The organism is Bacillus litorisediminis (genome assembly GCF_022808645.1).
Taxonomy (GTDB): Bacteria; Bacillota; Bacilli; order Bacillales; family JC228; genus Bacillus_BF; species Bacillus_BF litorisediminis.
The window spans coordinates 1-51,333 of sequence record NZ_JAKZKT010000033.1 but is presented as its reverse complement, the minus strand read 5'-3'; the positions used below and the strand labels follow the sequence as shown (position 1 = coordinate 51,333).

Below are 51,333 nucleotides of genomic sequence, written 5' to 3'. Positions count from 1 at the left end.
CGTACTAAATGATCTTGTGGTACTAGTTGGTCAATCGCGATCACTTCTAATTGGTCTCTTTCAATATTATTGTTTCTCGTCATCATAATCCATCACCTCTAGATATCTCATTATAAATATTGTAAATGAAAAAAGACTGTAGGCAAACTCGATATTATCGAGTTTGTCTACAGTCTGACACCACCTTTCATTTATAGAAAGGTGGTGTGATTTTTATGCATCTTTAAATTGTTTTTGATTCAAATAAAGGAAAGCTAATGCCAACGCTCCGACTAGCCAGAATACCACATTTAACCTTGGGATAAACATGAGGTTGTTCGACAAGTTTTGTACCATGAAGGTGGTGCTTCCAACAAATAGCCCGGCTGCGATGACCTTTCCTTTTAGATCCGGCTGCTTAAAGAATAAGCGCAGGATATAAAGGAAGAAGATCACGTAGATGGACATGAAGGTTAGAATACCGATTGTACCGCCTTCGGCCATTACCTTGAGATAAGAGTTGTGGACTGAATAGGTTTCGTGGCCAATATAGAGCTCCGGATATTTGTCAGTGAAGTCGCTATACCGATCGTAGTAGTTCCCAATCCCGACTCCGAGAATTGGGTTGTCTCTGAACATAAACCATCCTGTTTTCCAGAGGGTTGTACGGGAAACAACGGCTCTTTCGGTTGTTTCATCTTCTTTATCTTGTTCCTGATCCTCTGGATCCTCTCCTTCTTCTCCTGGTTCTTCTGGCGCTGCGACTTCCCAATTAGGAAAGACTAGCTTTTGCATTGCATAAATCGCAGAATTTGTTCTAGATTGAACATCTGGCATGAAATAAACCGAAACAATTAACACGGTAAATGCAATTAACATATGCGGCTTGAAAAAGCCTTTCAGGAATCTCTTTGGCATGAAGAGAATCGTTAAGAAGAATGCACAGAACATTGTAACCCAAGCGGCACGTGTATAGGTAAAGATTAGGTTAATGACATAAATGGCAAAGAATCCAAAATACAAGAACTGCCATTTTTTCTGTTGGAAATATACAACACTTAATAATACAAGTGTTGGAATCACGTAATTAAGGAAAGAAGAGAAGTAATTTGGGTTCTCTAGCGTTCCATCAACGCGTCCTTTTGCTTCTTGAAGAGCGTATAGTCCTGCCTTATTTAAGGAAATATCAAACACATATTGAATGATCCCAAAAAATCCGATTAATAAGGCTGTTGCTCCGAATACTTTTGCAAAAGTAAAATATTGTTCTTTTGAAAATTTTACTTTTACTACAATTGTAAATAGGAAAACATACGATAGGAATCGCAAAATTTCCATAATCGCCGGGGCCATGTATTCTGCTTTGATTAACGAAAGCAGGGATGCGACAAAGAAGGAAATAAATGCGATTAAAATCGGCATGACCGGAAAGGTATTAAGCTGTATATTTTTCTTCCAATAATCATATGCTGCTGCCAGCACTAGCAATGGAATGAGAATAATTTCGATACTAATTGGGATTGGTCCCAGATATTCTTTCCAATATACTATTGGAACCAGGCAAAGCATGGCTATTACAACGTAATACGTTAGGCTGTTTTTAGTTTCAATCATAATCTGTAGGTTCCCCTTTTTAGTTTCACAGTACGTTCATTACAATAATAAAAATTTTTATGTAGGGCAATGAATATTTTTTCCATTTTAAACCCTAGGACAAATTTGTACGATCTATTGCTTCAGTAATTTACTGTAGGTTTCGGTTGTAAGTTTAACTAAGTTATCTAATGAAAAGTTTTCCTCGGCATGCTTGCGAAGGGATTTTCCCTTCTCTTGTAGCATTCCTTTTTCCCATGATTCATACGCAAAATTTATTGCTCTTTCATAAGCGGCTTGGTCACCAACTGGCACAACCCAGCCCATGTCAGGCTCCAAAACTAATTCTTTTACCCCGCCAACATCAGTTGTGATGACTGGTACCTCTTGATTAGCAGCCTCCAGCAGGGAAAGCGGAAAGCTTTCACTTTCAGATGCGAGTAATGCAACATCAGAAATTGAATACAAGTCGGCCACATCTTTGCGGAAGCCTAGCATCAAGACTTGAGATTGTAGGTTTAATTGTTTAATTTTTTCGTCAATCTCCTGTCTGTTCGGGCCGTCTCCGATAAGGAGCAGCTTTACTCGAGGATTGTTTAAGTTATGGAGTGCATTTAACACGAGGTTATGTCCTTTTACGGGATGAAGTCTTGCAATAAAGGCCATAATAAAATCCTCTTGAGATAATCCAAGGTCCTCACGGAGTGGATCAGCTTGAGGCACTGGGGATGTAAAATCAATCCCATTGTAAATGGTTTGAATTTTTTCTCCTCTAATCCCAATCTCCATTAGGTTTTGTTTGAATCTCTCTGAAACCGCGAAGAAGTAATGAATTTTTTGATAGGACCAAAGATTAAGCTTTGTGAATAGCTTGCCCTTTAGACCGCCTTTCATGAAATCAAGCTTTGGATCACTGTGGATGGTAGTGACCCAGCGGCAATTGGTTTTTCCAATCATAAGGGTTGTAAGAAAGTTTGCACGCGGTCCATGAGTATGAAGGATGTCAAAGGCTTCTTTATTTATAAACGAAGCAAGCTGATGCAACACCGACAAATCATAACGCGATTTTTGCCGGAATACCTCTACCCGTATTCCCGCATCTTTTGCTTCCTGTGAAAGAGCTCCTTCCTGGAAGACGGCTAGACATATTTGTTCTTTTGGAAACTTTGCGAGGAGTGTCACGACATGCTTACGGGAGCCGCCGGTTTCTCCGCCGCTGATTAAGTGCAAAATTTTCATCTAGCCTGATCCTTTCTAGTAAATAGGACTTTAAACAGGAATTTGGGAAGTGCGAGCTGGCGCTTGAAACGCTTGGGTTCTTTCATGAGCCGGTAGAGCCATTCAAGACCGAGTTTGCGAAACCCTTCTGGCGCTCTTTGTACGTGGCCAGCATATACATCAAAGCTACCGCCAACTCCTTGGAATACTTTCACATTGAGCCGAGGCATGTTTTCACGAATCCAGAGCTCTTGTCTCGGACTTCCTAAAGCAACAAATAAGATATCGGCACCTGATGCATTGATTTTTTCCACAAGTGCTTCTTGGTCTTGGACGTATCCATTCTCGTATCCTGCTAATTGAATGGCAGGATGCTTGATTTGGATATTGGCAGCTGCCTTGCTTACGACCTCTTCTTTTGCCCCATAAAGAAAGACTTTGTACCCTTCCTGCTCCGCCATTAAGAGAAGGCGCTCCATCATGTCCACACCTGTGACTCTTGATTGGATGTCGCCTCCTTTTAATTTTGAAGCCAGCAAGATTCCGACTCCATCAGGAATCTGGAAAGTAGAGCCATTAATCAGCTCTTTTAGCTGCGGATTATTTTGAGCAGCCATTACTTTTTCAGGATTGACAGCAATAATGGTTGATTGTTCCCCAGAGTGAATCCTTGATTTTAGTGTTTCAACAATCTCCTCATAAGAAAGAGGTGATACATCCACACCAAAATAGGTCTCCTTTTTCATGCTATTCTCCCCTTACTCTTGAATTGCTTTTAGATGAGACAGATTTCCTAACCGGTAAATCGTTACTCCTTCAATCTCATTCACACAATTCTTCGTATCAAAGATAACTGGAGTCTTCATTTCTCTCTTTAAGACTTCGCCATCAATGTTTTTAAACTCATTATGGTCAGCCAGCACAACGATAAGATGCGCATCTTTGATGGCATCCTCAAAGCTGTACAGCGGGAATGATACCTGCTCTTCCCGAACATGCGGGTCATGAGCCACCACATTCAGTTTTGGATGCTTGTGAAGTGATTCCGCAATATCGAGTGCCGGACTTTCACGCACATCATCTATATTTCCTTTATACGTCAAACCAAACAAGGCAATTTTTGGATTTGATAATTCAGACGTTAACCGCTCGATTTGCGTTTCAACGTAGTGCGGCATCGAGTTATTAATTTTTCTCGCTGTTTGAATCAGCGGAGACTCTTCCTGCGCTTTTTCAACAATAAAGTAAGGGTCAACCGCTAGACAATGTCCGCCTACACCGGGACCTGGCAAATGGATATTTACACGCGGATGGCGGTTAGCGAGCGCGATAACTGAATGAGCGTCTACGCCGAGTTTCGCAGAAATTTTCACTAGCTCGTTAGCAAGGGCAATGTTCACATCACGGAATGTGTTTTCCATCAGCTTAGACATTTCGGCTGTAACTGCTTCGGTTTCCATGACATCGCCTTTGACAACAGCACGATACACGTCTGCAGCTTGTTTCGCAGCTTCAGGTGTAATACCGCCGACAATGCGAGTGTTTTCAATGAGCTCTCTTAGGATTTGTCCTGGAAGAACACGTTCCGGACAGTGTGCGATGGCCACGTCCTTGTATGGATCGAGTCCAGCTTCTTTAATGATTGGTGCGACTAGATCATCCATTGTTCTTGGAGGAATGGTGGATTCAACAATCAGAACATTTCCTTTTTGAATAAATGGAGTGATCGATTGCACCGCATCTCTTACATAATCCACGTTGGCAGTTTGATCTGGGTGGATTGGTGTTGGCACTGCCACGATATATACGTCTGCTGGTTCTGGTGTAAGAGAAGCACGAAGCTTTCCTGCTTTTACAACTCTCTCAACGACTTCAGGCAGACCAGGTTCTTCAATATGAATTTTTCCATTATTTAAAGAATCAACGACTTTTTGATTAACATCGACGCCGACCACTTCAAAGCCTGCTTGGGCGAAGATGGCGGATGTAGGAAGACCAATGTATCCTAATCCAACGACACATATTTTTTTCATTAAAAAAAGACCTCGCTTTTTTTGATTTCTAGGTGGGGGTTCTCAGGTGTTTGGATGCAGGTCAAATTCGCGCATGATTTTTTTATACAATACGCAGGATCGATTCTGTTTCTGACCCTTTCACCTTTTCCCACATTCTGATATGAAATTAATTCTCACCTAGTATATCATGTCAAAATTCGACTTGCATTAGTTTTCATTGTTGTTTACTTAGGGTAATGATAAAATATAGCATGAATTTTGTTGGAATGCCTTGTGAGAGGGGGATTGATCCTATGGTTCTTATATTCCCTTCCTATATAATAGGGTAAACCTTGTAAGACTGCAAAAGGAGGAGCATCCTTGAAATTTGTTATTTCTGGCTTTTACGGCCTTGGAAACACTGGTGATGAAGCAATTTTAGAAGCAATTATTGACAATTTACGCACAAATTTTGATAATCCAGAAATTACCGTTTTTTCTTTATCTCCAGAGAAGACGGCAAAGGAACATAATGTCCGTTCCGTTTACCGTGCGTGGCGGCGGGAAAATAAAGAGAAAGTTCGCGAGCTTAGATCGGCTGATTTATTGATTAGCGGTGGAGGTGGACTTCTACAGGATACGTATCCTACCAAGTTTTTGTTCGGACCTCTTCCCTATTATTTGCTAATTGTTTTACTGGCAAAGCTTTGCGGAACAAAAGTAATGTTTTTCTCACAGGGAGTCGGACCGGTCAATTCCCGCTGGGGCAAGTTTTTAATGAAGCTTGCGAATTTAGCTGATTTTATCACGGTACGTGATGAGTATTCGAAGGAGCTTCTGCATAAGCTTGGCGTTACAAAGCCTGAGACGGTAGTCACATCAGATATTGTATTCGCGTTTCAGCCGAAGGAAGATAAAGCCTGTGTGGAGTCTTTGCCGTTGAAGGGCAATGAGCGGCTGATTGCTGTTTCCGTGCGGCCATGGCTCGGACGAACCAAACAGTTTGAGCAAATGGCTGTCATTTTGGATGAGCTGATTGAGAAAAAGGGAGTCACCCCTGTCTTTGTTCCGATGGAAGGACATCATGATGAAAAGGCAAGCAAAGATGTGATGGCTCATATGAAGCATGCTGATCAGTGCTTGCTGCTTGGCAATGATTTCACGCCGAACCAATATTTACAGTTTATCGGGCAGTGTGAAATGACGATTGGTATGCGTCTGCATGCGTTGATTTTCTCGACTTTGATGGGAGTTCCGCATATCGGGTTAAGCTATGATAAGAAGGTCGAAAGCTTGCTGAAGCGTAACGGAATGTGGGAAGTTTCGTCTGTATTAGAGGAAGTCGATGAGAAAGTCATGGTTGATAATGCGTTGAAGATCTTGGACAACCATGAACATTACGCTCATATTGTAAGGACGAACGCGGATGAGCTAAAGAAAGAAGCGTTGAAAAATATAGAGTTGCTGAAGGAGAATTTTGTCCGGGACTGATTCAGGTTAACTGTGGCTCAGTTCTGTTATCGGGTTTTGAGTTCGTTAATCCGTGTGCTGAGTTCGGTTATCAGCATTTGAATGCGGTTATGTGAGCTCTAAGTTCGTTTTCCTAGTGCTGAGTTCAGTTATTTGAGATCTAAGTTCGGTTAACGATGCCCTGAGTTTGATTATCTGACTCTAAGTTCGTTTAACCGGCACTGAGTTCGCTTATTTTAAGGGGTTTAGTTAAAAAATTAGACAAATCCCCTACCCAAGGAGGTAATACTCATGAAAATATTAATTGCGACGGCATATGATTATCCTCATGCGGGAGGTCTCTCCACTCATGTGACAACGCTAAAGGCTGGACTTGAGTCACTTGGCCATGAGGTGGATGTTTTATCGTTTTCGGATATCCCTTCACCCGTTCGAAAGCTTTATGCACAAGGGCCATCCTTTGTATTGAATAAAATCAAAAAAGGCAAAGGCATTGTCTGGAGTCATAATGTCAGAAAGCGCCTGCTTCAAGGGCTGATTAATAAAAATAAAGAAAAGCAATATGACTTGATTAATGCACAGGATCCTTTTACAACATTAGCAGCACTAGAAACAGGAATTCCTACCGTTTCCACTGTGCACGGCTATATGACGTTTGAATCGGTCAGTAAAGGATCAATGGATGAACACAGCCCTGAAGCTGATTATATGAAGGAAGTTGAAGTTCGTTCCTATAAAGGAACCCGGGCCATCATTACGGTGGACCAGCGCTTAAAAGAATACGTTAAAGAAGTTTCTGGTGTAGAAGCTACAGCCATTCGGAACTTTATTGATATTCATCAGTTTAAGCCTGATCAAGCTAAACGAGATGAGTACCGAAAGAAATACGGAATTGATTTAAATAAGAAGGTTTTATTTGTTCCTCGCCGTTTGACGAAGAAAAATGGAGTTATATATCCGGCACTTGCGTTACCTGCTGTTTTGAAAGCACACCCTGATACTCAATTGATTTATGCCGGCAGCGGTGAAGCCATGAGTGAAATTCAAAGCATCGTGGCAAGAGAAGGTCTTGAACAGCATGTTACCTTATTAGGTGCGGTTCCTCATGATACAGTGAAAGAGTACTATGCACTGTCCGATGTTGTGTTAGTACCAAGCGTACACTCTGCGGGTGTTGAGGAAGCTACATCGATTTCTGCTCTGGAAGCAATGGGATCGGGCTCTCCATTAGTAGCGTGTGCAGTAGGAGGACTAAAAGAAATCGTCAATCACAGAGAAGACGGTCTTTTAGTTGAAGAAAAAAATGTTGAACAACTGGCTGAAGCCATTGTAGCGCTGCTCAACAACCCTGAACTTGGCCAAGAGCTAGCTCAAAAGGCCCGTGCTAAAATTGAGCGTGAGTATTCTCACCTGGCTGCAGCTAAAAAATATGAAGAGATTTATAAAAATGCTTTAAACGTTTAAAGCCATTGGGGGTCTGGCCCCCTTTTTTCATTAATATTAAAGAAGGTGACGGCGATGGCAAATCTGAAGAAGGCTGCCATTTGGATCACCCTGTTAGCGATTGTTTTGAAGCTATCGGGTTTTTTACGGGAAGGTATCGTAGCTCATCAGTTTGGTGCAAGTGACTACACTGACGGCTATAAGCTTGCCTTTACGTTTATTACATTAGTAGTTGCCATGATATCTGTCGGGTTTAACAATGTGTTTCTCCCGCTATATATGAAGGAAAAGAAGGAAAAACCAGTTGAAACGGAGCGCAATGCGAATGCATTAATGAATATAACCGTCGTCATTTTCCTGGTTTTATCTGTACCTCTTGGAATTTGGGCAGATGACATTGTGCCTTTCATATACGGCAACATGACATCTGTTGCTGAAGAAGTAGCAGTCAATATGACCCGCCTCTTTTTCTTCGGGATGGCTGCTATCGCATTAAGCGGAATTTTAGAATCTTATTTACAGTCGCGGCGCACCTTTGTTCCAACTCATATTTCTAAACTGTTAGCCACCTTAATGAGTGCTGTCTTTGCCATTCTTTTCTCTGAGCAATGGGGCATTTACAGTTTAGCCTATGGATTTTTATTCGGTACCGTCTGTGGTGTGATCATACAGTTCATCTACTTACGAAAAAGAGAGTTTTACTGGAAGCCGCAGATGAAGCTGGATCAAACATTCCGGAAGACTTTTATCGTATTAATCATACCGGCTCTTTTAAACTCAGTGGTCGGACAGGTTAATATGTTTGTCAATAATATCTTTGCATCTGGAACCATCTCAGGCGCCGTTACTTATTTAAATAACGCTTCCCTTGTCATTAGTATTCCGAGTGCTATTTATGGTACAACCATTGCGACGATTATTTTTACGCTGCTCTCTGAAAGAGTAGATGATCAAAAAGGGTTTCAGCAAACCTTTTATGATGGAATGCGCCTGACCTGGCTAACGCTTTTACCGATTACTGGAGGATTATTAGTCGTTGGTTATCCGCTGCTTGAGTTCATTTATCAGCGGGGGGCTTATACAGCCGATGATACACAGGGAGCTTATATTGCTTTATTGTTATACTTGCCAATGATTTTGACTCAAGGTCTGCAATACATCGTGTCAAAATCTATGTATGCTAAGGGGAAAACAGCCGTAGTATTCCGGATAAGTGTGACGACAATTGTATTAAACATTATTTTAAACTTCTTGCTGGTTGATCGATTTGGCTATCCGGCTCTTGCTCTATCCAGTTCACTTGTTTCGATTTATTTCTTAACCGTTTCTACGTTAGTTGTGTATCGTGAGTTTGATAAGGGAGAAGGCAAAAAGCTGGCAGCCCTATTAATTCGAGGAACCTTGCCAACATTCGTTATGGTTTTGCCCTTATACGGCCTGCAGCAAACCGGTCTGCTCGACCCGCTCTACTCCTTGCTTGAACTGATGATTTATGTGCCATTAGGTGTCATACTCTATGTCGCAGGACTCTACTTCCTTTACAGAGAAGGATTTAATAGCTTAATGCAAATGGTGAGAAGAAAAAGAAGGAAAGCTAATTGATCGAATATGAAAATCCCTTAGGCAGAAAACTGTCTAAGGGATTTTTCATTACTGATTAACCGTATTGAGCTTATTGACATAAATTGAATACACGTAGGCCTCTTTTGTATCAAGCTTATCGGAAATGATTTTATACCAGACAGATCCATCTGGCTGAGTAACAGATTCCAAAATCACAACTGGATAGCCTGGTTTATCATAGGTGAAAACAATTGAAGATGAAGTTGTAGGTTGAGTCCTGATATTCAATCCATTTGTATTCGTCATTCCAATTTCATATTTTCCTAGTTCTTTACCGCCCAGAGCCTTGTCGATGCCGTACATGTGACGTGCGACCTTTAAGCCCCAGTATGGATCAGAGGCATAGCGGACGTTGACACCTACTGTTTTGTTTCCGGCAACCGCTCCGTTATCATAGGAAACATTAGGACTCACATATCGTGAGTTCATATAATTTTGTGCTAATGCAATAATACAATCTTCTACACTATCAAAATATTTAGCTCGATTTGGATCACTATCAAACGCTTCAATTCCGAATAAGTTATTTCTTTCAATAGCGTACGCGCTTGTACCGTATCTGCTTTCATGACCAGCCAAGGCTAATATAAACATAGCGTTAATTCGATATTGTTGTTCCACTTGCTTTAGGAAAGCACCCTTGCCCGTGAGTAATCCATTTTGGACTCCTAGCTCTTGGTACTTTTGAGCAATGAATCGATCTAATTCTTCTGCAGTATAGCTTGTGGCTGTTCTGATCGGCAGGTACTGGAAGTAATTGTAGGCTGTTCCTACCTTTGTTCCATTTTCTGCATAAAAGTCGTGCCCATTCCAGCTGTAATATTTCTTGCCTGTTCCTAAAAAGTCAGGAGCTGGACCAACCGCATATCCAGTATGATATGCATTGGCAGAATAGCTATATTCAAGATGAATTAAATCGCCAGAGGCATCTACCTGATAATAAGATCTATTCGTTTTTTGCTGAGCAGGAACAAGCTTTACTGCTGAATGTTTGACATATCCTACTGAATCAGCAACACGAACCTTAACATACTGATCATTCGATTCAATATATTCTAATTCTCTATACAGTTCTACACCGAACATAATATTCGCATTTGTAAAAACTGGCTGAGAATAAAAAATAGCTTGGTTATCAGGATTTGGCTGAGTAATGGCAATACCTGATGGCATTTTTACAATTTTTTCTCCCAGCGAAATAACCTGTGCAGCAGGAGAAGATACAGCTGCTGCAGCTGCATTATATGTACTGTAAGATTGGGACCCGTAGGAGATGGTTCCATCAGAGTTAATGGTACCAACCTTATAGACTTCTGGAGCAGTACCGCCTTGTTGCTCCTCATATTTCCTGATTAATCTGGAGATAAAAGCCGCTGCTTCTGCTCTAGTTGCATTTTGCTTTGGTTTAAAGGTATTATCGTCAAAGCCTCTAATAATCTCTAAATGCACATTATGCATGATGGCTAACGCAAAAGTAGATGACTGAATTTGATCATTATCTGTAAATGGCAGCGGAGCTTCTTCTACTTCCATTTGTAAGTATGCTAATGCCTTATCAATCATAACTGCCATTTGTTCGCGTGTAATCAAATCATTCGGTCTAAATTTACCGTCACTTCCGCCTTGAACAAGCCCTGCTGCTGCAGCTGCATTAATACCTGCGGCTAATGAAGAACTTGGGCTTACATCAGGAAACTTATGCTCCCCTGCTGGTAAGTTCAATGCTCTATAAACATAGTTTGCAAATTCAGCTCTTGTAATGGTTTGATTTGGCTTGTAAATATTATTTCCATAGCCCGCAAGAACGCCTAACTCAATCAGATGACGCATTTCGGTTTCTAAACGATGGCCAGTAATGTCATCTTCCGCTGCCATTGCTTGTTTAGTAGGTAAAGAGAAAAGGCTCAAAACCAACATAAATGTGGCAATAGCCGCTAACGCTTTCTTCAAACTTTTCAACCCCCTGTGTCGAATCATTAGATTTTTTGTAAAACTATCTCTACTATTCTACCAAACTTAACCTGTAAAACTAAATAGTCTTTTAGATGGTTATTTTTTGAAATTCATATTTTATTTGGAAACAAGGGGACGGTTCTTCTGTTTCGCGAAACAGAAGAACCGTCCCCTTGTTTCATCAAATAAGAAGCGGCCTATAAAGGCCGCTTCTTACGCTAATTTAATTAGTGAAATAGACATTTAATTCATAAGGTGTTAGGGCTGCGTTGTTGTTGGCGTCTCTTACTTTTACATGGTAGGTTCCTGGTTTCAAAGATAAGAAGAAGACTTCGTCATCTCCCCAAGCGTATTCATCGGCTGAGTGAATAAGCTTTCCGTTCTGGTACACTTCTACAACAGAATCTACTTCGTATGAGGCACTTAGTCTGAACTTTACTGTCGAAGAATGAGGAACCACAACTTTATACCAATCTGCATCCCCGTTTTTAACTCCTGCATTTAAATAGCCTTTTGCAGTATAAAGTCTTGAAGTTGTTTTCTTAAGAGCAAGCGGCTTTGAAGGTACATTGCCTTTTACCACTGAACCAGCATCTTCATCTTTTCGATTTTGCTCTTGAAGTTTAAATTCGTATGGCCAGAGTGTAAATGAGTTTGGTCCATCCGCATAACCCTCTAATAGGACAAAATAGTTTCTCCCTTTTTTCGCTGCAATAGAACCAGAAGTTATTCCATCGGTACTGGCCGAATCAATGTACTGAGCCTTTGCCCATTCATCTTCATCTAATGTTCTATTATTATTTGTATCTTCTATAAATGTTACAAAGCTATAGAACGGAGAAACCAGTTCTTCAGGCAATTTCTTCAACGTATCACTTAATGTACCTCGCTTCATGGTGACTCCATAAAGTGCATCCTTGGTCGATTTGTAATAGAATACATCTCTGTCACTGGTTGTTCCGAAATTTCCTTTAACCGTTGTACCAGGAAGATCCTTTACCTTCGTTGTTTCATTATTATCTTCATATTGATCTTCATGATTTTCTAGTAGCACCTTTGATGTAAATGCATACGGGTTAAATGAAATTCCTGTACCTTCATAGTAATTTTCATTTAATTTCAATACATATTTCTTTCCTTTACGAAGAGCAGTATTCAGATCTTTCTTTACTCCCACTCCGTAAGAATCCCACGAGATATTGCTTCCCAGCCAGTTTAAATACCGATGTTCTACACCATCTGGCGTTTTTTCTGTAGCAATCTCATAAATTTCCATCATTGGATAGGATTCAGGTGAACTGATTAATCCAAATTGATATACTCCGGTTACCGGTGCCTCAAAGGCGAACCAATCCTCATCACCCATCAATTGCAGATAGCCTGACGCCTCTGTCCCAAATTCATATGGTAACGCCGCATTTTCGATTTGTGTGACATAATCCTCTTCTGGGGAGTAATAAGAATCTACTACTGCTGCGATTGAAGCCTTTTGAGATTCTAAAGCAGCTTGCTCTTCAGCGATTTCCTCAGGCATCATTTCAAACGGAAAACCGTCTTCATCAGGCGGTAATACCTTACCTTGTATATCCAAATAATAAGGAATTAATGAAAAATCTTGCTCCTTTTCTTCAGTCCCCATACTTGGATCTAAATAGTAGTCGTACATACCAAAGTAGTTTGAGTTGTTGTTCGTTACCTTAATAATGTACGTTTGGCCCGGCATTGCTTCAAAAGTTAAAACTTCGCCTTCACTGTACCCTTTATTATTAGCAACCATAAATGGATAAACTGGAGGCTCCTCTGGTTTGCCTTCAGGTTGTTCAGCTTCTGCCTTTTCAGTTTCTGGCATTCCATTTATATCTTCCATCATGAATTGATCCGCAAAGTAGGCTTCTATGGCTGAGTTAACCCCAGGAACTCCGCTTAGTTCAACGCGAATGACTTGTTGCTCATCTACTTGAATTTTGTAATAGTCTTCCGCTGGTTCTTTAAAATCTGGGGATACAAAAGTATCTTCTCCACTATACGGCAATGATTCAATCACAACAGGCTCTGCAATAGTTGAGACTGTTTCAGGAATTTCACTTGTAACTTCAACATCTAATGCGTAATGGGAGCGTTTTTGACCAGAGTCATCATAATTCCCATTTGCATCCACTACAGCTACAGCTACAGTTCCAGAGAATGGTACCTTTATTAGCTTTCCTTCAGCTTGATTCTCTGCTGCCATGTTTACTTCATATTCAACCGAATCTTTTTCCCCGAAAACATGAACATTTAAGGCATAGTCGTAATTAGCTGAACCAGACAGCTTTAATTGAATGTATTCCCCTTCTGCAGCTTTAAACTGATACCATTTTTGCTCATACGGCTTAACAAAGTTGCCTTCATGGGTCTTTTTCGTTTTTGGATCAATCTTAACTGCGCGTTTTAAGATTTCTTCCTTACCAAAGTTTGAATAAGATAAAGCTGGAATTTTTTTGGTATCAAATTGCAGGGCAGCGACTGGATTAACGAGTCCATTCGCATATTTGACATCAAAGCCTTTATCTCCTAAATCTGTTGCTGTTTTTTCTAAAATATATTCTACTTGTAATGGTGTTAAATTAGGGTATTTCGATAAAAGTAATGACGCTACCCCTGCTACAACTGGAGAGGCCATGGATGTCCCGTCCAGCTTCGCGTATGTAGATCCTTTTTCGTAATCGTAAAGCGGGGCATAAACAGCTTCTCCCGGTGCCACCAAATCAACAGATGGGCCGTACGAAGAAAATTCAGCCAGTTCTTTTTTGTCATTGATTGCTCCTACAGAGATAACTCCCTCATAGGCAGCAGGATAGCTCTTTACGTCATCTCCAAAGTTTCCTGCAGCTGCAACAACGACTACATTCTTCTTAGCAGCTTGTTTTAGAGCGTCTTCAATAAGTGGTGATTCCATAGTAGATCCTAAACTCATATTAATAACTTTGGCACCACTTTTGACTGCCTGTAAAATTCCTTCAGCAATATCATAGTCTGTTGCACCCCATTGACGGTTAAAAACGTCAATTGGAATGATTTCAACATTTGGATTGATCCCATATCCGCCAGCCCCATTTCCTTTTTCAGCCCCAATGATACCTGCAACATGTGTACCATGGAAATCGGCCCAAGGCTGGTTTAGAGGTTCAACCATGTTATAGCCGGCGCCCAGCTTATTTTTAAGTTCCGGATGGTCTTTATCTATCCCTTGGTCGATAACAGCAACCTTTACTTTATTTTTTCCGGCTAAGCTATGTGCTTTTGCAATTTGCAGCATGTTTAAATGGTATTGGTCAGCTGCTTTCGGATCGGCATTGGCTGCAAATGGAGTAAAATAAACGCTTGGTTTTACGGAAATTACATTGTCATAGCTTAAATATTGATTAATGACCCGATCCAATTGGTCTTTGTTTTGAACCCGTACAACCGCATATTGCAATTCTTTTATGTTCTGAACCATAGTTGCTTTCGCTTTTTGGTTCTGACTTGATGTGAGCGGTGAAGTATATTTGATTATAAGAGTATCTGCACTTATGGTTGGTTTTTCTGTTTTATTATTTTGTGTTTGTTTTAATAATGGATTTTTTTCTACAACTGAGGAGATGTGTGCCTTATAGGCTTCTTCTCCTGTCGTCTGTGCGCTTGCTCCGGCAGCTAACGTTGAAAAAACAAGCCCTGCCGCAAATGTAATGCTAAGTGCTTTCTTTGTTTTTCGCATATGATCCCCCTTACAATTTTTTCGTAAAACTACTTCTTTTGATAGAATAAAAAATCAATAAAAGCTCCCACCTCCCAAAAATTTAACTAAAATATATGACTTTATAATATATGAAAAAGTTTCATTATCAGTAAAATTTTTCTAAAATTTCGTATGACAAATTCGGACAAGTTTTTGAAACAAGGTGAAACAAGGGACGGTTCTTCTGTTTCACCGAAACAGAAGAACCGTCCCTTTGTTTTAATCTATTTATTGTTGTCACGAAAAGAATCTTCAATAGCTTTTGCATTGTTTGTTAACAAGGTTTTGATCTCTTCATTTTCATTGCTGTTTTCCAGAAGCTTGACAAAGTCTTGCAACTGTTTGATAGCTTGGCTTATGTCGCCATTTTCAAATTGATGTTGAGCTTGTTTTAATTGGTTTACTAATTGCTGAGATGTTGATGCTTCTATATTTCCTGCAGCTTCCAACTCTTCAATCTGAGTTATCAGGGATGAGGTTGTAACTTCAACGGTTACTGTGAGTGTATTGGATTGAATGGTTTCTCCGTTATAAGTTACTTTTGCAAGGATTTCGGTACTGCCGGCATTTTTTGCAATAAGCTTTCCACTTACAATATCGGCAGCCTGTGAATTAGAATTAATCCATTCTATCTCGGCACCTGCTAAATCAGCCGTTTTTCCATTTACAAGGGTTACTGTCAGTTCTAGATTCGTTTCAGTTCCTTGAATAACGGTATTATTTTCGATAGAAACATTTGCGTTTTCCATTGGAACTGGTAATTTAAATAAATTTTCTCCAATCGCATAATAAATGTTACCCTCACTATCAAGGTCCATTAAATTAACGGTATCGCCTATGAGTTGCTGGCTCATCATCGTTTCGGGATCAATCACGGTCAGCCTTCTGCCAACAGTGGTGTATAATAAGCCTTCGTCACTCCATCTCATAAAGAATGGACGCCATTGGCTTCCCCTTTGAACACCCGGATAGAGTTCAGCAGATTTCAGGATTTCTTTCGTTTCAGGGTTCATTGCAAAGACCACTGACGTGATGGTTCCATCCATATAGCCATATGCAATCCCCCAAAGATTTTGATCGGGACCGATTGATAATTCACCGATCATTTCCGGCTGAAAACTTTCGATTCCTAGGTCAAAGACTTCATATTGTTCTGTTGCGGCATCAAAAGCAAACATTTTCGCTGATTGTTCGGTCGGTTCAACCCCAAGTCCGCCAAAAATAGATGTTCCGCCATACACCATACCTTCCAAGTAAGCTAAGCCAATAATACTTTGGTCAGGCACTATATGGCGGATACTTTTCCATTCGTTCGTTTGAGAATCAAAGATGGTTAATGCTCCGCCAAGCCTGCCGTAATCCGGAATGGTGCCGATAAATAATTTATTTTCCCCTGATGTAAACGTAAACGGTCTGCTTTGTTCGTCCCCGATATCATAGACCATTTCCGGGTTGTTGCCTGGTCCTCCATTTGTATAATGGTACGGCTCATTCGGATCATACTTATATATAAGAGCTCCGCCATAGATTCCCATATACACCTTTCCATTTAGAAAACCGATACCTTCAATTTGATGAGGATTTCTTTCGTGTAAAATATATTTTTCAGCAGAAGCGTCAAACACACCCATTGATCCTTGATATCCGCCCATATAGACGTTATCATCTTCGCCTATTTCTAAACTCTGGATCGCAAGCCCCTGCATGTCAGCCTTTGGATAGCTCACTTCTAACGTATTGGTTTCTGGGTTATAAATGGAATACTCAATATGATGATGAAGAATCCCAAGAACTTTTGAGCCATCCTGATTCGTTATCCACTTGTAGTTTTTAACCTCTGAAGGCAGTTGGATGCGCGGTTCAACTGGCTGGGTTTCGTTCGTATCTAAGTCATAGGTCCATAATTCACCTGTATTTTTATTCCTGAAGTAAATCAGACTATTGTCATATGGAGAAGGTGATGAAATTAAACCATCAAATGTATTTTGATCCTGCCAGTTCATTTCTTTTAATACTTCACCAGTATTTACATCCATGATAATCATAGAGGTTCCATAGGCGACAAATAGCTGATTACCATATTCCCAAATATTCGAAACGGACGTTTCCTTACCCGTAATTGGCAGGGTAATTTCCCGCTTTTCCCCTGTTTCCCGGTTGATTTGATATAAATAGGCGGTAGTTCCGATACCGACATAAAGGTGTTCATCTGTTACACCCAATCCTCGTGCATATTGTTGTCCAGGGTGGATGGAACCTAGGTCTCTGAATTCATCCGCTTCGATATCGTATTCAAATACTTTCGCATTTGGATAAGTAGCTCCGTAAATTTTTCCGTCATTAGATGCTTCCAATTCCCAGACCCACTCATCAGAAGGGTTTTTGCCCACTTGCTCCAGTCTTTGTTCGCTTACAACATAACGGTATAAGATGCCATCATAGGTGCCGGAAAAATATACATTACCATCAGCTCCAATTGTGAATCCCCAAACCGCATCAATTCCAGGGACAGATTGTGAAAAAATGACTTCTCCCGTTTCGGCATCATTCGCATAAAACGTACCCGGTGAACCATTCGTCGCAAAATATAGCTCACCATCTCCAATTGCAGCACCTTGTATTTTCGCTGCTAAAGCGGCTGGGCCATAATTAATCGGTTTTCCAAATTCAAATGGCAGTTCCAACTGTTCCTTCAACGATAATGTAAAATCATCGTAATAGGCTGTACTAATCCCAGCTACTCCTGCATATAAGAATATTTTGGCAGACACCGCATCAGGTGGTGCTTTACCTTCGGTGATGACATCGATCCATTGATTAGTAGGTGAATTATATCCCCTTGGATAACTGCCCACTTCTTTTCCCGAGCTATTGTAATATTTTATGTAGACACTAATCCCGCCGGAATTGATATAGGCCTTACCCGAAACGGTGTAGACTTTATTAGGTTTAACTTGGATGGCTTCACTGTACAACCCGACTGATTTTCCACTTGATCCATCTGTGATTTTTACACTTTGTTCCCCTTCATAAACAATATCCTGGCTGAGAGAAATAGAGGTTCCTTCACCAGGCTGTGGCGGATAGAACTCCCAGTTTGGAATCATTCCGTCCACTGAAGCTTCTTCAAAGCCCGGATTCTGTAAGTCTAGTTGTACACCAGATGATTGTTCATCGGGTTGTGAAGCAGATTCATTCTCAAAATCGCCATTTTCTTCTTGAAGCTCAACCCACTGTGCATCCCCTGCTTGAGCAGCTGCAAATGATGGATCAATAGTCGGTAAGATTATTGAGAGAATGAGCAGTACCGAAACAACTTGAGAAAACTTACGCATGACATGGTTTCGCAAAATATTACATCCCCTTTTCATATTATTTGAGCTTGTGAAAAATTTGTCCCCCCTCTGCATTTCTATAAAAATAAGTTTCTTTTTTACGCGGAGGATATCCTTTGAACTTAGATTTATACTCCCAATAACGACACCAATCGAAACAATGTACAAAATTATGGGACCTTTAGATTATGGGAAACTGTAGAAAGATGGGGAAAGAGAGGAGATAAAATGGATGTGTCTCTAAACGGTCCAATTAAATGGTTATTTTTTGTGTGCAAAATTTTTGAGATAACAAAGGGACGGTTCTCCTGTTTGTTGGAAACAGGAGAACCGTCCCTATTATTTCATTAATATTTAACGTTATAGATAGCTGCTGAAAAATCAGCTCTTGTTGCTCTGTCATTAGCTCTAAATTTAGAACCGGTGAAGAGGGAAGTTTTATCAATACTTGATAGTTTCATAATTGAATTATACGCCCAATAATTTGCACCTACGTCGTTAAAGCCGATACTGGCTTTGGATACTTTATTCGATTCAATTTCAAAAGCACGGTCAATGATGACAGCCATTTGTGCTCTAGTCAGGTAAGCATTCGGCCTAAAAGTCCCATCAGGGAATCCGCTGATAATTCCCGTAGATTTAATGGCTGCAATATCTCGTGCAAAGCTTGTATTCGCATTTACATCTTTAAAAGAATTCAAGTTGGTAGCTTTTAGTCCAAGAACTCTATTTAGTATCGCAGCTGCCTGTCCGCGAGTTACAGGATCTTGTGGTTTAAATTCATTATTACTGAATCCGCTGATTATATTGTTTTTATATAGAGTCATGATAGCCGTGTATGCAGCATGATCTGCTGATAAGTCGATAAATCCGTCATATGTAACACTTGAAAGTCTTTTTGCGCCTGCATAGCGAGGTCCCCAGTATGAATTGCTGAGTGAGACAATTTGTACTCCTTTTGAAGAAGTTGCACTAATAAACTTATTGTCTCCTACGTAAATTCCCGCATGGGAAATACCCGGCTTGTATGTATTTTTAAAGAAAACGAGGTCGCCTGGCTTCAGCTTGCTTTTCTCAACGTATGTACCCTTCTCAAATTGCTCTGCTGAGGTTCTAGGGAGTTCGATGTCAAACTGATTAAAAACATAAAGGATAAAACCAGAACAATCAAAGCCGCTAGGTGTGTTACCTCCAAATCGATACGGAACACCTACAAACTCCTTAGCCGTGTTGACAACCTGTTCATTCGTCGGACTTCCGGAAGCATGGGCATTCATTCCTAGTAACATGAGAATGGATATTGTAAGAATTGTTAGTATGTATTTTCGTCGAAACATGTTGGCACCTCATTAATTTAGACAATTTATTTCGTTTTTCGATCTATTATGATATTCCAAGTTTACCAGATTTTTTCGACAATTTTCGTTACGATTCTATTACAAATAGATTACTAAGTTTTTAAATAGTAGGATTTTCGACTTACCAGTAACGCCTCGCATTCTGTCGAAAAAAAATGAGAGCTGCTTTATTTAAAAAAGCAACTCTCATTCCCTCTTATTCGTTATCTATAAATAGCGGATTTTGGGCTCTGGCAATAAATACTGAGAAAGTAGATCGTTTCATTGGTTCATATGGCTTAAATTCTCCATCTAAATAACCAGAAGTTATATTGGCATTGGCGATTTTATATATAGCTTCGTAACCTGAAACCCTTTGGTTTACATCAGGAAATGCAACAGGTGTCGCATCTTCTAATTGGTAAGCCTTTGCGATTAACATAGCCATTTCAGCCCGCGTTACTTCTTGGCCTGGTCTAAAGGTCCCATCTGGAAATCCAACGAGAATTCCTTTTTCATAGGCTGATTGAATATAACCTGAGGCAAAATTATTTATTCCTACATCAGAAAAATGAGTAGAACGTTTTTCGCCTTCAAGGCCAATAGCTCGTCCAATGATCGCAACTGCCATTGCTCTTGTAATTGCAGCATCTGGCTCCATGGTTGTTGTGGTGGTTCCTGCTAAAATACTATTTTCGTATAGATATACAATATGTGGAGCAAACCATTGATTCATGGAAAGATCACTAAATTTTGGTGCAGGTACATCTACTTTAACTGGTACGGTGACCTTACTTCCATCTGCATAATGAAAATTAAACAGATATTGATATTGGCCCGCTAGCACATAGTCCGTAAAGGTACCTTCCGCTAAACTTTTTACCGGTTTTGTACCTCTTGAAATCGAAACAGTTTGTACCAATTCATTAGCTGTAATTTCCATCTGAACTTTTCCATTCGCTACTGATGTCACAGCAACTTGGTTACCATCTGAATCGGTAAGCTCACTAAGTCCTTGCACTAATCCATACCCATATAAATTGTCTTTTCCGGCAACACCTAAATCCAAAGCATTTTGTTGAAGAAGCGTACGAAGTTCTGCATTGGTCTTAGCAGGTTCCTTTTCTTTATAAAGCGCAAGCATGCCTGTAACAAAAGGAGCAGCCATAGAAGTTCCGCTCATGACAGCATACCCATTACTTTGACTTCCATTAATTAAGACATCACTTGGAAATGTACTTAAGATTTCGTCTCCTGGAGCTGCAATTTCAATTTCATATCCTGTCGCTGAAGTTGAAACTCTCTTTAACTCTTCATCCACGCTGCTTACTGCAATCACGGTCGGATATTTAGCCGGATACATGACATTATTCTCAGTTCCTGCTGCTGTTCCATTATTTCCGCCTGAACCAACTAATAGAATTCCTTGCTGATAGGCCCGGTCAAGAATCCGCTGCAAGGCTGAATCATTCGCAGTAGTTGTAACACTTAAGTTAATAATGTCCATTTTGTTTTGAATCGCCCATTCAATTCCAGCAATGATTGTTGCTGTCGACCCATCTCCATTTTTATCTAAAGACTTAATGGCGTAAAGCTCAACATTAGGGGCAATACCCAATACTCCAATCTCATTATCTTGTGCAGCAATGATTCCAGCAATATGCGTACCATGGCCATTATTATCATCAAAACCAGCCGGACAACTTTCGGCAACACACACTCCGCCAGCGACTTTTAAATCAGGATGATCGGTATCAATCCCCGTGTCTAAAATCGCTACCTTTACGCCATTCCCAGTCAGGCCGGCATCAGCCATTTGCGGGGCATCAATTGGCTCATATCCCCAAGAAACGGTCTGTGGTGTCAGTGATGCCTGCACAGGTCTATTTTCGGTTACTGATAAAATGTTAGTTTGATTGTTTAATAGCGCAAGTTGGGTTGAATTCCCCTTAACTGCAACGGAATCAATGGATGAGTATGTATACATCGTTTCAAACCCTAGTTCATTTAAAACCTTTGCAGGAATGTCATCCTGAAATTGAATAATATATTCCTGCGGTTCTTCACTTTCTGCCATTCCAGTTCCGGTTACAGATACAAAGATGAGCAAGAATATCATCAAACGGAGTGAACCTTTTTTTAACATAATTTTCCCCTCATTGTTTAAAGTCTTGAACGCAAAAAGTATGGATCATGATTAAGATCGGAGCATGATTTAAAAAAGGAACTAGCTTTATACCAGTTCCTTTTTTTGTTGCTCATTAATGAAGTCTTTGAGATGGAGAACCATTCATTTGGGTATATAAGAATTCAATATCCAAACCTTCATAATGATAATAGTAATCTAGTATTCCAAAGAAAATTGCTTTTGCCGCTTTTTGCCTTTCTTCTGGCGAACTGATTTTTTGATAATCGCCGCTATTATCAATAAATCCAAGTTCGACTAATACGGCTGGCATCGTATTTTCACGCAGCACGTGAAAGTTACCATGTTTTACGCCACGATCATACAAACCCCACGCCTCAATTACCCGATTTTGAATATAGATGGCTAACGCTCTGCTTTCGGAGGAGTATGGGTTTGTGGAAGCAGTTCGATAATAGTACGTTTCTGTACCGTTAGCCTCACCGTTGTAGGCATTGGTATGAATACTTACAAATATATCCCCGCCCTGTTCTTTAGCAAAGCGAACTCTATCTTCTAATGAAAGGGAACGATCTGATTCTCGTGTTAACGATACTTGTAACGGTGTTTGTTGGATATATCCTTTTAATCTAGTTGCTACATCAAGAACTACATCTTTTTCATGAGTCCCAAAACCTGTTGCCCCTGGATCCGTGTAACCATGTCCCGGGTCTACAATGATAAGAGTTTCTTGTAAGATTTTGGTTATGTCGTCAACCGCTGTATTTGACAGATAATCTCCGTGGACAAAACCTGTTTTTCCTTCTGCCCAGGTAATATAATGCCATTCACCAATTTGATAGGCACTTCTAACCTCTCGCGGCTGCAATAGTGCAACTCTTGGGAATTTTACTCCCGGACCTGTTCTTACGTTTAAATCAGTTGCAGTGATAAACGCTGGTTGATCAAATGTCTCGTCTGGATTAATTCGTAAATCCGCTAAAATACTGCGAGCTAAAAACACAGAAAAGTCTGCTCGAATGATATGTAAGTTTTGGCCAAAAGTGCCATCCGGAAGCCCTTGAGCAATTCCTTTCTTCATAAGTAACGAGGCTGCTCCAGAAATACTGGTTGCTCCAAATTTTAAAGCCTTGTTGATCAAAAAGGCCATTTCCCCGCGAGTTACGGGCTGATCAGGCTTAAATGATCCATCTTTATAGCCGCTTATAATCCCTCTGTCGGCAGCTTCCTGAATATACCCGGAAGCAAAGTTTCCAGCCCCTACATCCGTAAACTCAGTTGCCCTCTTTGTCCCATTAAATGACAACATGCGTCCAATCATAGCAGCTGCTTCGCCACGGGTAACGTTTCGATCTGGGGAGAATTTAGTAGATGAAGTCCCGTAAATAATTCCGCCTGAGGCTAAATAATAGATTTCATCTTTTGCCCGGTGAGTAGTTCCCACATCCGTAAACTGATTCGTATTAATGGATGCTATGTATGTAAGCATGGCTTCATTTGGTAATTCAGTTTGGTAGGAAGTGCTTAACGTTTGAATGGACTGTTCCTCAGCGTCAGTTCCAATACTTTCTTCCGTTTGATCAACTGGTTGTGAGGGTTCTTGAGAAGCAGCGTCAGGATCTTCTCCCTCCATGCCATAGGCAAATCCTGATGCAATAGATCCTGATATTAATAGACAAAGGAGGCCTGCTGTCAAACTTTGCCGTACCCTGCGCATAATACATCTCCTTTCGACTTTTTTCTACATTCTATCATACTGGAAGCATTAACTGTATAATCCTATATAGCTATTTTTTTACTTTTTTGGTCAACTAGTTTAAAAACTTAGTAATGCCCATGTCTAATAGTATATAGGGAAATCATTCCAATTTCGAGTATAATTTACAATTTTTGATAAAATTTTTGAATAACCTAGTTTCTTCTTCCACACATTACAAATAGGAAAGTTTTTCTAAAAGGGAGGAAGACCATTTGAAGCAAGTGAAACTTCTATTTCTTTCAATAATCCTTATCTTCTTATATAACCAACCTACTTTTGCACAACAATCCCCTTACAAAAACGTCATCATGATGATTATGGACGGGACTAATTCAAGTGCGGTTACTCTGTCCCGTTGGTATAAAGGAAGCAGTCTTGCTCTTGACGAAATGGTTGCTGGCGGGGTTCGGACTTATTCTCTCCGTTCTGTGATTACCGATAGCGCAGCAGCAGCCACAGCCATCGCAACTGGGCATAAAACCATTGTTGATAAAATCGGGATGGTCCCGCTTTATGCCTCAGATGAAGCGGCCAAACCAAAGGATATTATTCCGAAGGCCTCTATTTTAGAAGCAGCTAAAAGAAATGGCTATGCAACAGGCCTAGTTGCAACCGCTCCCGTTCAGCATGCAACCCCTGCCGGATTCTCTGCCCATGTTTTACACCGTGAAATGTATACAGATATCGCCGAGCAGCAGGTGTATCAAGAGCTTGATGTTGTAATGGGCGGAGGGAAAGTCTCCCTCTTGCCCGGAGATGATGAAGACAGCCGTAACGATGGAGAAAATCTGCTTCATGTGTTAAAGAAGAAACATTATTCGTTGGCTGAAACAAATAAACAATTAGCCGCAGCTTCTGGCCAGAAGATCTGGGGTGCGTTTGCAAACAGGGCTATGGCATATGATATTGACCGGAAAACACTGGGGCTGAAACAGCCTTCACTTGCAGAAATGACCGAAAAAGCAATCCAGACCTTATCTCAACAGAAAAAAGGATTTTTCCTCATGGTCGAAGGCAGTAAAGTCGACTGGGCTGCCCATTTAAATGACCCCGTGGGGATGATCAGTGAGGTCCTTGCTTTTGATGAGGCAGTAAAAAAAGCACTGGATTTCGCAAAAGCAGACGGAAAGACACTTGTCATTGCCGTCGCCGATCACGGAAATAGCGGATTTTCAATCGGAGACTGGGGCACTGATACGGATTATGCAATTTCTCCTCCTGCCAAATTCATCAAACCATTGAAACAAGCGAAGCTTTCAGTCGAAGGCGCTGTTTCTTTTTTAAAAAAGGATCATTCCAATCTCATAGAGGTAGCATCCTATTACGGTCTCAAGGATTTGCAAAGGGAAGAACTTGACCTGCTTGAAGCTGCCAGGCATGAAAATGATGTGAAAGCTCTTCTTGCTCAATTTTTAGCAAAACGGGCACATATTGGATTTACAACTCATGGCCATACAGGTGAGGATGTTTTCCTTTATGCTTTCGGCCCGGGTAAACCAGCTGGTCTTTTAGACAACATAGACTTGGCTAAAGTTATGGCTGACTATTTGGAAGTAAATTTAGATGAAACAACAGATGCCCTCTTTGTCGATGCAGAACGCTGGTTTAAAGAAAAAGGCTATGAAACAAAGATTGAAGTAGAGAGTAAAAATAATGAGGTCTTTGTTGCAAGGAAGGATCGAGAAGAAATCAGGTATCCTAAAAATAAAAATATTAGAATTATAAATGGAAAGATTGAGACCCTGCCTGGAGTGAATGTGTTTAATGGCCGGAGGTTTTTTGTGGCTAGGCCTGGGGCAAATAATTAATTGAATTGGGGGAAGTTGGAAAAATCGCATCGTGTGGTATACCTTGTGTATGATGTTATGTGCCGCTCCTCGGCGGTTATGTGCCATTCCCCGGCGGTTATGTACCGTTCTTCGTCGGGTATGTGCCGTTCCTCGGCGGGTATGTGCCATTCCTCGCCGGGTATGTGCCACTTCGCGCCGGGTATGTGCCGTTCCCGGCGGGTATGTGCCGTTCCTCTTCGGGTATGTGCTACTTCTCGTCGTTTATGTGCCACTCCTCGCCGGGTATGTGCCACTTCGCGCCGGGTATGTGCCACTTCGCGCCGGGTATGTGCCGTTCCTCTTCGGGTATGTGCCACTCTCGGCGGGTATGTGCCGTTCCTCGGCGGGTATGTGCCACTTCCCCGTCGGGTATGTGCCGCTCCCCACGGGTATGTGCCACTTCTCGGCGGGTATGTGCCGTTCCTCGGCGGGTATGTGCCACTCCCCCACGGGTATGTGCCGTTCCTCGTCGGGTATGTGCCGTTCCTCGGCGGGTATGTGCCGATCCTCGTCGGGTATGTGCCGCTCTTCGTCGGGTATGTGCCGCTCCCGTCGGGTATGTGCCGTTCCCGGCGGGTATGTCCCGTTCCTCATCGGTTATGTGCCATTCCCCGTCGGGTATGTGCCATTCCCCGTCGGGTATGTGCCATTCCCCGTCGGGTATGTGCCGTTCCCGGCGGGTATGTGCCATTCCCCGTCGGGTATGTGCCGTTCCCGTCGGGTATGTGCCGCTCCCCACGGGTATGTGCCATTCCTCGCCGGGTATGTGCCACTTCGCGCCGGGTATGTGCCGTTCCCGGCGGGTATGTGCCGTTCCTCGGCGGGTATGTGCCGTTCCTCATCGGTTATGTGCCATTCCCCGTCGGGTATGTGCCACTTCTCGTCGGGTATGTGCCACTTCGCGCCGGGTATGTGCCACTTCGCGCCGGGTATGTGCCACTTCGCGGCGGGTATGTGCCGTTCCTCGTCGGGTATGTGCTGCTCTCGGGTATGTGCCGTTCCTCGGCGGGTATGTGCCGTTCCTCGGCGGGTATGTGCCACTTCCCCGTCGGGTATGTGCCGTTCCTCGTCGGGTATGTGCCGTTCCTCGTTGTTTATGTGCCATTCCCCGTCGGGTATGTGCCGTTCCCGGCGGGTATGTGCCGTTCCTCGGCGGGTATGTGCCGTTCCTCGGCGGGTATGTGCCACTTCTCGTCGGGTATGTGCCGTTCCCGGCGGGTATGTGCCGTTCCTCGGCGGGTATGTGCCGCTCTTCGTCGGGTATGTGCCGTTCCTCTTCGGGTATGTGCCACTCTCGACGGGTATGTGCCGTTCCCGGCGGGTATGTGCCGTTCCTCGGCGGGTATGTGCTGCTCTCGTCGGGTATGTGCCGTTCCCGTCGGGTATGTGCCGTTCCCGGCGGGTATGTGCCGCTCCCCGGCGGGTATGTGCCACTTCTCGCCGGGTATGTGCCGTGCCTCGTCGGGTATGTGCCGATCCTCGTCGGGTATGTGCCACTCCCCTACGGGTATGTGTCATTCCCCGACGGGTATGTGCCGCTCCCCACGGGTATGTGCCGTTCCCCGACGGTTATGCTCCATTCCCCGACGGGTATGTGCCGATCCCAACGGTTATGTGCCGCTCTCCGTCGTTTACGTGCCATTCCCAACAGTTATGTGCCGATCCTCATCGTTTAGGTATCCCACACGAATGACATTTCAAGGAAATGCATTCACCCATAAAAAAAGGGCATCATGCTTAATCGCAGATGACGCCCTACACACTTTTCTTTTTATTGCGGTATTGTTTAATAATTTTTCGTGACTCATTAAGGTCACGTATCAACCGATATGGTTTACTAGCGACACGAAATGGCAGTCTTGTGAGAAAATAGCTGAGATCTTCCTTATATTCTTTCGTGATTCGGGAAGGCTTTGTAAAAATACGCTCATATATTTCTTTATAAAATTCTTTCATGATATCGACTTGTATACTGACCGTGCGTTTACAATCATCGCAGCAAACACTCGTGATTTCATTATTAATATAGACTATGGTATGCGGTGTCTCGTCTTTACAGCGTAAACAATAAAGACTTGCCTCCATTTTTGTTTGTTTCATGACATTCACTCCTTACTAATATTCAAACTTGTAAAAGATTAAACTTACTATTTCAGTAAAACAGGAAAGTATTTCAACTTCGCTATTTTTTCCATTTGTAATAAGAAGTGACATTTGTAATTATTATATTATACACAAAACAGCGCAAAGACTCCACCGAAATTTTGGGCAATTCAGAAAAATTTTATAAGTTTAAAATGGCAGTTGCTGTGGGTTCATCGATAATAAGGACATCTAAGTAATTTCCTTTAAGCGCCCCTAGAATACTTTCTTTTTTGCCTATACCCTCGACGACTCCAATTACCGTTTTAATCTTTTTTAGTTCATCAAGGGTGATACCGATGACCTTTTCATTTATTTTATGATGAATGGGCTGGCCATTTGCGTCAATAAAACGTGAGGATATATCGCCTACAGCTCCAACTTTTCGAAACTCTTCGATATCTTTTTCCTTCAGATATCCTACCGCCTTTAATATTGAGTTTTCCTGATAGGGATTACCAATTCCAACTAGGGCGATATCAACTGTTTTGGCCTCATCCAAAACATCTTTCACGTCGGTCATATTTACTAAGCGATCTTTTAATTCTTCAGATTCAATCACGGCAGGAACATATAAATAGGAACAAGATCCATGCATTTTTTTGGCTAATTCATAGGCTAACTGATTAGCATGGATATCAACTTCCTGGCTGCCCATCCCTCCGACTAAAGGAACTATCTTTATTTTTTCATTTCTTTCATAAGGATATTCCTTAACAAATTGAGCTAATGTAGTTCCCCAGCTGATTCCAACTTTTTTTACATTCTTTAATTTTTTTGAAACATAGTGTGCAGCTGCTTGGCCAACAGCCTTTTTGCTTAACTCTGATGATGAGCTGGCTGTCGGTACCACAACTGCATCTTTTAAGTTAAATCTGTCACTTAGTTGCTTTTCAAGTTCTACTGTATGTAAGCTCTCATCTTTAATAAAGATTTCCACAATTCCATATTCCTTTGCCTTTTGAAGCTGCTTAGATATAATAGGTCTCGACACACCCACTTTTTTGGCAATCTGTTCCTGTGTCAGACCTTCAATATAGTATAAATTAGCCGTCTTCACTAATTGTCTTCTTTCTTCCCAGCTTAACATGGATTCACCTCGTGAGTTTATCTCTTTTTATTATAGCAATAATGAAAAGGTTCGAAAAAATAAAGTCTCACTATGTTAAGCCTAAAGCATTATTATAAAATAAGTCCACTAACCCTAAGTCCTTGTGGCTTCCCGCTTACTTTTTTAATGGGCATCTTAAAAATAGGTACATTATGATCCATCTTCTGTTCCCGCAAAAAAGCCTGCAGACACAAATGTTTAATTGTGGCTGCAAGCTCTTAGACTAGTTAAGCGAGAATTTGTTGTTTAATCTTTTCAAACATTTCCTCTTTACCGATTCCAGTTAACAGAGGTACGCCATCAATGACTTTGCTCTTAATATTTTCTGGTACAAGTGTTGTTGAAACCACAATATCATAATCATCAATTCGGCTTAGCTCTTCACTTATTTTTGACTGGTATAATTGCACTTGATTTTCTAAACCATTTTCCGCCAGCCATGTTTTCACTTTTCCAGTTACGACCGTTGATGTTGCAATACCTGTTCCACACATAATTAATAATTTTTTCATGATCTTCACCCTTTATTAAATAGTTTGGTTTTCTTTTCAGTTTGACCATATGATGTTTTATAAAAATGATTGCATTGTGCAATAATATCCTTGCTCAGAGGCATAATGTCTGGCTCATGCAAAGTGGCATAATGGGCATACTCTGCTGTCTCCTCTAATATGACAGCTGCCTTTAATGCTTGTTCCACATCTGTCCCCACTGTGAAAACTCCATGATTTCGGAGCAGCACTGCAGGTGATGTTCCAATAAGGTCCACAATTTGTTTCCCTATTTCTTCTTCGCCTATAGCTGCAAAATCCGAACATGGGACATAATCTTTAAACATATTGGCAGCGGTTGTTGTGTAGGATGGAATATCCTTGCCCCGAATCGCAAAACTAGTTGCAAATGGTGAATGAGTATGAACAACACTATGAATATCGTCTCGATTTCGATAGACATATAAATGACTCGCTGTGTCAACGGATGGTTTTAAATGACCTTCTATAATATTTCCATCCAAATCAACAACAACCATATCCTCTGGTTTTAATTCATCAAAATGAACGCCGCTTGGCTTAATAATCACTTTATTACTTTCTGGGTCCCGATAGCTCACATTGCCACTCGTCCATTTTACGAGATTCAACTCTTTTAATGACTTGTTGGCCTTACACACCAATTTCTTTAAATCCTCTAACATAGAGATTCACCTTCTATCTTAGATTTCTTATCTTTATAAATTCACACTATTATTTTCATCTAGCTTCGCTTCACGTTTTGGTTTGATTTTGTTCAAGTAGATTAATCCCCCAATAGCTACGAGACCAATTAAAGTAATACCTAGCCAACTAATAGCCTTTGCCAAACCAACAAAGATAAAAGTTGTCCATACAGCACCATCAACAAGTGCAGAAATACTTGTGTTTCCACCCATATCAAATTTGGCAGCTAAAGCTGCATCTGTAATTAAAGGAGCAGCCCAAGTAGCGATTAACAAACCTACTGCCATATATATGGTTCCAGCTACTACAGTACGTACAATGTTTCCTCTAAACACCGGTGTCATTAAACATACCAGGAAAGGAATTGTCGCTAAGTCACCGAACGGCAAAACTTTATTTCCTGGCAAAATGACAGCTAAAAACAAAGTGATCGGTACAATAATTAAGGACGCCGATAACACTGCCGGGTGACCTACAGATAAAGCACTGTCCATTCCAATATATAGGTCTCGGCCAGGCATTCTTTTCCTTACAAATTCACTTGCAGCTTCAGAAATCGGTGAAAGCCCTTCCATAAGCAGCGAGACCATTCTAGGCATTAACATCATGACAGCACCCGTTTGTACAGCAAGCTGTAAAATTTCTTGTACATTATAGCCGGCTAAGAATCCAATCACGATCCCAATTAAAACACCCATAACGGTTGAATCACCGAATATTCCGATTTTCTTTTGGATTGTTTCAGGATTAGCTTCTAATTTATTAAAGCCAGGAATCCGGTCAAACACCCAGTTTAGCGGTTTTGCTACAAGGTATGACGGTGCAGATGCCCCATGCGGAAACGTAATATTCCGAAATCCATAGAATTTACTAATATCGTTTGCAATTAAATCGCCCAAAAAGAAAATCACAATTAAATGAACAGCAATCGTATACAAGCCTAAAGCGAAGTTTCCTGTTAATGCGTATACAAGAGAGCCAGTAAATGCACAATGCCAATAATCCCAAATATCAACGTCCAACGTTCTAGTAAGACCTGCAATTAGCAGTACAATATTAATGCCAATACCTAATGGAATAGCTAAGCTTCCTAATGCTGTTCCATATGAGATAGCAGCAGCTGCTGGCCACCCCACATCAATAGTGCCTAATTGAAAGCCAAAATTGTCAACCATTGCTTTGGCTGCCGGTCCAAGGCTGCTTGTCAATAATCCGATTACAAGGTTCAACCCAACAAATCCGATTCCAACAGTTAAACCCGCTTTAAATGCTTTTCCTGGTTTTGTGCCTAGAACGATTCCAAAAATAAACAATAAGATTGGCAGCATAACACTTGCTCCAAGATCTACAAACCATTGTAAAACCGACATAGAATGTCCCCTCCTAATTTTTAAAACAAATTGAATAATTTCATGCTAAACAATCCCCTTTATCCTCACTCCCCTCAAAAACAGATACTTTTCCCCTAAAAAGCGATTATATTTAACCTGACAATTCAGTCCGATTAAGATCATTGAATAAGCGTTATTCCAAGCCAATTCTATTTAATAACTCATCAAAGTTTTGCTGATTCTGACAATGAGCAAATTCTGCTAGTAATTTTGGATCTTGAAAAATATCCATTAATTTCTGCAGCATGTTCAATTGATCTTCAGCTTTTTTTAATGCGAGCATAAAAATTAAAGAAACATCTACATCATTGGTGTGATTCCCCATTTGTTTAAATCTGACCGGATTTTTTAAAGAAGCAAAAGCAATTTGCGGGACTTTGACTTTATTAGCATCGGTATGGGGAATGGCAATACCGTATGGAATAGCAAAGAGTCCCGTTGGGAATGCCTTTTCTCTTTCTAAAATCCCTGTTTGGAATGAGGATTTTACCAGATCTGCTTCATATAATTTATTAGCCATCGTTTTTAAGGCCTCCATCTGATCAGCGACCTCTAGATTAAAAAAGGTTATTTTTCTATCAAAAAACATCTGCTTTCCTCCTAGCTTGCTTCATTTATAATTAACCATGCTTCAGACACATCCTTTGAATCTATAATTTTGGAGATTCTTTCCTCATCTTCCGCAAGCTCTACTAATTGTGAAAGTGCCTTTAAATGACGGTTTTGATTATAAATGGCTAATGGTGTGATAATGGAAACCTTATGCCCGTTCTTAAATGAGATTGGTTTTTTCAGGATAAGCATTGCAAAAGCATCTGCCAGCACTCCCTTTTCAGGAGATGCATGGGGAATGGCCATATTCTTCCCTAAGAAACTATATAAATGTTGACGATCATTTTCTTCTATTAAGGTGTTCACATACGATGGTTTAATGATGTTTCTTTCTAATAGCGGCTGACATGCCAGGATAATTGCTTCTTCCCAGGTGTCAACGCTTTCTTTTAATTGAATAAATTCATACGGTAAAAATTGCTTCAAACCATAGGGCACATTTTTTGCAATGTCTTTATTATCTTTTCTTTGAACCACTTGAAACAGTTTGGATAATGAGGTTAACAATGCAACCTCATCTGTTATGATTGCATGTTCCTTTATCGTCTCCACGAGTCTATTAATATTGATGTTTGTAAAACTTTTTTTATCTATCTTGTTAATGACCTGCCTTCTCAGTCCATCTTTTTCACTTATTGTCATCAGCGGATTTACTAAAAAAACAGGCTTTTTCGTCTGTACTGGAATGGTGCTAAAAACGATATCGTATTCTTGTTGATAACTTTGAAACTGTCTTAAGGAGAGGCTGTCAGCAAAATAAAATTCTGGAAATATTTCGTTAAGAGTATGAATCATTATTTTTGAAATCGAAAGACCATTAGAACAAACTACTATTGCACGTTTCTTCCTATTTAATTGCTCGCCTTGTTTGATCAGTTGACCCGCTATAAACATCGTTATAAAAGCAATCTCACTTGGAGGAAGTTTCTCACCAATTAAATTCTCGAGCGGATAAATGGAGGCCGCTACGATTTCATTCAATTCTCTATATTCTTCAATTATTTTTTCAGGAAAATGATTTTTTAATGTTAAATGATATTTAATCCTATAGTAGGCAGGACGCATATGAAGCATCAATTTTTCCAGGATTTCTTCTTTATCAGCAATAAAGATGCATGATTTTTGTTCAAAACAATTTATCATCTCTTTAATAGCAGACTTTAAATCTTGAATTATTTCGTCAGTTAATAGATCAGCGGAACGCACATTTGAAGTAAGAAGTTGAAGCGTAAGCCAAATCCTCTCTGTGACAGGCAAATCCTGACCTTCTTTCAATAACATCTCAGAAGCCGCATATTCTTCGGTATCTGCTAATTCATCCAGATAAATATTAAAATGTGCATTGAGGAGATTCCCTTGTTCAATTCTTTGAAAAATGAGTTCTATAATATAAGGAAGACTCTCATAGCTTTCATCAGTTAAGTGAATATTCAGATATTTTTCGATATGTTTTATTTTCTCCGTTGTTTCCGATATGTCTAATTGTAAAAATTTCTCGAAATACCTATAACCCTTATAAAAATTTAATACCGATTTTACAACTTCAATCAAAAGTCTGCGAATTTGTAATTCATCACCGACGATATTATAACCATCCTGGCGTGTATAAATAATGGAAAGAGAATATTGTTTTACCAATTCTTCAGCTTCTTTAATATCGCTAATCCCAGTATTTCTGCTCACATTTAAGAGATCGATAATATGAAAAAGGGAGATTGCCTCTTTTTTTCCAAGTAAATATAAAATGATTAATAGGGCTCTTTCCTTTTCAGTTGGTAAATATTCTTCTACATCGTCAGAGTCACCCTCTGAAAAATAATCAAAAACTTTTTTATCAATGATAAAGTAACCATTTTTACTTTTTGTAATTGGATCAAGCTGATTGGATTTCAGCCAGTCATTAATCTTTTCAATCGAGTATGTAATTTGTCTTCGGCTAAGTTGAAATTTATGTTCCAGTTCCTTATTTTTTATTTGGGGATTTTTGATCAGTTCCTGCAGCAAATTGACACTCCTGTCATCAAGGAACATAAGTAAAACCTCCTTATAGTTTGATTATAATAGGTGTTTTTGCGCTTTTGTAATCGTTTTCATTCCAATTTTTTTACGGCCTTAGTGTTCATTTTTGTTCAACATTGGACTCAAAAACCACTTTAATTGTTTAAAAAAGTGCTAGAACAATATCCTTTGTTCTAACACTTTTATAGATCTCTTTTATAACCTTTGTTTTAATCTATTTCTTGCACTCAACGCTGCCTCAAAAAATGTTTCTGAAACGGTTGGATGCGGGTGGATCATTTTTGCCGCTTCATCGATCGTACCTTCTAAAAACATAAAGGCAGAGGCTTCAGAAATCATTTCCGTTACATGTGGGCCAACCATAGTAACCCCAATGATTTCACCGTATTTTTCTTCATATACAATCTTTGTAAATCCTTCTGTTTCACCAAGAGCTAAAGCTTTGCCGCTGCCGACATAATCAAATTTTTCGGTTCGAACTGAAAAGCCTTTTTGGAGTGCTTCTGACTCAGTCATACCGACACTTGCGATTTCTGGCAGCGTATAAATACATCTTGGGACGACCTTGTAATCGATTTTGTCAGCTTCACCTGCAGCATTATTAGCTGCTACAATTCCTTCAGCACTCGCCACATGGGCTAACTGATAACCCCCGACAACATCTCCAACGGCATAGATATTTGGCAAACTTGTTTCCATTTGCTCGTTTACTTTGATAAATGGACCATTCATCTCCAATTGTATTTTTGTGACGGCTGATAGATTAGGCTTTCGTCCTACACAGATCAGGAGTGATTCTGCTTCAATAACCACTTCTTCCCCATCTTTAACGATACAGGTCACAGCATTTTTATCCTCAGCCTTATTCACTTTGTTAACCTTTGTGCTTACTAATATTTGTACACCTTTTTTCTTTAAAACTTTTTCAAGAAGCTTGGATGCCTCTATATCTTCATTTGGAACCAGTCGGTCAGACATTTCAATAATCGTCACTTTTGTATTCAAACTTGCGAAAATACAGGCAAACTCGACACCAATCACGCCCCCGCCAACAATAACAATGGACTCAGGGATCTGCAGAAGATCAAAGATGGAATCACTTGTATCAAATTGTACTTGATTTAATCCTGGAATCGGCGGAATAACCGGAACAGATCCTGTTGCCAAAATTACTTTTTCGGCTTGAAGCCATTCCTCTTTTTCTTCTTGAAGTACCTTGATTTGGTTGCCTGCTTCGAGAAATCCAAATCCGTTATATACATCAATCTTTCCTTTTTTCATTAAAAGGGCAATTCCATTCCGCAAACGTTGGATGACATCATCTTTACGCTTCTTCATTTTTTCAAATGAAAAAGTAAGTTCTCCAGTTTCTATTCCCCAAGATTTTGCTTTTACAATTGAATCAATAATTTCAGCATGTTTTAATAGTGTCTTAGAAGGAATGCAGCCCCGATTCAAACAGGTTCCGCCTAAATACTCAGCCTCCACTATGGCAACCTTTTTACCATGTTTTGCTGCTTGAATAGCTGCTGCATAGCCTCCGGGTCCACCGCCAATCACAGCGATATCATATGTTTTATTCATGTCCTCACCTCTTAAACTAGTAATTCAAACGGATACTCAAGGACACGTTTGAGCTCAGTTAAGAATTCTGCTGCTGGTGCACCGTCAATGACACGGTGATCGAAGGAAAGACTAACGGTCATCATAGGACGAATTTCTATTGCCTGGTTCACCACAACTGGTTTATCTTGAATTCTGCCTACACCTAGAATCGCCGTTTCTGGAAGATTAATAATGGGAGTAAAAGCATCAATGGCATACATACCTAAATTACTGATGGTAAAAGTTGATCCCTTCATTTGATTCGGATGTAACTTTTGCTGGCGTGCTAATATGCCAATTTCCTTGGCTTCTCTGGTTATTGCTGCTAACCCTTTTGTATTAATATTCTTCAATACTGGAACCAGCAAACCGTCCTCAACTGCTACAGCTAAACCAATATTGACTTCATCGTTATATACGATTTCATCATCAATCAATGATGCATTCACAGATGGGTGTCTTGATAAGACAAGTCCGACTGCCTTCACAATTATCTCTGTATAAGATAAACGGTACCCTACTTGCTTCTCTATCGTAGAAAGGAGCTGAAGGCGCAGCTCTTTGGCCTTGGACATGTCAATTTCACTTGTCAGAGTAACGTGTGGTGCAGTGTTTACACTTAACTGCATTCGTTCGCCAATTACCTTTCTCATACCGGTAAGCCGTTTGCGAAGAACTGATGCAGTCTGCTCATCGGTTCCTCTGCTTGCAAGTACCTTTGTTACATCATCTTTTACAATTTTTCCATTTGCTCCACTGCCTGTTATCAGATCAGGATCGACCTGGTTCGATTTGGCAATTTTCTTTGCTAAAGGTGTCATTTTTACATCATTATCCCGCTGTACTAGGAATTGAAGTACATCCTTTTCTTGAATTCTGCCGTTCGGTCCGCTTCCAGATATAAGAGAAAGGTCAATTTGGTTTTCCTTGGAAACTCTTCTTGCTGCTGGTGTTGCACGAACTTTATCTGTGGTAATGGCAACATTAGCCAGACATTCTTTTTTGGATTCAGAGCTTTTCTCCCCTTCTGAATCTCCTGAGGAAATACCAGGTGACTCGTCAGGAACCTGCTCATTTTTTTGACCAATATAACCAATAATCTGATTCACAGGAATTTCATCGTCTGCTTGAAAATATTTTTTTAACAAGAAACCGTCTTCATACGACTCTACCTCAATGTTAATCTTATCTGTCATGATTTCAAAAAGCGGCTCCCCCATAGATACAGGGTCTCCTTCTTCTTTAAACCATTGAAGAAGGGTTCCCGCTTCCATTGTGCTGCTTAGTTTAGGCATAAATATTTCTTTTGCCATGACTGACCCCTCCTTATTTAAATCGAACGGTTTCTTTAACAGCTTGTATAATGTCTTCCACCTGTGGTATTGCTGCTTTTTCGAGGTTTGGATTATATGGAATCGGAATTGGGAGTCCGCCTAAACGTTTAATTGGGGCATCCAAATAATCAAAGGCTTCGCTTTCCGCAATTACACTTGCAATTTCACCGCCAAAACCACCCCTTTTAACGGCTTCATGTACAACAATTACGCGACCTGTCTTCTTTACGGATTCAATAATGGTTTCTTCATCTAATGGGACAAGTGTTCTTGGATCAACTACTTCAACATCAATTCCCTCTTTTTCTAATACTGCTGCAGCTTCAAGTGCTTTATGAACCATAATGGCAGTTGCAACAATGGTAACATCCCTTCCTAAACGCTTAACATCTGCTTTCCCTAAAGGTATTGAATATTGTTCTTCAGGTACAAATCCTTTTGTTTTATAAAGAAGTTTATGTTCATAGAAGATAACAGGGTTATCATCATCAATCGCCGCTTTTAACATGCCCTTTGCGTCATATGCAGTTGAAGGTTGAACAACCTTTAAGCCCGGAATATGTGCCATCCATGCCTCTAAGCTTTGTGAATGCTGAGCTGCTGCTCCTGTACCGGAGCCTGCAGGAGTCCTTAATACCATTGGAACCTTACCTTTTCCGCCGTACATGTAACGAAGCTTTGCAGCCTGGTTTACCATTTGATCCATTGCTATCGTTATAAAATCTGAAAACTGTATTTCTAAAATCGGTCTCATTCCTGTTAATGCTGCACCAACTGCTCCTCCAGCAATTGCAGCTTCAGATATCGGGGTATTACGTACGCGTTCAGGGCCAAATTCTTCAATCATCCCACGGGTCACACCAAAAGCTCCTCCATAAACGCCGATATCTTCGCCTAAAATAAAAACATCATCATTTTGTCTCATTTCCTGGCTCATTGCTTCTCTGACCGCTTCTAAATATGTGATCTCTCTCATGATCATGTCTCCCCCTTATGCATAGACGTCTTCTAACAAAGAATCAATGGATGGTTCCGGACTATTTTCTGCAAATACAACGGCATCTTCAATTTCCTGTCTTGCCTGCTCTTGAAGCTGGTTTGCTTTCTCTTCTGTCAGCAATCCTTCCTGGATTAATATTTCTTTATATTTCTTAATAGCGTCCTTTGCTCTCCACTCTGCCTCTTCTTCTTTTGTTCGATATTTCTTTGCATCACTTTTCGAGTGCCCTTTCCAGCGGTAAGTTTTCGCTTCTATTAAGGTCGGACCATTTCCTTGTCTTGCATTTTCAACAGCCTCATAGACTGTATTCATAATTTCAATGATATCTGTTCCATCTACGACTTTCCCAGAGATTCCATAGCTGCTTGCACGGTCCGCAATATCTCTGATGTTTATCATTTCTTTGACCGATCCGCTCATACCGTATTGATTGTTCTCGCAAAGAAAAACAACAGGTAATTTCCAAATCGATGCAAGATTAAGAGATTCATGGAAGCTTCCTTCATTGCTAGCCCCATCTCCAAAGAAGCAAAGAACCACATACCCCTTATTTTTCATTTTCGAAGTAAGTGCTGCTCCTACAGCAAGCGGAATTCCCCCTCCAACAATCCCATTTGCACCTAAATTTCCCTTGTCTACATCGGCAATATGCATAGACCCGCCTTTTCCTTTACAATAACCTGTCTCTTTTCCGAACAATTCGGCCATCATTCGATTGACGTCTGCCCCTTTAGAAATGCAGTGGCCATGACCGCGGTGAGTACTTGTAATTTTATCAATCTCTTTTAAAGCAGCTATCGCACCAGCTGCTGATGCCTCTTGACCAACACATAAATGAGTGGTTCCATGAATCATTCCTTTCGCAAAAAATTGATCTACTTTTTCATCAAAATATCGGATTAGCCACATTTCTTTATATAAATCAACCAGTTTTTCATTCGTAATATGGGGTGGGGTTTTTACTGTTCTTAACATCTAATTCATCCTCCCTTTTACATTTGTTCAATATAGTTACATTTGTAAATATCGTAATACCATTTCCCTTATCCGTCAAGTGATTTGATTAAATTTTTTGACAATTCATAGTATATAAACCTGTCTGAGTATGATCTTGAAACAAGATCAAGTGACCGTTTTTCCGATTCCAACCCGTTTATGGTCGCCTTTAGGACGTGTATCCTAGTTGAAAACAGCAATCCTGTTCGAATTCCTCCCTGGTTCAGACATGATTAGTTTAACGAGAAAAAAAGCACCAGTAATCAGGGAATAATAGGTCTGATTACTGGTGCTTTTGGAATAAAATCATTATTTAAATGAAATCACTGTACCCTCTTTAATTTCAGGAAAACGGAACGGGCTCGCGAAAATAGCACCTGGAAGAACTTCTCCTTCCGGTTCTTGGAAATAAATAGATATATGGCCTAATTCTTTAAAATTTTGATTTGCCAGTGATCCTACAGCCGTTATGGTATAAGACTCATTATCAAACGATAGAGTCCGTCCTACCTTCAAGGGTTCCTCACCAAGCTCATTAAATTCGTGAATGACAGAGATTTCTCTTAATTCTGCAGGTGCATTTGGACCAAATAAAATAACGATTTTATCCTCTTGAAAGCTAGGAACTAATATACCAATTTCTTTTACAATGGATTGAGTCATATTTTCCTCCTCCGAAGCTACAACATTATGAATATTATAGTCTCACAAGCTGACTGCTGTTTACTCCTGATGACTGAAAAAGCTGATCTTGCAATGCTCTTAGTTTCCAGACAGTAGTCGATGGATCAAGCTCTACATCATCAAGTGTTAAAAATTGTCCAAACTGAATATCCCTTTTAGCTACTATATTGCCACTAATTAAACCAATAGGAATATGGCCATTAGTCTTCATGTCTGCATGAGTTTCAAGAACACCGCGAACGGAATATCCGCCAATCCCATCTATTCTTTCACCAGCTTTAATATCACGCTTTGCTACAGCAACGGTTTCAGAAATTGGGGCACCTAATGGCTGAATGGATGAATCATTCTGCAGAACAGCTTTTGCAATGGAAATGGGTGTTTCTAGGCTTGCTAAATGATATGGACGGTATAATACATAATGCGGGCCCTTACCGACCTTCAAATAACGCAGCTCTTCATCAACTGGTGACAAGTCGGTTTTTACAATAACGAATACACCGGGTGCTAAGCCTTTTACATATTCAACAACACCAAAGTTTTCTAATACACCGCCATTTTCGACAAGGTTTAGCTTATCCGCAACCGTTTCTAAGTTTGCTTCAACTCCGTGCATTCCTACTTTATCAGGAACAAGTCCTGTTGCATTACTCAATAGGTTCATTTCCGCCATTGTTTTTGTTCCATCCTGGAAGGCTGCCAGCATATGGGGACTCATTTTCTTTTGTTTCGCTTCAGACAAGCATGTATTTGGATTAGATGTTGGATTAAATGGGTTATTTTTTCCTTTCCCCGCAACTAAAACTTCCATTCCCATTGTTTTCGCAAATTCGTATAATTCTAAAGTTGCGGCAGGCTCATCACCTGCAGAACCTGTATAGACTAACCCTGCATTTGTAAACAGCTGATGCATGATTGAACCGATTGTAATATCGACTTCAACATTTAGAAGAACAATGTGTTTTTTAGATCTTAGTGCTTCAAGGGAGATATTTGCTCCAACCTCTGGGACACCTGTTGCATCCACAATAACATCAACATTAGGGGATTGAATCACATTCCGATAGTCAGTCGTTACAACCATTATTTCTTTTCTGGCCGTTTGTGAATTATAAAAATTTTGGGCTTTTTCAGCGGCCTCCAAATTGATATCACAAATTCCTGTTACACACATTCCGGGAATTTTAGAAATTTGGGCAATCATTCCAAATCCCATCTGTCCAGCTCCGATGATACCAACCTTAATTGGGTTATTTTCTTTTTCGAGTTGTAAAAGCTGTTTATAAATGGACATGTTTGTTTTTCCTCCCTATTCACACTTTTTCCTAGTAGTCTATTAGCTTTAATATGTTAAGAATCAATGGCTAAGCAAACAAATGATAATCTGAGTAGCAATAGCAGTTATTTTTTATCATTTGTCACAATTCGTGTCATTTGTTAATATACGTTTAGTTTAATTCCAATTGTAAGGGCTGTCAAGATAGAATTTTCCAAAAATTCAATCGTATTACTCTCTATACATTTAATCCAAGAAAGGAAAAAAGCTGCAATGATATAAATCGCAGCTTTTTCGCACTATTCTACAAGAGCTTTAGCAGTTGCTTCATCTGTTATCAATACATTAATTAAATTACCCTCAAGCGCTGCTTTGATTGCATTTACCTTTTCTAAACCTGCTGCAACACCAATTACAAGCGGTATTTTTTTTAAGGTTTCAAGTTCCATGGCAATCACACGTTCATTCCATGTATTTCGAATGGACTTACCAAATTTATTAATAAAGTTGTAGCAAATGTCACCTACAATTTCTTCATTTTGAGTAATTTCTTCATGGTCAGATCCTAAATATGACTTTACCATGGTTGAATGCTCAGGGCTTCCGCCAATACCAACCACTGCAATATTTGATTTCTCAGCCAATTCAAAGGTTTTACGAATGGATGGCTGTCTCATTAATACTTCTTTTGCCTCCTTTGAATCGACCATGACTGGTACGTGGAGAAGCTCATATTGTGCTTGTAAGGCATCCCCCATTTTTGCAACCAAATAATTAGCGTGAATATCGACTCTTTCATTTCCTACCCCACCAACCAATGGGACAATCGTAACCTCCGGAAATGGCTGGGGAGAACTTAAAGCTTTGGCCATTTCATGTAACGTTGTACCGGAAGATATGCCGATAATTTGGCCATCTTTAATCATTCTTAATAAATAATGGGCGGCAGCTTCACCAAGTTGTTTTTTGGAGGATTCTAAACCAATACTATCAATACACACAACCTCTCTTAAATCATATAACCTTTCAACTTTTCTTTCTAATTTACGGTACTGCTGGTGATGTTCGTCATGGATGATAATCTCAACAATTCCCAGCTCTCTGGCAGTAGTCAGATATTTAGAGATGAGTGACCTGCTAACTCCAATTTTTTCAGCGATTTCTGACTGGGTTGCACCTTCTTCATAGTACATCTGTGCTACCTTAATTAGTATTCTTCGATTTTCTTGAAGTGCCATAGCTATTTCCTTTCGTATTTAAAAACAAAATTTTGTTTAAATTGGAATAAACTATGCGTGAAAAACAATTGATTTTGCTTTTCGCGCATAGTTTTTTTAGTGTCTAATACATTCCAAAGCTAGCAAAGTAAGCGATGATAACAGATAATACCCCTGTAATTAAACGACTGTATAAAACTGCGGGTACTCCGTATTGTACCGTTTCCGGCTTTGCTTCCCCCAACGATAAGCCAACTGGAATAAAATCACATCCTACTTGGCCATTGATAGCGAATAATGCTGGCAAGGCAAACTGAGGCGGAATATTTCCTAAAGCAATTTGGCTGCCAATGAGTACTCCAATCACTTGGGCAATAACTGCCCCTGGCCCAAGCACTGGGGATAAAAATGGCAAGGTACATATGAGAACAATAATTAATAAACCCCATAATGAGCCCGCCAGCGGTGATAGGTAATTGGCAATCAGATTTCCAATACCAGTATAATTTATAATCCCAATTAACAGACTGACAAATGCCATGAAAGGTATGATATTTTTTATCAGCATATCAACTGATTCACGTCCAGCTTGATAAAACGTGCCGGTGACCTTTCCAATGCCTCTAGAAAATCTTGTTAAGAAATTACTGTTGTTATTGAGGTTATCTTTTTTTAACTGATCGTATTCTTTTTTAAAGGCTTCTTTGTCCTTCACATCAAATTTGGGCTTAGCTGCTTCTTCTGCTCCCGCCGCTTCTGCATAACCTTCCGCAAGTGTAACTTGTTTTTCCGTTACACCTGATACGAAAATATCTTCTGTAATATGCTTCGCAAGCGGACCTGATGGAGAAGATGCCAAAATATCTATAGTTGGTATGCGCTTCATCGGGTAAAGACCGATTCTTGCAGTACCACCGCAATCGATGACAACACACATTATTTCATCTTCTGGAACAGAATTTTTGAATCCATCTACGGCTTCTCCACCTGTTAATTCTGAAATTCTTTTTGCAACAGGGTGAATTCCCCCTCCAGTAATTGAAACAACCTTTGTTTTTTTTCCATTCGGTTCAATATGAAGACCTACTCCCCAGCCGCCTGGTCCTTTAGATACAAATACTGCTTTATAACTCATAATCTATCTCTCCCTTTTTATTCTGCCTTTGCTTCCATTCTTTTTGCCAGATATTTTGTAATGAATTCGGTAATAATTCCTCGTAATAAAATAATGACTATACCGACAATGAAATATCTTACCGCTAGCTCGGAAACTGAATATCCAGCTTGCTGTATTCCATTAGCGATTCCGAGGTACACAAAGAGTTCTCCAGCATTCGCGTATGGAAATAATGATGTTACAGGGTGTACGAAGGAAACTGCAGAATCATAAAAAGCAGGTTTTTGTTTTTCTGGCAAGAATCGACCAAATGTATACGCCATTGGATTTGTTAAGATTAACACTGAAAGAACGGGCATTAACGTATAACGAAGCAGCATATATTTTGATGCAAATTGGATAGCCCGATTTACTCTCTCTTCACCAATAAACTTCATAATTGCATACGTAAAGGTCAAAAGTACGACTAATGTAGGGATAATCCCTGTTACGAGTCCCATAAATTGCTTACCGCCAGCTTCGAACATGCCGATAAAATGCTCCCCTAACCATTGAATCCATTCCATTTTACATACCCCTTTCTACTAACCTATTGAAATATTTTGCTTGGAAATATTAACAATTGCATTTTCCCCGGCTTTAAGAAGTGCTTTACCAATAGCCGGAACCTTCTGCCCTTTTTTTCTAACGGAATAGTTTTCATTGACATCATTCAAGATGGCCCCTACATGCTGACCCTTATACTTATCCATTTCTTTAAACTTTGACAGAACAGTAACGCCCTTTAAAATGTGGCATTCGTGAACGATACAGTTCTTATCCACAATAAGAATGGCAATGGCTCCTGGACGGAATGCATTTCTTTCCATTCCCGAAAACAAGTAGTAACCATCATCCCCCTTATAACAGCTTACAATTTTATCAATACTCCTCCGGTAATACCTTATTTGTATAAGTGAAAATGCGTATTGTACCACTAAAATTGCACATGCAATAATGGCAATCTTCATTGTCAATATCCCCCTTTGACATTTTTCTTTAAGCTAACGCCTTTCAACCTCCTTTAAAGCGCTTACATTTAATTCCAAAAAATTTTTGAACCGTAACATTTTCCACTTCGCGTGAAATTATCCAACCTATTGTGACATTTGTTATATGTTATTACATTTGTTATAAAACAGGATAAATGAATTCACTTGAACTGTCAACGATTATTTTTAATTTTTAGAAAATTATATAGGGTGCTATTTCTGCCTTAACTTTCAAAACTCAATTCCTTTAAACAAACTTGTAAAATTAGTTAACCTAGTTCTAGTCGCGCCTTTCCTACAATTCCCGCCCCAAATAGGGTATAATGAAAGAATATGGTTTGATGGGGAAACGGATGTTCTTTCCCTCTTACTTTGTTGCCATTAAAGGGGTTTAACCAATATGGAATTCACAATGAAGGAAATGGTTGAAACACTTTCAAATAAATTACAGGAACGGCTTCATTACAATGATGAGGAGCATGTAAAGCTTGTTCAGCGCAGTCTTCTCCTTTACCGTCAGGGGCTTGTTTCTCACGTGAAGCAGACAGGACCTAATGAGGTATCCGCAACGGTTCAGGATGTAATTCCCGTAAAAGTACTGCTTCAGGCTGATGAGCTGGAAGACAGTGCATGCGAGTGTCCGCAGTCGGGAGTGTGCCGTCATAAACTGGCCGTGTTTTTTGCGATGCTTTCCAAATACCAGTCCGTAACGAAATGGGTAGATGATTGGAAGAGAAGTGATCTGCTCGCCAGACTTCCAATCCAAAAGGGTATCAAGCCAAACACACCAACCCCCACTCCTATTGAAGACAAGATCCCGAGCTGGCTTGAGCGGTTCGAAGAGGAATGGAATCAGCTTAGCGGATATACGGCTTCAGCTATTAATCAGATGTATCATAAGTTTCGCTGGCAAGAGCCTGAGAATCGCCAGCTAAAGCTAATTTACCGGTTAGCCCTTCAGTTTTTCTTTCTACAGAAGCTGTTTTCCCTTTCACCAAGGGAACTCCAGGGAGTACGGATGCATATTGAATATTTCTTAGATCAGGCTCAGGAAACCATACGTGCTTTTCAAACACAGACGCTTTCATTTGATACGGGGGTTTATTTCCCGCAGCTTGGTGCTCAGTTACATCCGATTATGAAGGAAGGGCACAGCCTATTGCTTGAAAAGTTTACGCTGTACACCGAATTTTGGACGTATTTGTGCAAGTCACCTTCTCTTCGTCAGGAGGAACGGAAATGGTGGGCAGCTTTCATTGAGGAAGAACATCCCAGCTTTGCCAATCAGCCTGGGGTTTACATTGCGTATTGGCATATACAAATTCTGACTGGGTTTGAGGAACGGGTTCTAGCTTCACTGGATGAACAAATGGAACCAAGCCACGTATTCATTTTATTGCATTGGCTTCATTATTTTATTACGGAAAAGCAATGGTCGAGAGCTAATACGTTTTTCGATAAATTTTTAAAAGGATGGCCCTTGTATGTAAAAGAGGCTGATCCTGGGCAAGCACGCACAACAGCAGAATTTGCGATTCGCTTGGCCAAACTTTATGGGCTAGACCGCAAGCTTTCCATTCAGGAAAAATTATTAGAGGCATTGCTTCCTTATAGTTTTCAAGAATATGCCTCTTATTTGGCGCAAACGAAGCAGTACCGAAAATGGATGGAAATCCTAAGCTCCATTTCCTATCCAATTCAGGATATACCAATTGACTTATTATCAGTGGTTGAGTCCAATGATCCGAGGGCTCTTCTTCCTATCTATCACCGTACAGTAGCAGCTTTAATTGAAGAAAAAAAGCGAACATCCTATAAAGACGCTGTTTTTTATTTAAAAAAATTAAAAAAGCTTTATGAGAAGATGAACCAATATCATACCTGGAATCAATATATGGAAGGTTTATTAGAGGAGACTGCTCGGCTTCGTGCGTTTCATGAAGAATGTAAAAGGGGGAAGCTCATAAATGGTCCGGTTGAAATCCATTAAAATACATGCGGTTCTAACTGACGATTTTACCATTCGTTTAGGTGCGACGAACGAAGAGCATAAATGGCTCCCGCTTCATGATTGGAAGCATCTTTTCTTCCAGTGGCATCAGGAGAGCTTCTACGGAACGCTTTATGTAAAAGAAATGCAGGGTTTCCTAGAGCTCACACCTTGGCAGGTAACCGACGTCTTTGCCAATGAGCCTTTTAATTCCTATGTTGACTGGGATTGGGACGAAACATCGGATTTGCTCATCTCAGTTTCCCGAGTGATTTATGAAAGTATTGTTCAGAAACGCGTGATCCCTTCATTTCAGCCAAATTTTCCTTGGAAAATTCCTGCGATGGTGTGGGATGAATTCTCCGATGATTTTTGGGAAAGTCCTTTACCAGAAGAAATTTTTCCTAATGCTAAGATTGGTGACTGGGTTCAGACTTGGTTTCAGCAGGTGATGGAATCTTATATTAGCCAGCCTCACGTTGACAATGAATGGACAACAAAATGGAAGGAGTTAAAAGAATCCACCTACTGGAGCCAGGAAGAATTAGCTGCCTATTTTACCGAGGAAAAGTGGAGACAATGGACCAGTGAGAACCGCTCCTCTCTTCCCTTTCACCTGGGACTTCGCCTTGAGGAGCCGGAAACCAATGATGACCCTTGGACTTTAACTCCTTTTTTACAAAGTGTCGTTAACCATGAAGAGGTGTACAGCTGGAACGAAGTATTTACATGGCCATCTGGCTGGTTGGAATATGAAGAAACGGTCAACGAGGAAGTCGCCAGCTGGAAGAGTCTGATCCCCTTTATGGAGGTGAACCGCCCTTTCCAGACGGCATTAAATGATGAACAAGCTTGGGCTTTTCTAACTCATTATAGTGAAAAACTTGTGCTCCTTGGGATTAATATATGGCTGCCTTCCTGGTGGAGAAATATGAAGGAGGCCAAGCTTAAATTGCAGGCGAATGTAAAAGAAACCGCTGCATCATCCCGTCCTTCTATGCTTGGAATGGATCAGCTTTTAGACTTCCAATGGAAACTGTCTTTAAACGGAGAAGAGCTTTCCGAAGAGGAGTTTCGAAGCCTCGTTGAGCAAAACCGGCATTTTTTGCGATGGCGCGGAGATTGGGTGAAACTCGACCCAGCTTTTATGAAGCAAATTCAAGAAATGATGAAGCATGCAGATAAGCACGGGCTTAAGCTACGGGATTTACTTGAACAAAAGCTTTCCAAAATGAACGGCAGCAATCTGAATATGGATGAGGAAGAGTCAGACGACGATCCGTATGATTTTATCCAGATCAAGATGAATCGGCAGCTGAGGGATATGCTTTATACTTTAACCAACCAAACCCATCTGCCGCTGCAGAAGGTTCCAGACACGCTTCAAGGAGAGCTGCGGCCTTACCAAATCGAAGGCTTCAGCTGGCTTTATTTCTTAAGAGGTTTCGGCTTTGGCGGCTGTTTGGCGGATGATATGGGACTTGGAAAAACCATTCAATTTATCACCTATCTGCTGAAATGCAAGGAAGAAGAAAATGATACTGTCCCTGCATTGATCATTGCCCCGACCTCTGTTATCGGGAACTGGGAAAAAGAGTTGGCGCAGTTTGCCCCTTCATTAAAGGTTTATATCCATTATGGGCAAAAGCGTCTAAAAGGTGATGCTTTCAAGGAAGAAGCAAACCATGCAGATGTCGTTTTAACAACCTATGGCTTATCCCATATTGATGAAGAGGAGCTTGCTTCGATAGAATGGAGTGCGATTGGTTTAGATGAAGCACAGAATATTAAAAATGCAGGAACAAAACAATCCCGCTCCATTCGCAAGTTAAAAGGAAAACATCATATTGCCTTAACTGGAACACCGATCGAGAATCGATTATCTGAGCTGTGGTCAATCTTTGATTTTCTCAATCATGGGTATTTGGGCAGTCTTCATTCTTTCCAGCATCGGTACATTATACCTATTGAAAGAGATGATGATAAAGAGCAGCTGCACAAGCTGCAAGCCCTGATCCGGCCATTTTTACTGCGGAGAACAAAGACAGATGAAAAGATTGCCTTAAACCTGCCGGATAAACTCGAACAAAAACAATACTGCACATTAACACCAGAACAGGCAGCCCTTTATGAAGAACAAGTCCAACAGACCTTCGCGAAAATCCAAAGATTGACTGGGCTTGAAAGAAGGGGCTTAGTTCTGCAGATGCTAGGCAAATTGAAGCAGCTTTGCGATCATCCTTCTCTGTTTTTAAAAGAAGAACAGCCTGCTGAAATCATTAGCCGGTCAATGAAAATGAAAAAAGTCATACAACTGCTGGATGATATTTTATATCAAAACGAAAATGCGCTTATATTTACTCAATACATTGGCATGGGCCAGCTTCTTCAGCAGGTTATGAAAAAACGCTACAGAATGGATATCCCATTTCTAAATGGATCTGTACCAAAGCAACAGAGAGATCGCTGGATAGAGCAATTCCAAAACAACGAATTTCCAATCTTTATTCTATCTTTAAAAGCCGGCGGCACAGGATTGAATTTAACGGCAGCCAATCATGTCATCCACTATGATCGCTGGTGGAACCCTGCGGTTGAAAACCAGGCAACAGACAGAGCCTACCGGATTGGCCAGAAAAAATTCGTCCATGTCCACAAACTCTTAACATCAGGCACTCTCGAAGAAAAAATTGATGCCCTGCTCGAACAAAAGAACATGCTGAACGAAGCGATTCTAACCCAGGGAGATCAATGGCTGACCGAATATACGGATGATCAGTTACTAGAACTTGTCTCTTTGGGTTAAGTGAAAGTCAGTTGGTTTGTCCGCGATAGAAGGCGGTGTACTTTGTATACCGCCTTTTATGTTTATAAAGTAGACACAATCGGATCAGGTTTTAGGCACTGAATCAGGATAAATGGCTTTCGTCTTTGAAATACTTGGCTCCGGTCAGGCGGAAGGATGAGCTCAATGGTTTGTTTACCAACTTTAAAAGAAAAACAAGAAATGATATCGTATATGTCCCCATTTGTAACGGGAAGAAGGCCAAAGCGTTCCTCAACCTCAATTATTTGTTGAGCAGGATAAATATGGACTAGTGCTGTTTTGGTGGTTCTACCTTCTTTAATTATGGCTTCAAAGGTATGAGCTTCTGTTATCAAAAAACGCTGATAGTGTGAATTTGTCTGGACTTTTGGAGTAAATGTCATTAAATATGGGTGAAGACATCTTTCATAGATATAATGTTGAGGTGTTTGATCAGGAAGAGCAAAAATTTTAACTTCAAGAACATTTTCTCTAGGAAAGGATGGTAATGGAATCGTTCGTTTTAACATCTTAGCCCCCTTTAATCTCATTCGAAAATTACTAGTCCTTTTTTACTATTTCTACGTCAAATTTACAAATCCTTCAAATTTATACATATTTTTATAAATATTGTCAGCGTTCGCTAAACAGCTTATAAGTTAAAAAAACTCCAGTTGATTGTTTAATCAACTGGATCAAAGGGAAGACATTCTTGAGTTGAAATAAAGAGTTGAATTAAAGGTGCCGGAGAATGTTTGAGGCCTGCGTTACAGAGGAGAAGGTTCGGAAGGTTTGGATTCTTCTTCTAACTGACGAATTCGTGCCTCACATTCAATCAGCTGCTGATGAAGCCTCCCGTTGAACCGAATCAGATACTCTAGCATCTCCTCAATACGATAAAGAGGATTCGGATGATTAATTGGACTCACCTCCTTTCATTTATTTAAATAGAATTTCTTCAATCGATTCTTTTGGTTCTGCTTGTGCTGTCTCATTAGTTGACCCATTTGCTGGTTCACGAGATTGCTTTGATGATCTTGTATCGATAAACTGAATCGAATCGGCTACAACTTCCGTTACGTACACTCTTTTTCCTTCTTGATTCTCATAAAACCGTGTTTGAATTTTTCCAATGACCCCGACCAGTGATCCTTTTTTACAATATTGAGCTGTGTTTTCTGCTGCTTTTCTCCAGATGGTACAAGGAACAAAGTCAGCCTCAATTTCCCCCTGCTGATTCCGAAAATGCCGATTAATGGCAATCGTTACATTTGTAACTGCTGTCCCCTCAGGTGTACGCCTGACTTCAGGATCCCTCGTCAATCTGCCTACTAACGTAACTTGATTTAACAATGGTAACGTCCTCCTTTCTATCGTTTATCAGTATCATAAGTCGAATCTACCATTTAGTAAAATTTGGGTTTTGGTTTTTTGATAGGTCCATTTAGCTTAAAAATGTCAAATTTCCCCTTAAAAATTGACTTTTCGATAGCCAATTCATTGGATTCAGCGATTTTACAATGTTCGCCATTTTTTTCACCTTTTCAGATTCATGATTCACTGTGATATAATTTTGATTAATCATAAGCTAGAACGGATATCAAATAGACCTTGCTTTTTAAGGGTAGGAGGACACATGATGAAAACCTTTAAGCTCATTTCCTTTCAAATTATAGAAGGTGAAACACTTCAAGACATTCCCCTCAAAGACGGACTGATCATAAACAGGGAGGACATTGAAAAACGTTGGCTGATTGAAACGTTTATTAAAGAGGAATATGTTGGGGTTTTTGAGGAAGCGTTTAAGAACGGGAAAGAATTATTAATCCAAGTTGTGATAACCAGGCCGGAAAATGACCCTGCTCCTTTCCGTGCTACAGTTGTTAAACTGAAAAAAATAAATGAGTCGTATAGCGTATTATTAGAGGGATATATCAACAAAACTAAAAATGATTATGCGGAGTTACTTTTAACCTATTTGCTCGATAAAGGAATATCAGGGGATCAGCTTTTAGAAGCTTTCAAATCGAATATGATTACAAAACCCAAACTCCCTGCAGCCAATAAAAAGGGGTAATAAATCGAGTAGGAGGGGGTGACTAACCCCCGACCTCTCACACCACCGTACGTACCGTTCGGTATACGGCGGTTCAATTATGATGATTGACGCAAAAATTCATATCGTTCCGCTAGACTTCTCAACCCTCGATTTCTCCAATAGGAGTTATGGAGGGTTTTGTTTAAGATTGGACTACAAGCGATTCTCCAGTATTTCTTCCGAGAATTCCCCCATTCGTATGCTTTATGTGGTGGAACCCCTAAGGTAATCAGTCTTTTAATCCTCGT

Annotated in this window: 37 protein-coding genes and 2 pseudogenes; 7 read left to right on the top strand and 32 right to left on the bottom strand. The window is 40.4% G+C overall.

Annotation, left to right across the window (positions count from 1 at the left end):
* Window positions 1-213: 213 nt before the first annotated feature.
* From MLE14_RS15925 to MLE14_RS15910, 4 genes are all read right to left on the bottom strand, one after another.
* The gene (locus tag MLE14_RS15925) at window positions 214-1,593 is read right to left on the bottom strand and encodes an O-antigen ligase family protein (RefSeq protein ID WP_243299405.1); all 1,380 of its coding nucleotides are present in this window, start codon (window positions 1,591-1,593) and stop codon (window positions 214-216) included.
* A gap of 114 nt (window positions 1,594-1,707) precedes the next feature.
* Window positions 1,708-2,811, bottom strand: coding sequence for a glycosyltransferase (locus tag MLE14_RS15920; RefSeq protein WP_243299404.1), 1,104 nt, complete (start codon window positions 2,809-2,811; stop codon window positions 1,708-1,710).
* The gene (locus MLE14_RS15915; protein WP_243299403.1) at window positions 2,808-3,536 is read right to left on the bottom strand and encodes a WecB/TagA/CpsF family glycosyltransferase; all 729 of its coding nucleotides are present in this window, start codon (window positions 3,534-3,536) and stop codon (window positions 2,808-2,810) included. Before MLE14_RS15915 ends, MLE14_RS15920 begins: the two co-directional genes overlap by 4 nt.
* 12 nt (window positions 3,537-3,548) lie before the next feature.
* Window positions 3,549-4,823 carry a nucleotide sugar dehydrogenase gene (locus MLE14_RS15910; protein ID WP_243299402.1) on the bottom strand — a complete coding sequence of 425 codons (1,275 nt, stop codon included), beginning with the start codon at window positions 4,821-4,823 and terminating at the stop codon, window positions 3,549-3,551.
* A gap of 342 nt (window positions 4,824-5,165) precedes the next feature.
* On the opposite strand from MLE14_RS15910, the gene csaB reads away from it, so the two are divergent.
* The 3 genes from csaB (at window position 5,166) to murJ (ending at window position 9,299) form a co-directional block, all read left to right on the top strand.
* Window positions 5,166-6,275, top strand: coding sequence for a polysaccharide pyruvyl transferase CsaB (gene csaB, locus MLE14_RS15905; RefSeq protein WP_243299401.1), 1,110 nt, complete (start codon window positions 5,166-5,168; stop codon window positions 6,273-6,275).
* A 270-nt stretch (window positions 6,276-6,545) separates the two neighbouring features.
* The gene (locus MLE14_RS15900; protein ID WP_243299400.1) at window positions 6,546-7,718 is read left to right on the top strand and encodes a glycosyltransferase family 4 protein; all 1,173 of its coding nucleotides are present in this window, start codon (window positions 6,546-6,548) and stop codon (window positions 7,716-7,718) included.
* Window positions 7,719-7,772: 54 nt separating this feature from the next.
* Window positions 7,773-9,299 carry a murein biosynthesis integral membrane protein MurJ gene (gene murJ, locus MLE14_RS15895; RefSeq protein WP_243299399.1) on the top strand — a complete coding sequence of 509 codons (1,527 nt, stop codon included), beginning with the start codon at window positions 7,773-7,775 and terminating at the stop codon, window positions 9,297-9,299.
* Between the two features lie 48 nt (window positions 9,300-9,347).
* On the opposite strand, the gene MLE14_RS15890 is transcribed toward murJ, so the two are convergent.
* The 7 genes and pseudogenes from MLE14_RS15890 to MLE14_RS15865 all read right to left on the bottom strand — a co-directional run bounded on the left by MLE14_RS15890 (window position 9,348) and on the right by MLE14_RS15865 (window position 23,568).
* Window positions 9,348-11,270 (bottom strand): S-layer homology domain-containing protein, encoded by a 1,923-nt coding sequence (locus tag MLE14_RS15890; protein ID WP_243299398.1) that lies wholly within the window; start codon window positions 11,268-11,270, stop codon window positions 9,348-9,350.
* 226 nt (window positions 11,271-11,496) lie between these two features.
* Window positions 11,497-15,012 carry a S8 family serine peptidase gene (locus tag MLE14_RS15885; protein WP_243299397.1) on the bottom strand — a complete coding sequence of 1,172 codons (3,516 nt, stop codon included), beginning with the start codon at window positions 15,010-15,012 and terminating at the stop codon, window positions 11,497-11,499.
* Between the two features lie 245 nt (window positions 15,013-15,257).
* Entirely contained in the window at window positions 15,258-18,383 is a 3,126-nt protein-coding gene (locus MLE14_RS15880; protein WP_243299396.1) for an FIMAH domain-containing protein, read from the bottom strand.
* A gap of 332 nt (window positions 18,384-18,715) precedes the next feature.
* Window positions 18,716-19,522 (bottom strand): C40 family peptidase, encoded by an 807-nt coding sequence (locus MLE14_RS15875; RefSeq protein WP_390629023.1) that lies wholly within the window; start codon window positions 19,520-19,522, stop codon window positions 18,716-18,718.
* A pseudogene (locus tag MLE14_RS22765) lies at window positions 19,510-19,594 on the bottom strand (NlpC/P60 family protein); the annotation flags it as partial. The gene MLE14_RS15875 and the pseudogene MLE14_RS22765, both read right to left, overlap by 13 nt.
* 328 nt (window positions 19,595-19,922) lie before the next feature.
* Window positions 19,923-21,851 (bottom strand): S8 family peptidase, encoded by a 1,929-nt coding sequence (locus MLE14_RS15870; protein WP_243299394.1) that lies wholly within the window; start codon window positions 21,849-21,851, stop codon window positions 19,923-19,925.
* Between the two features lie 115 nt (window positions 21,852-21,966).
* Window positions 21,967-23,568 carry an N-acetylmuramoyl-L-alanine amidase gene (locus MLE14_RS15865; protein ID WP_243299393.1) on the bottom strand — a complete coding sequence of 534 codons (1,602 nt, stop codon included), beginning with the start codon at window positions 23,566-23,568 and terminating at the stop codon, window positions 21,967-21,969.
* 263 nt (window positions 23,569-23,831) lie between these two features.
* Here MLE14_RS15865 and MLE14_RS15860 point away from each other — a divergent pair, with 263 nt between their 5' ends.
* Window positions 23,832-25,418 carry an alkaline phosphatase gene (locus MLE14_RS15860; protein ID WP_243299407.1) on the top strand — a complete coding sequence of 529 codons (1,587 nt, stop codon included), beginning with the start codon at window positions 23,832-23,834 and terminating at the stop codon, window positions 25,416-25,418.
* 243 nt (window positions 25,419-25,661) lie between these two features.
* Here the strand turns inward: MLE14_RS15860 and MLE14_RS15855 are convergent, their stop codons facing one another.
* The 18 genes from MLE14_RS15855 to MLE14_RS15770 form a co-directional block, all read right to left on the bottom strand.
* On the bottom strand, window positions 25,662-26,033 hold the full coding sequence (locus tag MLE14_RS15855; protein ID WP_243299392.1) for a hypothetical protein: 372 nt from the start codon (window positions 26,031-26,033) through the stop codon (window positions 25,662-25,664).
* Window positions 26,034-27,194: 1,161 nt separating this feature from the next.
* Window positions 27,195-27,539, bottom strand: coding sequence for a bh protein (locus MLE14_RS15850; protein WP_243299391.1), 345 nt, complete (start codon window positions 27,537-27,539; stop codon window positions 27,195-27,197).
* Window positions 27,540-27,723: 184 nt separating this feature from the next.
* Complete coding sequence (locus MLE14_RS15845) at window positions 27,724-28,671, bottom strand: sugar-binding transcriptional regulator (RefSeq protein ID WP_243299390.1); 948 nt, start codon at window positions 28,669-28,671, stop codon at window positions 27,724-27,726.
* Window positions 28,672-28,919: 248 nt separating this feature from the next.
* Complete coding sequence (locus tag MLE14_RS15840) at window positions 28,920-29,204, bottom strand: PTS sugar transporter subunit IIB (protein WP_279326165.1); 285 nt, start codon at window positions 29,202-29,204, stop codon at window positions 28,920-28,922.
* Between the two features lie 5 nt (window positions 29,205-29,209).
* Entirely contained in the window at window positions 29,210-29,887 is a 678-nt protein-coding gene (locus tag MLE14_RS15835) for an L-ribulose-5-phosphate 4-epimerase (protein WP_243299389.1), read from the bottom strand.
* 33 nt (window positions 29,888-29,920) lie between these two features.
* Window positions 29,921-31,279 carry a PTS galactitol transporter subunit IIC gene (locus MLE14_RS15830; protein WP_243299388.1) on the bottom strand — a complete coding sequence of 453 codons (1,359 nt, stop codon included), beginning with the start codon at window positions 31,277-31,279 and terminating at the stop codon, window positions 29,921-29,923.
* 154 nt (window positions 31,280-31,433) lie between these two features.
* Window positions 31,434-31,889, bottom strand: coding sequence for a PTS sugar transporter subunit IIA (locus tag MLE14_RS15825; protein WP_243299387.1), 456 nt, complete (start codon window positions 31,887-31,889; stop codon window positions 31,434-31,436).
* 11 nt (window positions 31,890-31,900) lie between these two features.
* Window positions 31,901-33,943 carry a BglG family transcription antiterminator gene (locus MLE14_RS15820; protein ID WP_243299386.1) on the bottom strand — a complete coding sequence of 681 codons (2,043 nt, stop codon included), beginning with the start codon at window positions 33,941-33,943 and terminating at the stop codon, window positions 31,901-31,903.
* Window positions 33,944-34,126: 183 nt separating this feature from the next.
* Window positions 34,127-35,515 (bottom strand): dihydrolipoyl dehydrogenase, encoded by a 1,389-nt coding sequence (gene lpdA / locus MLE14_RS15815; RefSeq protein WP_243299385.1) that lies wholly within the window; start codon window positions 35,513-35,515, stop codon window positions 34,127-34,129.
* An 11-nt stretch (window positions 35,516-35,526) separates the two neighbouring features.
* Window positions 35,527-36,849, bottom strand: a complete 1,323-nt coding sequence (locus MLE14_RS15810) for a dihydrolipoamide acetyltransferase family protein (protein ID WP_243299384.1) — start codon at window positions 36,847-36,849, stop codon at window positions 35,527-35,529.
* Between the two features lie 13 nt (window positions 36,850-36,862).
* On the bottom strand, window positions 36,863-37,846 hold the full coding sequence (locus MLE14_RS15805) for an alpha-ketoacid dehydrogenase subunit beta (RefSeq protein WP_243299383.1): 984 nt from the start codon (window positions 37,844-37,846) through the stop codon (window positions 36,863-36,865).
* Window positions 37,847-37,861: 15 nt separating this feature from the next.
* Window positions 37,862-38,845: a pyruvate dehydrogenase (acetyl-transferring) E1 component subunit alpha gene (gene pdhA, locus MLE14_RS15800; RefSeq protein ID WP_243299382.1), complete on the bottom strand. Its 984-nt coding sequence runs from the start codon at window positions 38,843-38,845 to the stop codon at window positions 37,862-37,864.
* Window positions 38,846-39,175: 330 nt separating this feature from the next.
* Window positions 39,176-39,529 carry a PTS glucitol/sorbitol transporter subunit IIA gene (locus MLE14_RS15795; protein ID WP_243299381.1) on the bottom strand — a complete coding sequence of 118 codons (354 nt, stop codon included), beginning with the start codon at window positions 39,527-39,529 and terminating at the stop codon, window positions 39,176-39,178.
* Window positions 39,530-39,563: 34 nt separating this feature from the next.
* Window positions 39,564-40,844 carry an NAD(P)H-dependent oxidoreductase gene (locus MLE14_RS15790; RefSeq protein WP_243299380.1) on the bottom strand — a complete coding sequence of 427 codons (1,281 nt, stop codon included), beginning with the start codon at window positions 40,842-40,844 and terminating at the stop codon, window positions 39,564-39,566.
* 281 nt (window positions 40,845-41,125) lie between these two features.
* Window positions 41,126-42,064 carry a sugar-binding transcriptional regulator gene (locus MLE14_RS15785; RefSeq protein WP_243299379.1) on the bottom strand — a complete coding sequence of 313 codons (939 nt, stop codon included), beginning with the start codon at window positions 42,062-42,064 and terminating at the stop codon, window positions 41,126-41,128.
* Window positions 42,065-42,167: 103 nt separating this feature from the next.
* Window positions 42,168-43,178, bottom strand: a complete 1,011-nt coding sequence (gene srlE / locus MLE14_RS15780) for a PTS glucitol/sorbitol transporter subunit IIB (RefSeq protein ID WP_243299378.1) — start codon at window positions 43,176-43,178, stop codon at window positions 42,168-42,170.
* A gap of 17 nt (window positions 43,179-43,195) precedes the next feature.
* Window positions 43,196-43,726, bottom strand: a complete 531-nt coding sequence (gene srlA / locus MLE14_RS15775) for a PTS glucitol/sorbitol transporter subunit IIC (RefSeq protein ID WP_243299377.1) — start codon at window positions 43,724-43,726, stop codon at window positions 43,196-43,198.
* An 18-nt stretch (window positions 43,727-43,744) separates the two neighbouring features.
* The gene (locus MLE14_RS15770; RefSeq protein ID WP_243299376.1) at window positions 43,745-44,170 is read right to left on the bottom strand and encodes a transcriptional regulator GutM; all 426 of its coding nucleotides are present in this window, start codon (window positions 44,168-44,170) and stop codon (window positions 43,745-43,747) included.
* A gap of 421 nt (window positions 44,171-44,591) precedes the next feature.
* Here MLE14_RS15770 and MLE14_RS15765 point away from each other — a divergent pair, with 421 nt between their 5' ends.
* Window positions 44,592-46,181 carry a hypothetical protein gene (locus MLE14_RS15765; protein ID WP_243299375.1) on the top strand — a complete coding sequence of 530 codons (1,590 nt, stop codon included), beginning with the start codon at window positions 44,592-44,594 and terminating at the stop codon, window positions 46,179-46,181.
* Window positions 46,159-48,987: a DEAD/DEAH box helicase gene (locus MLE14_RS15760; RefSeq protein ID WP_243299374.1), complete on the top strand. Its 2,829-nt coding sequence runs from the start codon at window positions 46,159-46,161 to the stop codon at window positions 48,985-48,987. The genes MLE14_RS15765 and MLE14_RS15760 overlap by 23 nt, the downstream gene beginning before the upstream one ends.
* 62 nt (window positions 48,988-49,049) lie before the next feature.
* Here MLE14_RS15760 and MLE14_RS15755 read toward each other — a convergent pair whose 3' ends face one another.
* Window positions 49,050-49,517, bottom strand: a complete 468-nt coding sequence (locus MLE14_RS15755) for a hypothetical protein (RefSeq protein WP_243299373.1) — start codon at window positions 49,515-49,517, stop codon at window positions 49,050-49,052.
* A gap of 409 nt (window positions 49,518-49,926) precedes the next feature.
* On the bottom strand, window positions 49,927-50,340 hold the full coding sequence (ssb, locus tag MLE14_RS15750; RefSeq protein ID WP_243299372.1) for a single-stranded DNA-binding protein: 414 nt from the start codon (window positions 50,338-50,340) through the stop codon (window positions 49,927-49,929).
* 286 nt (window positions 50,341-50,626) lie between these two features.
* Here ssb and MLE14_RS15745 point away from each other — a divergent pair, with 286 nt between their 5' ends.
* Complete coding sequence (locus MLE14_RS15745; RefSeq protein WP_243299371.1) at window positions 50,627-51,064, top strand: YwpF-like family protein; 438 nt, start codon at window positions 50,627-50,629, stop codon at window positions 51,062-51,064.
* A 77-nt stretch (window positions 51,065-51,141) separates the two neighbouring features.
* Here the strand turns inward: MLE14_RS15745 and MLE14_RS15740 are convergent.
* Window positions 51,142-51,333: pseudogene (locus MLE14_RS15740) on the bottom strand (group II intron reverse transcriptase/maturase); the annotation flags it as partial.

Excerpts from the sequence above, each read along its gene's own strand:
- MLE14_RS15755 (WP_243299373.1), bottom strand. The coding sequence starts at position 49,517 with ATGTTAAAACGAACGATTCCATTACCATCCTTTCCTAGAGAAAATGTT.
- MLE14_RS15915 (WP_243299403.1), bottom strand. The coding sequence starts at position 3,536 with ATGAAAAAGGAGACCTATTTTGGTGTGGATGTATCACCTCTTTCTTAT.
- MLE14_RS15845 (WP_243299390.1), bottom strand. The coding sequence starts at position 28,671 with ATGTTAAGCTGGGAAGAAAGAAGACAATTAGTGAAGACGGCTAATTTA.
- MLE14_RS15900 (WP_243299400.1), top strand. The coding sequence starts at position 6,546 with ATGAAAATATTAATTGCGACGGCATATGATTATCCTCATGCGGGAGGT.
- MLE14_RS15850 (WP_243299391.1), bottom strand. The coding sequence starts at position 27,539 with ATGAAACAAACAAAAATGGAGGCAAGTCTTTATTGTTTACGCTGTAAA.
- MLE14_RS15745 (WP_243299371.1), top strand. The coding sequence starts at position 50,627 with ATGAAAACCTTTAAGCTCATTTCCTTTCAAATTATAGAAGGTGAAACA.
- MLE14_RS15885 (WP_243299397.1), bottom strand. The coding sequence starts at position 15,012 with ATGCGAAAAACAAAGAAAGCACTTAGCATTACATTTGCGGCAGGGCTT.
- MLE14_RS15820 (WP_243299386.1), bottom strand. The coding sequence starts at position 33,943 with ATGTTCCTTGATGACAGGAGTGTCAATTTGCTGCAGGAACTGATCAAA.
- murJ (WP_243299399.1), top strand. The coding sequence starts at position 7,773 with ATGGCAAATCTGAAGAAGGCTGCCATTTGGATCACCCTGTTAGCGATT.
- MLE14_RS15835 (WP_243299389.1), bottom strand. The coding sequence starts at position 29,887 with ATGTTAGAGGATTTAAAGAAATTGGTGTGTAAGGCCAACAAGTCATTA.
- MLE14_RS15925 (WP_243299405.1), bottom strand. The coding sequence starts at position 1,593 with ATGATTGAAACTAAAAACAGCCTAACGTATTACGTTGTAATAGCCATG.
- MLE14_RS15855 (WP_243299392.1), bottom strand. The coding sequence starts at position 26,033 with ATGAGGAACGGGACATACCCGCCGGGAACGGCACATACCCGACGGGAG.
- lpdA (WP_243299385.1), bottom strand. The coding sequence starts at position 35,515 with ATGAATAAAACATATGATATCGCTGTGATTGGCGGTGGACCCGGAGGC.
- srlA (WP_243299377.1), bottom strand. The coding sequence starts at position 43,726 with ATGGAATGGATTCAATGGTTAGGGGAGCATTTTATCGGCATGTTCGAA.
- MLE14_RS15870 (WP_243299394.1), bottom strand. The coding sequence starts at position 21,851 with ATGTTAAAAAAAGGTTCACTCCGTTTGATGATATTCTTGCTCATCTTT.
- MLE14_RS15865 (WP_243299393.1), bottom strand. The coding sequence starts at position 23,568 with ATGCGCAGGGTACGGCAAAGTTTGACAGCAGGCCTCCTTTGTCTATTA.
- MLE14_RS15830 (WP_243299388.1), bottom strand. The coding sequence starts at position 31,279 with ATGTCGGTTTTACAATGGTTTGTAGATCTTGGAGCAAGTGTTATGCTG.
- MLE14_RS15795 (WP_243299381.1), bottom strand. The coding sequence starts at position 39,529 with ATGACTCAATCCATTGTAAAAGAAATTGGTATATTAGTTCCTAGCTTT.
- MLE14_RS15805 (WP_243299383.1), bottom strand. The coding sequence starts at position 37,846 with ATGAGAGAGATCACATATTTAGAAGCGGTCAGAGAAGCAATGAGCCAG.
- MLE14_RS15825 (WP_243299387.1), bottom strand. The coding sequence starts at position 31,889 with ATGTTTTTTGATAGAAAAATAACCTTTTTTAATCTAGAGGTCGCTGAT.
- MLE14_RS15770 (WP_243299376.1), bottom strand. The coding sequence starts at position 44,170 with ATGAAGATTGCCATTATTGCATGTGCAATTTTAGTGGTACAATACGCA.
- MLE14_RS15765 (WP_243299375.1), top strand. The coding sequence starts at position 44,592 with ATGGAATTCACAATGAAGGAAATGGTTGAAACACTTTCAAATAAATTA.
- MLE14_RS15840 (WP_279326165.1), bottom strand. The coding sequence starts at position 29,204 with ATGAAAAAATTATTAATTATGTGTGGAACAGGTATTGCAACATCAACG.
- MLE14_RS15790 (WP_243299380.1), bottom strand. The coding sequence starts at position 40,844 with ATGTCCATTTATAAACAGCTTTTACAACTCGAAAAAGAAAATAACCCA.
- MLE14_RS15810 (WP_243299384.1), bottom strand. The coding sequence starts at position 36,849 with ATGGCAAAAGAAATATTTATGCCTAAACTAAGCAGCACAATGGAAGCG.
- pdhA (WP_243299382.1), bottom strand. The coding sequence starts at position 38,845 with ATGTTAAGAACAGTAAAAACCCCACCCCATATTACGAATGAAAAACTG.
- MLE14_RS15785 (WP_243299379.1), bottom strand. The coding sequence starts at position 42,064 with ATGGCACTTCAAGAAAATCGAAGAATACTAATTAAGGTAGCACAGATG.
- MLE14_RS15760 (WP_243299374.1), top strand. The coding sequence starts at position 46,159 with ATGGTCCGGTTGAAATCCATTAAAATACATGCGGTTCTAACTGACGAT.
- srlE (WP_243299378.1), bottom strand. The coding sequence starts at position 43,178 with ATGAGTTATAAAGCAGTATTTGTATCTAAAGGACCAGGCGGCTGGGGA.
- MLE14_RS15910 (WP_243299402.1), bottom strand. The coding sequence starts at position 4,823 with ATGAAAAAAATATGTGTCGTTGGATTAGGATACATTGGTCTTCCTACA.
- MLE14_RS15920 (WP_243299404.1), bottom strand. The coding sequence starts at position 2,811 with ATGAAAATTTTGCACTTAATCAGCGGCGGAGAAACCGGCGGCTCCCGT.